General features: G+C 69.8%; 45 protein-coding genes and 2 tRNA genes (2 of these 47 running past the window's edge). 22 read left to right on the forward strand and 25 right to left on the reverse strand.

Translation table 11 applies throughout. The annotated features are described in order from the left end of the window. The 4 genes from AC07O8_RS19020 to AC07O8_RS19035 all read right to left on the reverse strand — a co-directional run. On the reverse strand, positions 1-32 hold the beginning of the coding sequence (locus AC07O8_RS19020) for an ABC transporter substrate-binding protein (RefSeq protein WP_495049527.1). Its footprint begins 1,258 nt before the window's first position; the window shows 32 of its 1,290 coding nt (coding positions 1-32); it begins with the start codon at positions 30-32; its stop codon lies off the left edge, out of view. Between the two features lie 295 nt (positions 33-327). Continuing rightward, positions 328-403, reverse strand: a tRNA-Ala gene (locus AC07O8_RS19025). 105 nt (positions 404-508) lie between these two features. Continuing rightward, positions 509-1,933: a hypothetical protein gene (locus AC07O8_RS19030; RefSeq protein ID WP_495049528.1), complete on the reverse strand. Its 1,425-nt coding sequence runs from the start codon at positions 1,931-1,933 to the stop codon at positions 509-511. Positions 1,934-2,087: 154 nt separating this feature from the next. Beyond that, positions 2,088-3,200, reverse strand: coding sequence for a C40 family peptidase (locus tag AC07O8_RS19035; protein WP_495049529.1), 1,113 nt, complete (start codon positions 3,198-3,200; stop codon positions 2,088-2,090). A 291-nt stretch (positions 3,201-3,491) separates the two neighbouring features. On the opposite strand from AC07O8_RS19035, the gene AC07O8_RS19040 reads away from it, so the two are divergent. Then, on the forward strand, positions 3,492-5,396 hold the full coding sequence (locus AC07O8_RS19040) for a propionate--CoA ligase (RefSeq protein ID WP_495049530.1): 1,905 nt from the start codon (positions 3,492-3,494) through the stop codon (positions 5,394-5,396). Further along, positions 5,396-7,390, forward strand: coding sequence for a M3 family metallopeptidase (locus AC07O8_RS19045; protein WP_495049531.1), 1,995 nt, complete (start codon positions 5,396-5,398; stop codon positions 7,388-7,390). Before AC07O8_RS19040 ends, AC07O8_RS19045 begins: the two co-directional genes overlap by 1 nt. Here AC07O8_RS19045 and AC07O8_RS19050 read toward each other — a convergent pair. Then, positions 7,375-8,226, reverse strand: a complete 852-nt coding sequence (locus AC07O8_RS19050; protein WP_495049532.1) for an HAD family hydrolase — start codon at positions 8,224-8,226, stop codon at positions 7,375-7,377. The genes AC07O8_RS19045 and AC07O8_RS19050 overlap by 16 nt on opposite strands. Before the next feature lie 107 nt (positions 8,227-8,333). Between AC07O8_RS19050 and mdtD the strand changes: the two genes are divergently transcribed. Then, positions 8,334-9,797, forward strand: coding sequence for a multidrug transporter subunit MdtD (gene mdtD / locus AC07O8_RS19055; RefSeq protein WP_495049533.1), 1,464 nt, complete (start codon positions 8,334-8,336; stop codon positions 9,795-9,797). Positions 9,798-9,901: 104 nt separating this feature from the next. Here the strand turns inward: mdtD and AC07O8_RS19060 are convergent, their stop codons facing one another. From AC07O8_RS19060 to AC07O8_RS19070, 3 genes are all read right to left on the reverse strand, one after another. Then, the gene (locus AC07O8_RS19060) at positions 9,902-11,671 is read right to left on the reverse strand and encodes a PhoH family protein (RefSeq protein ID WP_495049534.1); all 1,770 of its coding nucleotides are present in this window, start codon (positions 11,669-11,671) and stop codon (positions 9,902-9,904) included. A 283-nt stretch (positions 11,672-11,954) separates the two neighbouring features. Beyond that, positions 11,955-12,434 (reverse strand): peroxiredoxin, encoded by a 480-nt coding sequence (locus tag AC07O8_RS19065; protein WP_067270239.1) that lies wholly within the window; start codon positions 12,432-12,434, stop codon positions 11,955-11,957. A gap of 127 nt (positions 12,435-12,561) precedes the next feature. Continuing rightward, on the reverse strand, positions 12,562-12,936 hold the full coding sequence (locus AC07O8_RS19070) for an Mth938-like domain-containing protein (RefSeq protein ID WP_495049535.1): 375 nt from the start codon (positions 12,934-12,936) through the stop codon (positions 12,562-12,564). A gap of 175 nt (positions 12,937-13,111) precedes the next feature. Here AC07O8_RS19070 and AC07O8_RS19075 point away from each other — a divergent pair, with 175 nt between their 5' ends. From AC07O8_RS19075 to AC07O8_RS19095, 5 genes are read left to right on the forward strand one after another with little or no spacing between them, the layout of a single operon-like run. Continuing rightward, positions 13,112-14,338: a pyridoxal phosphate-dependent aminotransferase gene (locus tag AC07O8_RS19075; protein ID WP_495049536.1), complete on the forward strand. Its 1,227-nt coding sequence runs from the start codon at positions 13,112-13,114 to the stop codon at positions 14,336-14,338. A 27-nt stretch (positions 14,339-14,365) separates the two neighbouring features. Continuing rightward, a complete protein-coding gene (locus tag AC07O8_RS19080; protein WP_495049537.1) occupies positions 14,366-15,676 on the forward strand; it encodes a homoserine dehydrogenase in 1,311 nt (436 codons plus the stop codon). Continuing rightward, a complete protein-coding gene (gene thrC / locus AC07O8_RS19085) occupies positions 15,673-17,082 on the forward strand; it encodes a threonine synthase (protein ID WP_495049538.1) in 1,410 nt (469 codons plus the stop codon). Before AC07O8_RS19080 ends, thrC begins: the two co-directional genes overlap by 4 nt. Further along, entirely contained in the window at positions 17,075-18,367 is a 1,293-nt protein-coding gene (locus AC07O8_RS19090) for a molybdopterin molybdotransferase MoeA (RefSeq protein ID WP_495049539.1), read from the forward strand. The genes thrC and AC07O8_RS19090 overlap by 8 nt, the downstream gene beginning before the upstream one ends. Positions 18,368-18,404: 37 nt before the next feature. Further along, on the forward strand, positions 18,405-18,656 hold the full coding sequence (locus AC07O8_RS19095; RefSeq protein ID WP_088408244.1) for a MoaD/ThiS family protein: 252 nt from the start codon (positions 18,405-18,407) through the stop codon (positions 18,654-18,656). Positions 18,657-18,671: 15 nt separating this feature from the next. On the opposite strand, the gene AC07O8_RS19100 is transcribed toward AC07O8_RS19095, so the two are convergent. Next, positions 18,672-19,484, reverse strand: a complete 813-nt coding sequence (locus tag AC07O8_RS19100) for an acyl-CoA thioesterase (protein WP_495049540.1) — start codon at positions 19,482-19,484, stop codon at positions 18,672-18,674. 102 nt (positions 19,485-19,586) lie between these two features. Here AC07O8_RS19100 and AC07O8_RS19105 point away from each other — a divergent pair, with 102 nt between their 5' ends. Together AC07O8_RS19105 and AC07O8_RS19110 are read left to right on the forward strand one after the other, a co-directional pair. Then, positions 19,587-19,757, forward strand: coding sequence for a hypothetical protein (locus AC07O8_RS19105; RefSeq protein WP_495049541.1), 171 nt, complete (start codon positions 19,587-19,589; stop codon positions 19,755-19,757). A gap of 168 nt (positions 19,758-19,925) precedes the next feature. Further along, positions 19,926-20,141 (forward strand): type II toxin-antitoxin system death-on-curing family toxin, encoded by a 216-nt coding sequence (locus AC07O8_RS19110; RefSeq protein WP_495049542.1) that lies wholly within the window; start codon positions 19,926-19,928, stop codon positions 20,139-20,141. On the opposite strand, the gene AC07O8_RS19115 is transcribed toward AC07O8_RS19110, so the two are convergent. From AC07O8_RS19115 to AC07O8_RS19150, 8 genes are all read right to left on the reverse strand, one after another. Beyond that, positions 20,138-21,796 (reverse strand): flavin monoamine oxidase family protein, encoded by a 1,659-nt coding sequence (locus tag AC07O8_RS19115; protein ID WP_495049543.1) that lies wholly within the window; start codon positions 21,794-21,796, stop codon positions 20,138-20,140. The two genes, AC07O8_RS19110 and AC07O8_RS19115, sit on opposite strands and share 4 nt — an antisense overlap. Next, positions 21,778-23,376, reverse strand: a complete 1,599-nt coding sequence (locus tag AC07O8_RS19120) for a polyamine aminopropyltransferase (RefSeq protein WP_495049544.1) — start codon at positions 23,374-23,376, stop codon at positions 21,778-21,780. The genes AC07O8_RS19115 and AC07O8_RS19120 overlap by 19 nt, the downstream gene beginning before the upstream one ends. A 94-nt stretch (positions 23,377-23,470) precedes the next feature. Then, a complete protein-coding gene (locus AC07O8_RS19125; RefSeq protein WP_495049545.1) occupies positions 23,471-24,403 on the reverse strand; it encodes an SOS response-associated peptidase family protein in 933 nt (310 codons plus the stop codon). A 152-nt stretch (positions 24,404-24,555) separates the two neighbouring features. Beyond that, a complete protein-coding gene (locus tag AC07O8_RS19130) occupies positions 24,556-25,614 on the reverse strand; it encodes a hypothetical protein (protein WP_495049546.1) in 1,059 nt (352 codons plus the stop codon). Positions 25,615-25,630: 16 nt separating this feature from the next. Further along, positions 25,631-26,521 carry a metallophosphoesterase gene (locus AC07O8_RS19135; RefSeq protein WP_495049547.1) on the reverse strand — a complete coding sequence of 297 codons (891 nt, stop codon included), beginning with the start codon at positions 26,519-26,521 and terminating at the stop codon, positions 25,631-25,633. Positions 26,522-26,586: 65 nt separating this feature from the next. Continuing rightward, positions 26,587-27,147: a phospholipase D family nuclease gene (locus tag AC07O8_RS19140; RefSeq protein WP_495049548.1), complete on the reverse strand. Its 561-nt coding sequence runs from the start codon at positions 27,145-27,147 to the stop codon at positions 26,587-26,589. Positions 27,148-27,172: 25 nt separating this feature from the next. Beyond that, positions 27,173-27,249: transfer RNA gene (locus AC07O8_RS19145), tRNA-Arg, on the reverse strand. A 200-nt stretch (positions 27,250-27,449) separates the two neighbouring features. Continuing rightward, positions 27,450-29,435: an OPT family oligopeptide transporter gene (locus tag AC07O8_RS19150; protein WP_495049549.1), complete on the reverse strand. Its 1,986-nt coding sequence runs from the start codon at positions 29,433-29,435 to the stop codon at positions 27,450-27,452. A 394-nt stretch (positions 29,436-29,829) separates the two neighbouring features. Between AC07O8_RS19150 and AC07O8_RS19155 the strand changes: the two genes are divergently transcribed. After that, positions 29,830-31,278 (forward strand): putative bifunctional diguanylate cyclase/phosphodiesterase, encoded by a 1,449-nt coding sequence (locus AC07O8_RS19155; RefSeq protein WP_495049550.1) that lies wholly within the window; start codon positions 29,830-29,832, stop codon positions 31,276-31,278. Positions 31,279-31,320: 42 nt separating this feature from the next. Here AC07O8_RS19155 and AC07O8_RS19160 read toward each other — a convergent pair whose 3' ends face one another. Then, positions 31,321-32,424, reverse strand: a complete 1,104-nt coding sequence (locus tag AC07O8_RS19160; RefSeq protein WP_495049551.1) for an NADH:flavin oxidoreductase/NADH oxidase — start codon at positions 32,422-32,424, stop codon at positions 31,321-31,323. 129 nt (positions 32,425-32,553) lie between these two features. Here AC07O8_RS19160 and AC07O8_RS19165 point away from each other — a divergent pair, with 129 nt between their 5' ends. Both AC07O8_RS19165 and AC07O8_RS19170 read left to right on the forward strand, forming a co-directional pair. Continuing rightward, entirely contained in the window at positions 32,554-33,486 is a 933-nt protein-coding gene (locus AC07O8_RS19165; protein WP_495049552.1) for a LysR family transcriptional regulator, read from the forward strand. A gap of 125 nt (positions 33,487-33,611) precedes the next feature. Then, positions 33,612-36,779 carry a sensor histidine kinase gene (locus tag AC07O8_RS19170; RefSeq protein WP_495049553.1) on the forward strand — a complete coding sequence of 1,056 codons (3,168 nt, stop codon included), beginning with the start codon at positions 33,612-33,614 and terminating at the stop codon, positions 36,777-36,779. Here the strand turns inward: AC07O8_RS19170 and AC07O8_RS19175 are convergent. Continuing rightward, positions 36,763-37,410 carry a response regulator gene (locus tag AC07O8_RS19175; protein WP_495049554.1) on the reverse strand — a complete coding sequence of 216 codons (648 nt, stop codon included), beginning with the start codon at positions 37,408-37,410 and terminating at the stop codon, positions 36,763-36,765. The two genes, AC07O8_RS19170 and AC07O8_RS19175, sit on opposite strands and share 17 nt — an antisense overlap. Before the next feature lie 198 nt (positions 37,411-37,608). Between AC07O8_RS19175 and AC07O8_RS19180 the strand changes: the two genes are divergently transcribed. The 4 genes from AC07O8_RS19180 (at position 37,609) to AC07O8_RS19195 (ending at position 48,345) form a co-directional block, all read left to right on the forward strand. Beyond that, the gene (locus AC07O8_RS19180; protein ID WP_495049555.1) at positions 37,609-40,584 is read left to right on the forward strand and encodes an ATP-binding protein; all 2,976 of its coding nucleotides are present in this window, start codon (positions 37,609-37,611) and stop codon (positions 40,582-40,584) included. 212 nt (positions 40,585-40,796) lie between these two features. Further along, entirely contained in the window at positions 40,797-42,602 is a 1,806-nt protein-coding gene (locus tag AC07O8_RS19185) for an ATP-binding protein (protein WP_495049556.1), read from the forward strand. Continuing rightward, positions 42,599-45,301, forward strand: a complete 2,703-nt coding sequence (locus tag AC07O8_RS19190) for an ATP-binding protein (RefSeq protein ID WP_495049557.1) — start codon at positions 42,599-42,601, stop codon at positions 45,299-45,301. The genes AC07O8_RS19185 and AC07O8_RS19190 overlap by 4 nt, the downstream gene beginning before the upstream one ends. Then, on the forward strand, positions 45,298-48,345 hold the full coding sequence (locus tag AC07O8_RS19195; protein WP_495049558.1) for an ATP-binding protein: 3,048 nt from the start codon (positions 45,298-45,300) through the stop codon (positions 48,343-48,345). The genes AC07O8_RS19190 and AC07O8_RS19195 overlap by 4 nt, the downstream gene beginning before the upstream one ends. Here AC07O8_RS19195 and AC07O8_RS19200 read toward each other — a convergent pair. The 4 genes from AC07O8_RS19200 to AC07O8_RS19215 form a co-directional block, all read right to left on the reverse strand. Beyond that, positions 48,329-49,318, reverse strand: a complete 990-nt coding sequence (locus tag AC07O8_RS19200; protein WP_495049559.1) for an alpha/beta fold hydrolase — start codon at positions 49,316-49,318, stop codon at positions 48,329-48,331. The genes AC07O8_RS19195 and AC07O8_RS19200 overlap by 17 nt on opposite strands. Positions 49,319-49,413: 95 nt before the next feature. Continuing rightward, a complete protein-coding gene (locus AC07O8_RS19205; RefSeq protein ID WP_495049560.1) occupies positions 49,414-50,067 on the reverse strand; it encodes an isochorismatase family protein in 654 nt (217 codons plus the stop codon). Then, positions 50,028-50,816, reverse strand: coding sequence for a LuxR C-terminal-related transcriptional regulator (locus AC07O8_RS19210; RefSeq protein WP_495049561.1), 789 nt, complete (start codon positions 50,814-50,816; stop codon positions 50,028-50,030). The genes AC07O8_RS19205 and AC07O8_RS19210 overlap by 40 nt, the downstream gene beginning before the upstream one ends. A 47-nt stretch (positions 50,817-50,863) precedes the next feature. Then, entirely contained in the window at positions 50,864-51,331 is a 468-nt protein-coding gene (locus tag AC07O8_RS19215; protein WP_495049562.1) for a nuclear transport factor 2 family protein, read from the reverse strand. Between the two features lie 284 nt (positions 51,332-51,615). Here AC07O8_RS19215 and AC07O8_RS19220 point away from each other — a divergent pair, with 284 nt between their 5' ends. The 3 genes from AC07O8_RS19220 (at position 51,616) to AC07O8_RS19230 (ending at position 54,181) form a co-directional block, all read left to right on the forward strand. Further along, entirely contained in the window at positions 51,616-52,269 is a 654-nt protein-coding gene (locus AC07O8_RS19220) for a response regulator transcription factor (protein WP_495049563.1), read from the forward strand. 60 nt (positions 52,270-52,329) lie between these two features. Next, entirely contained in the window at positions 52,330-52,989 is a 660-nt protein-coding gene (locus AC07O8_RS19225; protein WP_495049564.1) for a pyridoxamine 5'-phosphate oxidase family protein, read from the forward strand. Between the two features lie 112 nt (positions 52,990-53,101). Continuing rightward, complete coding sequence (locus AC07O8_RS19230; RefSeq protein ID WP_495049565.1) at positions 53,102-54,181, forward strand: proline iminopeptidase-family hydrolase; 1,080 nt, start codon at positions 53,102-53,104, stop codon at positions 54,179-54,181. A 40-nt stretch (positions 54,182-54,221) separates the two neighbouring features. Here AC07O8_RS19230 and AC07O8_RS19235 read toward each other — a convergent pair whose 3' ends face one another. Next, positions 54,222-55,310, reverse strand: a complete 1,089-nt coding sequence (locus AC07O8_RS19235; protein WP_495049566.1) for an alpha/beta fold hydrolase — start codon at positions 55,308-55,310, stop codon at positions 54,222-54,224. Positions 55,311-55,552: 242 nt separating this feature from the next. Here AC07O8_RS19235 and AC07O8_RS19240 point away from each other — a divergent pair, with 242 nt between their 5' ends. Then, complete coding sequence (locus AC07O8_RS19240; RefSeq protein ID WP_495049567.1) at positions 55,553-56,056, forward strand: hypothetical protein; 504 nt, start codon at positions 55,553-55,555, stop codon at positions 56,054-56,056. A 42-nt stretch (positions 56,057-56,098) separates the two neighbouring features. Next, positions 56,099-56,794: an alpha/beta fold hydrolase gene (locus AC07O8_RS19245; RefSeq protein ID WP_495049568.1), complete on the forward strand. Its 696-nt coding sequence runs from the start codon at positions 56,099-56,101 to the stop codon at positions 56,792-56,794. A gap of 215 nt (positions 56,795-57,009) precedes the next feature. On the opposite strand, the gene AC07O8_RS19250 is transcribed toward AC07O8_RS19245, so the two are convergent. Beyond that, positions 57,010-57,671: the 3' portion of a site-specific integrase gene (locus tag AC07O8_RS19250; protein ID WP_495049569.1), read on the reverse strand. It continues 244 nt past the right edge of the window; the window shows 662 of its 906 coding nt (coding positions 245-906); its start codon lies beyond the right edge, outside the window; it ends in the stop codon at positions 57,010-57,012.

Raw genomic sequence — 57,671 nt, forward strand, 5'->3', positions numbered from 1 at the left:
CAACTCCAGGGCAAGACCGTCAGCGCCACCATGCGTCGCATCTTGCGGGCGGCCAGGCGGCGCCAACCTTGCGTTTCGTACGACCGCTGTAATGTTGTGTGACTCAAGGACGCCGCCGGACTGCAGGGAGGCGTGGATTGTCTTGAGCGATGCGGCAGATGGCGATTGGGGCTTTACCGCGAGCCGATGGCGTCGCGCGCGCGAAAGGAAGTTCGGATGTCCGGCCTGTGGCGCGTCGACGGTTCTTTAGAACACTGGCGGAGCCTGAAGCTGCAGCGCCAAAGAGAAAGGGGTCGCGCCTTTCGGTGCGACCCCTTCCGGATCTGTTGGTGGAGAGGAGGAGGATCGAACTCCCGACCTTCGCATTGCGAACGCGACGCTCTCCCAGCTGAGCTACCCCCCCAACGAAGACATCGACTATAGCAGAGATTTCACGAAGTCAGCCAGGCCGGCGGGATCCCGAACGGAGTTCGCACAACACGCCTGACGGTCGTCGGGCGCGCCCGGTTCACCAGCGGCAACCCTTGTCGCGCGCGGCATCGCGCACCAGCGGCACCACCGCCAGCAGACCCTTGTCCGCATACGCCTTGCGGCACTCCTGCTGGCCGGCCTCGCGCATCTTCTCGGCCAGCGCATCCTTGTCCTCCGGCGGCTTGGGCATCGCCGAGATCACGCCCGAAGGCGTTCCGCGGGGACGCATCGGACCGCGGGCCGCGTTCATGTCGAGGTTCAGCTTCGGCGCGTTCGGTGGCGTCGAGGCCGGCGTCGCCACGTCATGTCCCGTGCGCGAGCCGGCGTCCGGCGCGCCGACGCTGGGCTGCGTCGTCGTGGGCGACGTCGCGCCATCCAGCGAGATCCGATTGGCCGGTGTCGGCGTCGGAGACGGCGTGGTCGATACGCGCGGCTGCGGTGCAGGCGAAGGCGCGGGACTGGGCGTGGGAGCGGCCGTGGTGGGCGGCGTGGGCGCAGGGCTCGGTGTCGGCGCGGGCGCTGGCGTGGGGGCAGGTGGTGCCACCTGCGGCGCGGGCGTCGGGGTTGGTGCGGGTGCCGGCGCAGCGGCTGGCGCCGCGGTCAACGGCGGAAGTTCCGCGGGTGCCTTGAGTTCCGTCGGGATGGGAGGCGCTGGTGTGCGCTCGATCGGTGAGCGGTCGATGCGTCTCACCGTCGTCGGCGTCTCGCTGAGGATGGGCGCCGGGCGCTCCGGCAGTTGCAGCGTCGGCGAAGGCGCCTGCAACGCGTCCGTCGGTACGGCAGGGCGCGTGGGTGTCGTCTCGCGCGCGGCCGGCGCGATGCGCGTCGGCGCCGTCACGGTGGCTTCGCCAGGCGTGGTCAGCGTCGTGATCGTCGGCGCAGGTTCCGCGGTGGGCGAGAACGAGGGGGCCGGCTGTGCGGTCGGTGGTGTCGGCGTCGGAGACGTCAATGCAGGCGTTGGTGCAGGCGTCGGCGCGGGTGTCGGTGCGGGGACAGGTGTCGGCGCCGGCGGCGGCGGTGCGGGCTTGGAGGTCGGCGCGGGCACCGGCGCCGTGGCGGCCGGCGGCGCACTGCGATCCGCAGGCGCGTCGCCGGTCAGTTCGTCGCCGGGCTGCTGTCGCCATTGCCCCTGGCGCGCGGCGCCGGGCGTCTTCTGTTCCTCGGGCGTGGGCGGGCGTTCCCGCACCGCGCCGCCGGAGCGCGGCTGCCTGGCATCGCCGACCGGCCCGCGCTCGGGCAGCACGACGGCGGGTTCGCCCGAGCCGGGCTCGTAGCGGTCGCCCTGCAGCCGCACGTTCAGCGGCCCCCAAGCACCTTCGCCCAGCTTCGCCGCCCCGCCGGGCGCATTGCCGATCGCCACGAGCAGCAGCACATGCAGCAGCACGGCCAGCAGCAGGGCTTGCCCCATCTGGTCGGGCACTCGGTGCAGCGGTGTCTGGGCGGGATCGAGGACGGCGGACAAGGTGGATCGCGGAGGATCGCGGCGGACGGCGCTGGGGCGCAGCATAGCCGGAGTCAGCGGCGTGCCGTGTCAGGACTTGTCTGCGAGAGGGGGGCGCGTCTGCGCGGCAGAGGCGGCGCCCGTGGCGGGCGCCGACGGCGGGCTCCGGGCCCGCTCAGGTGCCCGGATTGGCCTGGTTCAGATCGGCGCGGCGGGCGCCGGTGAAGCGCTTGGCCCAATACGCCTCGCGCATGTCCTCGACGCGCACCGCGCCGCCGACGCGCGGCGAGTGGATGAACTTGCCTTCGCCGACATAGATGCCGACATGCGAGAAGGTCGCGCGCATCGTGTTGAAGAAGACCAGGTCGCCGGGCTTGAGGTCTTCCTTCTTGATCGGCACCAGGCTGGACAGCTTGGCCTGCTCGTCGGCGCGGCGCGGCAGCACCAGGCCCACGCTCATCTCGAAGATGTGGCGCGTGAAGCCGCTGCAGTCGAAGCCGTTGTTGACCGAATTGCCGCCGCGCTTGTACGGCACGCCCAGGAAATTCATCGCCGACAGCACCAGGTCCGAGGCGTTGTCGCGCACCCGGTTCAGCAGGCCCGGCGCGGGAGCGTCGACGCCTGGCGAGGCGGGCGATTGCTGAGCCTGCGCGACGATGCCGCGCTGCTGCAGGAAGCGGGCGACGGAATCGCCGGCGTTCGCGTTGCCGGCGGCCGCACCCATCAGGGCGGTCGGCGGCAGCGCGGCCGTCGTATTGGCGGCGGGCGTGGCCGGCGCGACCAGCGCGGCGGCGGTACCCGCGGCAGCGACGGTCGTCGCGATCGTCGCGGCGCCGGCGGGCGAGCGCATCAGGCTCTGCCCGTAGGCGCCCATCATCGTGCCGGCGGGCGGCGCGACCTCGGTCTTGGCGTCGGCGACTTTCGCGTCAGCCTTCGCCGGTGCGGTCTTGTCCGCAGCCTTCGTTTCGGGCTTGGTCGACGCGACTTTGTCGGCGACCTTGTCCGCAGCGGACTTGTCGGCGACAAGCTCGGTCGCCGTGGACTTGTCTTCGTCGCCCTTGGCCTTCTTGTCCTTGCCGGCGTCCTTGGCCGCGACCTGCTTCGAGGACTTGCCGTCCTTCGACGCTTTGGCGGCCGGCTTGGCTGGGGCGGTCTTCTTCGTCGCCGGCTTGGCGGCGGCCTTGGCCTGCGCCTTGGGCTTGTCCTGCGACGCGTTGGTGGACGAAGTCGACTGTTGCGCCCAGCAACCACCGCTCGCGAAGACGCAGATCAGCCCCAGTGCGGCCATGGCGCGCTGGAGCTGCTTGTGTCGGGGAGCGGAGCGGGAAGGACGAACAGTACTCATCGGTGTTGGGCGCGGAGACTAGGCACCATCTCCGTACCGGTCAAGCGCGAATGCCCGCAGGTGCGCGCCTGGCTAGGGAAAGTCCGGGCGTGGCCACGAGACCCTTCCCAGGAAAACCCGGATTGGACCACAGCCCCTTGCTGGAACGCTGTGAACGAAAGTTTCAAAAAAGCTGCCGATGCGAGGATCCGTGCGGAATTCGCGCATTCAATACCAACATCCAAGGAGACCCCGATGACCGACACCTACGCGGCGATGTACCGACGTTCGATGGACGATCCGGACGGCTTCTGGACCGAGCAGGCGCGGCTGATCGACTGGGCGCATCCGTTCGAGCAGGTTTGCGACACGAGCCGGCCGCCGTTCGCGCGGTGGTTCGTCGGCGGGCGGACCAACCTGTGCCACAACGCGGTCGACCGCCACGCGGCATCCCGGCCCGACGACGCGGCGCTGATCTGGGCGTCGAGCGAGGTCGGCCAGGAGCGCGTGTTCAGCTTCGCCCAGCTCCAGGGCGAGGTGGAGGCCATGGCCGCGATGCTGCGCGAGCAGGGCGTCGGCGTCGGCGACCGGGTGTTGATCTACCTGCCGATGATTCCCGAGGCGGCCTTCGCGATGCTGGCCTGCGCGCGGATCGGCGCGATCCACTCGGTGGTGTTCGGCGGCTTCGCCAGCCATGCGCTGGCCAACCGCATCGACGACGCGGAGCCGGTGCTCATCGTCAGCGCCGATGCCGGCAGCCGCAACGGCAAGGTCGTGCCCTACAAGCCGCTGCTCGACGAAGCGATCCGCCTGGCCGCGCACAAGCCGGCGAAGGTGCTGATGGTCGATCGCGGGCTCAGCGCGTTCGAACGCATCGAGGGCCGGGACCTCGATTACGCCGCGGAGCGCGAGCGCCTGCTCGGCACGCGCGTGCCCTGCGAGTGGCTTCCTTCCGACGCCATCAGCTACACGCTCTACACCAGCGGCACGACCGGCCGGCCCAAGGGCGTGCAGCGCGACGTCGGCGGCTACGCGGTCGCGCTGGCCGCGAGCATGAAGCACATCTACGACGGTCATCCGGGCGAGACCTTCTTCTCCACCAGCGACATCGGCTGGGTCGTCGGTCACAGCTACATCGTCTACGGCCCGCTGATCGCGGGCATGGCCACGCTGATGTACGAGGGCACGCCCGTGAGCCCCGATGCGGCGATCTGGTGGCGGCTCGTCGAGCGGCACCGCGTGACGGTGATGTTCAGCGCGCCGACCGCGGTGCGGGTGCTGAAGAAACAGGACCCCGCCTGCCTGACGCGGCACGACCTGTCGTCGCTGCGGGCCTTGTTCCTCGCCGGCGAGCCGCTGGACGAGCCGACGGCGCGCTGGATCGCCGACGCGATCGGCAAGCCCATCGTCGACAACTACTGGCAGACCGAGACCGGCTGGCCCATCCTGACGCTGGCGCGCGGTGTCGAGCCGGCCGAGCCGAAGTTCGGCTCGCCCGGCGTGGCGATGTTCGGCTACCGCGTCCAGCTCCTCGACGAGCGCACGGGCGAGGTGCTCGAGGCGCCCAACCAGAAGGGCCTGCTCACCATCGCCTATCCGCTGCCGCCGGGCTGCATGCAGACCGTCTGGCGCGACGACGAGCGCTTCGTCCGCACCTACTGGGACAGCGTGCCGGGCCGGCAGGTGTACTCGACCTTCGACTGGGCCTTGCGCGACGAGGAGGGCTACTACTTCATCCTCGGGCGCAGCGACGACGTCATCAACGTCGCCGGCCACCGGCTCGGCACGCGCGAGATCGAGGAATGCATCGCCGGTCATCCGGCGGTGGCCGAAGTCGCCGTCGTCGGCGTCGCCGATCCGCTCAAGGGTCAGGTCGCGATGGCCTTCGCGGTGCTGAAGGATCCGGCGCGTGCCGCGACGCCGCAGGACGCGCTGGCGCTGGAGGGCGAGATCCTCAAGCGCGTCGACCAGCAGCTCGGCGCGGTGGCGCGGCCGTCGCGGGTGCGTTTCGTGGCCTTGCTGCCGAAGACGCGCTCGGGCAAATTGCTGAGGCGCGCGATCCAGGCCGTCTGCGAACATCGCGATCCCGGCGACCTGATCACCCTCGACGATCCGGCCGCGTTGCAACAGATCCATGAGTTGATGAAGGAAAGGTCCTGATGATGCAAAGGAATGCGTTGATCCTGGCCGCCTGCGCGCTGCTGTCCGCGCCGGCGTTCGCTCAATCCGAGGCGCGCCCGCCCGCGCTGCCCACGCCGGCCTTCCCCAGCTTCGCCGACGGCAAGGCCGTGGACCGCGCCTGCGATGCCGGCCTGAAAGCGCTGAACCGCGAGGTCTCGCAGCTGGCCACGCGCAAGGTCGACAAGGGCTGGCTGGCCGCCTACGACCTGGTGATCGCGCATCATGAGGATGCGCGTTTCCCGATCGACTTCGTCCAGAACGTGCACGCCGACAAGGCCGTGCGCGACGCCGCCCAGGCGTGCGCGCTGCGCTGGTCCGACTTCCAGACGGCGCTCACGCAGAACGAGAAGATCTATCGCGGCCTGAAGACCGCACCCGCCGCCGACGCGATCGATCGCGAGCTCAAGCGCAACGCGCTGGGGATGTTCGAGGACAGTGGCGTCGGCCTGTCGAAAGACAAGCGGGCGCGTGCCAAGCAGATCCTGGACCGGCTCTCCGCGCTCGACCAGCAGTTCTCGAAAGCGATCCGCGACGCCAACATCCGCGTCGCGTTCAGCGCCGAGGAACTGCGCGGCGTGCCCGACGGCGTGTGGAAGGACAAGCCGCGCGACGACCAGGGGCGCTACCTGCTCGGCGTCGACAACCCGACCTACACCGCGTTGATGCAGACCGCCGAGAGCGGCGCCGCGCGCGAGCGCATCTGGCGGGCCAAGACCAACGAGGGCGGCGAAGGCAACCTCCAGCTGCTCACCGAGATCATCACGCTGCGCAAGGCGTACGCCGGGCTCTTCGGCTACGACAACTACGTCGACTTCAACCTGCGCCGCCAGATGGCCAAGGACGCGGCGACGGCCACGCGTTTCCTTGGCGAGGTCAAGGGCACCGTCCAGCAGGGCGAGCGCGCCGATCTGGAGGCGCTCCGCCGCGCCAAGGCGGCGCACCTCGGCACCGCGGTCGAGGCCACCACCGTGACGCAGTGGGACGGCGTCTATTACGCGGAGCGCATCCGCAAGCAGCGCTTCACCGTCGACCAGGAGGCCTTCCGGCCGTACTTCCCGCCGGCGGAAAGCCTGGCCTTCACGCTGCGCATCGTCGACCGGCTGCTCGGCGTGACGCACACCCCGGTGACGGTGCCGGGTCTCTGGCATCCCGACGTCAAGGCCTACGTGGTCAGCGATACCGCGACGGGCAAGGCGCTTGGCACGCTCTACGTCGATCCGTTCCCGCGCGACGGCAAGTACAACCACGCGGCGGTCTGGCCGCTGCGCTCCAGTAGCACGCGCCTGGGTCGCCATCCGGCGGCGGCGCTGGTCGTCAACCTCGATCGCGGCGGGCTGTCGCTCGACGAGCTGGAGACGCTGCTGCATGAGTTGGGCCACGCGGTCCACAACAACCTGGCGCAAACGCGCTACGTCTCGCTGGGGCAGTGGGCGGTGATGCACGACTTCGTCGAGGCGCCGTCGCAGATGCTCGAGGACTGGGTCTACGACCCGCGCGTGCTCAAGCTGATGGCCGAGGTCTGCCCGTCCTGCAAGCCGGTGCCCGACGAACTCGTCGGCAAGGCCCGAGAGGCGCGCGACTTCGCCAAGGGCACGAAGTTCGGCCGCCAGCATCTGTATGCGAGTTATGACCTCGCGCTGCACGGCGCCACGATCCAGGATCCGCTGGCGCTGTGGGCGAAGATGGAGGGCGACACGCCGCTGGGCCATGTGCCGGGCACGATGTTCCCGTCGCGCTTCGCGCACATCGCGGGCGGCTACGGCGCGGGCTACTACGGCTATCTATGGAGCCTGGTCGTCGCGATGGACCTGCGCACGCCGTTCGCGGCCGACAAGCTCGATGCCGCCGTGGGTCGTCGTTATCGCGACGCGGTGCTGTCGCGCGGCGCGGAGAAGCCGGCGCCGGAACTGGTGCGCGACTTCCTCGGCCGCGAGTCCGACGCCAACGCGTTCTACGACTATTTGCGCAAGTAGGTCGCCCGCCAGTCGTCGCGGATGAACTGCACCACGGCGTCCTCATGGTGGAAGCCGATGATGCGGTGCGCGGCCTGCTTCACGTCGTCGCTGGCATTGGCCATCGCGATGGCGTGATGCGCGGACTTCAGCATCGTCAGGTCGTTGACCTGGTCGCCGAAGACGACGAGCTCGCGCTCGTGCAGCGCGTAACGCTGCGCCAGCGTGGCGATCGCCTGGTCCTTGCTCGCCCGGCGGTCGTGCACGTTCAGCCAGGGCCAGCCCGGCATGTAGAGGTCCTCGGCCAGGTGCGTGGTGACGAGGTCGCCGCAGGTGGCCAGGATCTCGGCCTGCAGCGCTTCCAGCGGCTCGGCGCGGCCGACCACCAGCAGCGTGACCAGCGGATCGTCCAGCTGGTCCTGCAGGCGGTCGACGTGGCGCAGCCGCGGGTCGGCGTTGCGCTGGCGCTCGGTGACGAAGCGCTGCTGGCCTTCGTTCTGCACCTCCTGCCAGAAGAGCTGGTCGCCCTTGACGCCGTGCGTCGCGATGAAAGGCATCAGGCCGTGGCGCCGCACCAGCGCGAAGATCGACTGGCCGAGCGCCGGGTCCATCGCATTGACCAGTTCGTGCCGGCCGGTGCGCAGGTCGCTGATGTAGGCGCCGTTGGACGAGACCACGGGCAAGGAGATCGGCAGGCCCTCGAGGATGCGGGCGATCGACACCACGTGCCGCGCGCTCGCGACGGTGAAGGCCAGGCCTTCGGCCAGCAGTTCGGTAAGGCCCGCGCGGGTGGCGGCGGAGAGGCGGGCCTGCGGATCGAGCAGGGTGCCGTCGAGGTCGGAAACGTAGAAGCGCATGGGTCCTGGAAGTCGCGCGGGAGGTGATCGGGGGCAGGGCGCCACCGCGTGCCGCGACAGGCGCACATCCTACGCCGCCGGGGTCCGATACTTGCCGGATGCCGCCCATGCCTTCCTCCTCGACGACGCCGCTCGACGTGCTCGGCCGCCCGGTCCTCGACGACGCCACCCGCCGCTGGCTGCCCTGGGTCGTCGCGCTGGCGTTCTTCATGCAGACGCTGGACACGACCATCCTCAACACGGCGCTGCCCGGCATGGCCCGCGACCTTGGCGAGGACCCGCTGCGCATGCAGTCGGCCGTCGTCGCCTACCTGCTGACGGTGGCCTTGCTCATCCCGGCCTCGGGATGGCTGGCGGACCGCTTCGGCACGCGGACCGTCTTCCTGTGGGCGATCGGGCTGTTCAGCCTGGGCTCGCTGGCCTGCGCGGTCTCGCCCAGCCTGCACGTGCTGGTGGCGTCGCGGGTGGTGCAGGGTATCGGCGGCGCGCTGCTGGTACCGGTCGGCCGGCTGGTGGTGCTGCGGGCCTTCCCGAAGGCCGAGTTCCTCGCGGTGATGACCTTCATCAGCCTGCCAGGGCTGCTGGGGCCGCTGCTCGGGCCGACCTTGGGCGGCGTGCTGGTGGAATTCGTCAGCTGGCACTGGATCTTCCTGATCAACCTGCCGGTGGGCCTGGCCGGTGCCGTCGCCTGCCGGCGCTTCATGCCGGAGATCCGGGGCCCCATCGGCAAGCGCTTCGACTGGGGCGGCTACGGGCTGTTCAGCGTCGGGCTGATGCTGATGTCGCTGGCGCTGCAGGGCTTCGGCGAGCACATGGTCAGCGTCGCCGTGTGCTTCGTGATGCTGATCGCGGGCGTGGCCTGCATGATGGCCTACTGGCTGCATGCGACCCGCGCCGACGAGCCGCTCTTCACGCCGGCGCTCTTCGCCGTGCCGACCTTCCGCATCGGGCTGCTGGGCAACGTCTTCGCGCGGCTGGGCAGCGGCGCGACGCCGTTCCTGACGCCGCTCTTCCTGCAGGTGGGACTGGGGTTCTCGCCCAGCGAGGCGGGGCTGTCGATGATTCCCTCGGTGCTTGGCGCGATGTTCACCAAGACGCTGGCGATCCGCCTGATCAAGCGCGCCGGCTACCGGCGCGTGCTGATCGTCAACACGCTGCTGCTGGGCGTGCTGATCGCGAGCTTCGCGCTGATCCCGCGCGGCGTCGGGCACGTGTGGCTGGCGATCCACCTCGGCCTGTTCGGGATGGTCAACAGCATGCAGTTCACCGCGATGAACACGCTGACGCTGGGCGACCTCGACGAGCGCACCGCCAGCCCCGGCAACAGTTTGCTGGCGGTGGTGATGCAGCTGTCGATGAGCCTGGGCGTGGCGACGTCCAGCGCCTTCCTGCTGCTGTTCTCGCACGGGCTGCCGCGCACTGAAGGCGCCGCGATCGTGCCCGCCTTCCACGGCACCTACCTGGCGCTGGGCGCCATGGCCGCGCTCGCGGCCTTCATCTTCTACCAGCTGCGTCGCGACGAAGGCGCGGCCGAGGAAACCGTCCAGTCGAAGCTGACCCCCGAAGAGTAGGAGCCGGAATGAAAAAGCCACCCCGAAGGGTGGCTTTGGAAAAGTTCCGAGGCCCGTGAGGCCCCGCGCTCACGCCGGGCTCAGAGCACTTCTCAGCGCACTTCTCAGAGCACTTCGGACGCGAAGTCCGCGAGCCGCGAGCGCTCGCCGCGCGCCAGCGTGACATGGCCGCTGTGGGCCCAGCCCTTGAACTTGTCGACCGCGAAGGTCAGGCCCGAGCTGCCTTCGGTCAGGTAGGGCGTGTCGATCTGCGCCAGGTTGCCCAGGCAGACGATCTTGGTGCCCGGACCCGCGCGCGTGATCAGCGTCTTCATCTGCTTGGGCGTCAGGTTCTGCGCCTCGTCGATGATCACGTACTTGTTCAGGAAGGTGCGCCCGCGCATGAAGTTCAGGCTCTTGATCTTGATCTTGCTGCGCACCAGGTCGTTGGTGGCCGCGCGACCCCATTCACCGGCGCCGCTCTCGCCGCGCCCAAGGACTTCCAGGTTGTCGTCGAGGGCGCCCATCCACGGGCCCATCTTTTCCTCCTCCGTGCCGGGCAGGAAGCCGATGTCCTCGCCGACCGGGACCGTCACGCGGGTGACGATGATCTCGGTGTAGCGGCGGTCGTCGAGCACCTGCGACAGGCCGGCGGCCAGCGTCATCAGCGTCTTGCCGGTGCCGGCCGAGCCGGTCAGCGTGACGAAGTCGCAGTCCGGATCCATCAGCAGGTTCAGCGCGAAGTTCTGCTCGCGGTTGCGCGCGGTCACGCCCCAGACCGAGTGCTTCTGATGGCCGAAGTCCTTCAGCGTGCGCAGCACGGCGGTCTTGCCGGTGATCTCCTGCACCTTGGCGTAGAGCGGCGCGGCGCCGGGCGCCTCCAGATAGATCAGCTGGTTCACCAGCAGCGTCGGCACCAGCGGGCCGCTGATCCGGTAGAAGGTGGTGCCGCCCTGCTGCCAGCTCTCCATCGTCTTGCCGTGGCGTTCCCAGAAGTCCGCCGGCAGCGCTTGCACGCCGGTGTAGAGCAGGTCGGAGTCCTCCAGCGTCTTGTCGTTGCGGTAGTCCTCCGCCGGCAGGCCCAGCGCGCGGGCCTTGATGCGCATGTTGATGTCCTTGGACACCAGCACCACCTCGCGGCCGGGCTGCTGCTGCTTCAGCGCCTGGACGACGCCCAGGATCTGGTTGTCGGCCTTGCCCTGGGGCAGGCCCTGCGGCAGCGGGGTCTCGAACAGCGTCGTCTGGAAGAACAGCTTGCCGCCGGCCTCGCGGTGGCCGGTCTGGTCCAGCGGCAGGCCCTTGGACATCTCCTCGATCGTGCTCGACTTGAGGCTGCCGGCCAGCGCGTCCAGGTCGCGGCTGACCTGGCGCACGTTGCGGGCGACCTCGGTCATGCCCTTCTTGTGGCCGTCCAGCTCCTCGAGCGTGATCATCGGCAGATAGATGTCATGTTCCTCGAAGCGGAACAGCGACATCGGGTCATGCATCAGCACGTTGGTGTCGAGCACGAACAGCTTGGGATCGCCGACCGGCTTGCGCGCCTTGCTGCGGGTCGGGGAGCTCTTCTTTGCCGGGGCCTTGGACGGCGCGGGCGAGACCAGCGCCAGCGACGGCGACTGACCGCCGCGGGCTTCCACCGGCTCGGTCCGGGCGCGGACGTTGTCCGCCGGCGGCTGGGCGGTGGCGCTGGACGGTGCGGCGGCCGAGGCCGGCAACTCCGCGCGCGCATCCACCCGGGGCGCGGGTTCGGCGCGGGATTCGGTGCGCGAAGAGGCGATGGGGGCGGACGGTCTGGCCTCGAGCGCGGGAGGGCGTTTGCTGGGCGACAGATCGGTCGCGAAGGCGTCGGAATCTAGGCGGCTGGCGCGCTTGGTCGGAGGCTTGGGCAGTGGCATGTGCGGGGGTGACGGGCTTGCGTGATGAGCCTGGGGCGATGCCGACCAGGGGTCATGCCCCGGGCCTGACGGGCGCTGGCGATGCCGGAGGTGTCGGCGGCATCGGTGGCCTCGAACTCGCGCGCGGATCCCAGAAGACAAAAAGCCGCACCGGGGCCGGTGCGGCTCGTCTTCGGGAGGTCATTCGCTGCGATCAGGCACAGGGGCATGCGACTGATTATGCACAACTCCCGGCCTCCGCTCGTGACGGGCGGAAGAAGTTCAGGCGCAGATCATGCGCCGATCAGGCCGCTTCCTTCTTGAGGGCCTTGACGGCCTTCAGGACTTCCTCGACGTGACCGGCGACCTTCAGGCCGCGCCACTCTTCGCGCAGGATGCCCTGGGCGTCGATCAGGAAGGTCGAGCGTTCGATGCCCTTGACCTTCTTGCCGTACATGATCTTGTTCTTGACCACGCCGAACATGTGGCAGAGTTTCTCTTCGGTATCGGCGATCAGTTCGAAGGGGAGTTCCAGGTTCTGCTTGAACTTGTCGTGCGAGGCCATGTTGTCGCGGGAAACTCCCAGCACGACGGCACCGGCCTTGACGAATTCCTTGTGATGATCGCGGAACTGCATCGCTTCGGTCGTGCAGCCCGGGGTGTTGTCCTTCGGGTAGAAGTACAGCACCACGACCCTACCCAGAAATTCCTTGGGAGTGAACTTCACGCCTCCCGTGGCAAGAGCTTCAATGTCCGGGAGGGGTTTGTTGAGCGCTGGCGTCATGTGGCGTTCTTCAGAGAGATGTGCCCGGGCGGGCATAGCCATCGATTATACGTTGAATGGGTCGTTCCTCGCCCCCTCTGACATGGACGAGTCAGCGGCCTCCCAGAGAGTGGGAGGCGGGCCGCACTCACGACTCGATCAGCAGGGCCGCCAGCACCGCGCGGCCTTCGCTGGCCAGCACGTTGTAGGTGCGGCAGGCGGCGCCGATGTCCATGGTCTCCATGCCGATGCGGGCCTGGATCAGCGCGCGATGCAGCGCGGGTCGGGCGAACCGCAGTTTCGAGCCGCTGCCGAAGATCACCAGTTCCGGCTTGAGTGCCAGGATGCGCTCGAAATGGGCCTCCGAAAGGTCCTCGAAGCGCGTGACGCCCCAGTTCTCCGGCTGACCTTGCCACGGCACCAGGACGCTGTGCGCCTGCTCGACGCCGTTGACCCACACGTGGTTCAGGTCGTGGGCGGAAATCATGTTGCCGCCGAGCGGCTGGTCGGGTTGAAATTTCATTGAGGGTGATTCTGGCAGCGACGGAGGGTGTCTCCCCGCGGGCGTGGGATTACCCGCGATAACCCTGTGTTTAAATCGACAGCCCTGATTTTCCCCTGTGCGTTCCCCATTCGGAACCATTGGAACCCTCGGGAAGCTCTGCCGGGCTTCCCTTGAAACCTCGCCCGGAGTCATCTTGAGAACCGTCGCCAAGTCCAGCAAGCTTTCCAGCGTCAGTTACGACATTCGCGGACCTGTGCTGGACAAGGCGCGGCAGATGGAGGAAGAGGGCCAGAAGATCATCAAGCTCAACATCGGCAACACGGCGGTGTTCGGGCTGACGCCGCCGGACGAGATCGTCCAGGACATGATCCGCAACCTGGCCGACGCCGGCGGCTACACCGACAGCAAAGGCCTGTTCGCGCCGCGCAAGGCGGTCGTGCACTACACGCAGGAGAAGGGCATCCGCGGCGTGACGGTGGACGATGTCTACCTCGGCAACGGCGCGTCCGAGCTGATCCAGATGGCGATCAACGCGCTGGTCAACGACGGCGACGAGATCCTCATCCCGTCGCCCGACTTCCCGCTCTACACCGCGGTGGTCGGCCTGTCGGGCGGCCGGCCGGTGCACTACCTGTGCGACGAGGGCAGCGGCTGGCTGCCGGACCTGCAGGACATCGAAGCCAAGATCACGTCGCGCACCCGCGGCATCATGGTCTGCAACCCCAACAACCCGACCGGCGCGCTGTATCCGGACGACGTGCTGCTGGGCCTCATCGAGATCGCCCGGCGTCATGAGCTGATCGTCTTCGCCGACGAGATCTACGACAAGACGCTCTACGACGGCAACACCCACACCAGCATGGCCAGCCTGGCCGACGACGTGCTGTTCGTGACCTTCAACGGTCTGTCGAAGAACTACCGCAGCTGCGGCTACCGCGCCGGCTGGATGGTGGTGTCGGGCGAGAAGCGCCATGCCCGCGACTACATCGAGGGCCTGAACATGCTGGCCTCGCTGCGGCTGTGCGCCAACACGCCGGGCCAGCTGGCGATCCAGACGGCGCTGGGCGGCTACCAGAGCATCAAGGACCTGGTCGCGCCGACCGGCCGGCTCTGCCACCAGCGCGACCTGGCGTACGAGCTGCTGACGCAGATCCCCGGCGTGAGCGTCGTCAAGCCCAAGGCCGCGTTGTACATGTTCCCCCGCCTCGACCCCACGATCTATCCGATCGAGGACGACCAGCAGTTTGCCTACGAACTGCTGGCCGAAGAGAAGGTGCTGATCGTCCAGGGGACGGGCTTCAACTGGCAAGCCCCCGATCATTTCCGGCTCGTGTTCCTGCCCAACACGGACGATCTCCGTGAAGCCATCGGCCGCATCGAGCGATTCCTGGCGCAATACCGCAAACGCCACGCACGCTGACCTCCCGACCTTCTGAAAGACAAGACGATGAACCCGATCAAAGTTGGCCTGCTGGGCATTGGCACCGTGGGTAGCGGCACCTTCCAGGTGCTGCGCCGGAACCAGGCGGAGATCCGCGGACGCGCCGGCCGCGGCATCGAGATCGCGATGGTGGCCGACCTGGACGTCGAGCGCGCCCGCAGCATCGTCGGCGACGCCTGCACGGTGGTCTCGGACGCGCGCGAGGTGATCGCCAATCCGGAGATCGACATCGTCGTCGAGCTGATCGGCGGCTACGGCATCGCGCGCACGCTGGTGCTGGACGCGATCAAGGCCGGCAAGCACGTGGTGACGGCCAACAAGGCGCTGCTGGCGGTGCACGGCAGCGAGATCTTCGCCGCGGCGCGCGAGCAGGGTGTGATGGTCGCCTTCGAGGCAGCGGTGGCCGGCGGCATCCCCATCATCAAGGCGCTGCGCGAAGGCCTGACGGCCAACCGCATCGAGTGGATCGCCGGGATCATCAACGGCACGACCAACTTCATCCTGTCGGAGATGCGCTCCAAGGGACTGGACTTCGCGACGGTGCTGAAGGAAGCGCAGCGGCTGGGCTACGCCGAAGCCGATCCGACCTTCGACATCGAGGGCGTGGACGCCGCGCACAAGGCCACGATCATGAGCGCGATCGCGTTCGGGATCCCGGTGCAGTTCGAGCAGGCGCATGTCGAGGGCATCACGGCGCTGCAGGCGACCGACATCAAGTACGCGGAGCAGCTGGGCTACCGCATCAAGCTGCTGGGCATCGCGCGCAGAAGAGAGAACGGCATCGAGCTGCGCGTGCATCCGACGCTGATCCCGGCCGGGCGTCTGATCGCCAACGTCGAAGGCGCGATGAACGCGGTGCTGGTGCAGGCCGACGCGGTCGGCACGACGCTGTACTACGGCAAGGGCGCGGGCGCGGAGCCGACGGCGTCGGCGGTGATCGCCGACCTGGTCGACATCACGCGCCTGGCGACGGCCGATCCGGACCACCGCGTGCCGCACCTGGCCTTCCAGCCGGACGCGATGAACGACACGCCCATCCTGCCGATGGCGCAGGTGCAGACGGCGTTCTACCTGCGGCTGCGGGTGGCGGACCAGGCCGGCGTGCTGTCTAGCATCACGACCATCCTGGCCGAACACGAGATCAGCATCGATGCGGTGCTGCAGCGCGAGTCGGCGGAAGGCGAGAGCCAGACCGACCTGATCATCCTGACGCACGACACGCTGGAAGGCCGCATGAGCGAGGCGCTGGCCAAGATGCAGGCGCTGACGACGGTGCTGGCGCCGATCGTGAAGCTGCGCAAGGAAGAGCTGGCGTGAAATACCTCAGCACCCGCGGCGACAAGACCGAGCGCCACTTCTGCGACATCCTGCTGGAGGGCCTGGCGCCCGACGGCGGGCTGTACCTGCCGACGTCGTACCCGCAGGTCGACGGCGCCACGCTCGCGCGCTGGCGCGGCCTGTCCTACGCCGACCTGGCGTTCGAGATCCTGTCGCTCTACATCGACGACATCCCGGCCGCGGACCTGAAGGCGATCGCCCACCGGACCTACACCGAAGCGGTCTTCGGCACGCCGCAGATCACGCCGCTGAAGCCGCTGGAGCCAGGTCTTGCCCTGGTGGCCCTGTCCAACGGCCCGACGCTGGCGTTCAAGGACATGGCGATGCAGCTGCTCGGCCAGCTGTTCGAGTACGAGCTCCAGCGCCGCGGCGAGACGCTCAACATCCTGGGCGCGACCTCCGGCGACACCGGCAGCGCCGCCGAGTACGCGATGCGCGGCAAGGCCGGCATCCAGGTCTTCATGCTGAGCCCGCACGGCCGCATGAGTCCGTTCCAGCAGGCGCAGATGTTCAGCCTGCAGGATCCCAACATCCACAACATCGCGGTGCAGGGCGTGTTCGACGACTGCCAGGACATCGTCAAGGCGGTGTCCAACGACCTCGCGTTCAAGCGCGGCCACCGCATCGGCACCGTCAACTCGATCAACTGGGCGCGGCTGCTGGCGCAGGTCGTCTACTACTTCGCCGCCTACTTCCAGGCCACGAAGGCGGAGGGCGAACGCGTGAGCTTCACCGTGCCGTCGGGCAACTTCGGCAACGTCTGCGCGGGCCATGTGGCGCGGCGCATGGGCCTGCCGATCGAGCGCCTGGTCGTCGCGACCAACGAGAACGACGTGCTCGACGAGTTCTTCCGCACCGGCGTCTATCGCCCGCGCGGCGCCGAACACACGCTGGAGACCTCCAGCCCGTCGATGGACATCTCCAAGGCGAGCAACTTCGAGCGTTTCGTGTTCGACCTGCTGGACCGGGATGGCGACCGCGTGAAGCGCCTGTTCGGCGAGGAACTGGCCTCGAAGGGCTTCTTCGAGATCACCGCCGAGGAGCGCGCGCGCATCGGCGAACGCTACGGTTTCGTCTCGGGTCGCAGCACGCATGAAGACCGCGTGGCGACGATCCGGCTGTGCCATCAACAGTACGGCGTCGTGATCGACACGCACACGGCGGATGGCTTGAAGGTGGCGCTCGCCCGGCGCGAGCCTGGCGTGACCATGTTGGTGCTGGAGACGGCGCTGGCGGCCAAGTTCGCCGGCACCATCGAGGAAGCGCTCGGCATCGTGCCGCCGCGGCCGGCCGCGCTCGACGATCTCGAGACGCGTCCCAAGCGCGTCAGCGTGATGCCAGTCTCGGTGGAACAGGTCAAGCAGTTCATCGTCGACCATGTCTGACGCGAAGAACGCTCCAGGGACGGACGCGGCCGCGCCGCGCGCGCCGATGATGCCGATGGAGGAGGCGCTGGAGCGCCTGCTCGCGCAGGTCACGCCGCTGGGCCGTACGGAGTCCGTCACGACGCCGCTGGCGCGCGGCCGCGTGCTGGCGCAGGACCTGGACTCGCCGCTGGACGTGCCGCCCTACGACAACAGCGCGATGGACGGCTACGCGATGCGCGCGGCCGATGTCGCGGCGCTGGGCGGCGAAGGCGCGGTGCTGCCGGTGTCGCAGCGCGTGCCGGCGGGCTCGGTGCCCCAGCGGCTGCAGCCCGGCACGGCGGCGCGGATCTTCACCGGCGCGACGGTGCCGGAGGGCGCCGATTCGGTGCTGATGCAGGAGCAGTGCGAGGCCATCGCCGACGCCACGGGCGCGGCGGGAAACCTCGGCCAGGTCCGCATCAACGGGCCGCTGACAGTCGGTCTCCACATCCGTCGACGCGGCGAGGACCTGCGCGTCGGGCAGCCGGTGCTGCGCGCCGGCATGCGCCTGAACGCGGCCTCGCTGGGCCTGGCCGCGACGGCCGGAGCGGCGGCGCTGACGGTGGCGGCGCGGCCGCGTGTCGCGCTGTTCTCGACCGGCGACGAGCTGGTGCTGCCGGGCCAGCCGCTCGGTCCCGGCCAGATCTACAACTCCAACCGCACGACGCTGCACGCGCTGCTGCTGGCGATGGGCTGCGAGGTGCGGGACCTGGGCATCGTGCCCGACACGCTCGACGCGACCCGCGCCGCGTTGCGCGAGGCGGCCAAGGACGCGGACCTGATCCTCAGCTCGGGCGGTGTGTCCGTCGGTGAGGAAGACCACCTGAAGCCCGCGCTCGAGCGCGAAGGCCGGCTGGACCTCTGGCAGATCGCGATCAAGCCGGGCAAGCCGCTGGCGTTCGGCGAAGTCACGAGTACGGGCGGGCGCACCTGGTTCATCGGACTGCCGGGCAATCCGGTGTCGAGCTTCGTGACCTTCCTGCTGTTCGTGCGGCCGGTGCTGCTGCGGATGCAGGGCGCGACGCAGCTGACGCCGCGCGCCTTGCCGCTGCCGGCCGAGTTCACGTGGACCAAGGCCGACAAGCGGCGGGAGTTCCTGCGCGCGAAGCTGAGCGACGCGGGCGGGCTGCAGCTGTTCGGCAACCAGAGTTCGGGCGTGATGAGTTCGGCGGCGTGGGCCGACGGCCTGATCGACCTGCCGCCGGGCAGCACGGTGACACCGGGTCAGGTCTTGCGCTTCATTCCGTTCAACGAGCTGTTCTGACGCTGTTCTGACCGCTGTTCTGACGAATCGACCCGACATGACGATCACCGTGCGCTACTTCGCCTCGCTGCGCGAGGCCCTGGGGACCGACGAGCGCTTCCCGCACCATGCCGGCGCGACGCTGGGCTCGATCCGCGATGCGCTGATCGCGAGCGACGCGGCGCACGCGGAAGCGCTCGCGCGCGGCCGTGCGATCCGTTGCGCGCTGAACCAGCAGATCCTGCCCGAGGACACGCCCGTGGAAGACGGCGCGGAAGTGGCGTTCTTCCCGCCGGTCACGGGCGGTTGAGTCCGGCGTCCTTCCTCATTCCTTGAAATAGACCATCTGGTGCGTGCTGGCCAGCAGGTGGCCGTCGTCGCTCCAGACTTCGGCGGTCTGGTCGAAGTAGCCGTTGCGGAAGTTGAGGGCCTTCGCCATCGCGAGCGCGTGGCGGTCGCCCTGCTGCGCGAGCAGGACCGAGTCCGCATGGAAGTAGGTCGTCAGCGTGACGGTGCCGATGGCGCCGGGCTTGCGGCGGCGGACGAAGATGCGCGGGAAGAAGCTGTCGCAGATCGCGGCGAGGGACGGAAAGTCCATCGGCCGCGCGGGCTCGTCGCGCACCCAGTAGCGGCTGATCGAATGCGGCTGTTCCTGGCCGTCGAAGGGCCCCGGCGCGAAGCCGGGCAGGAAACGCATGTCGTAGCGCGAGACCCAGGCGGGCAGGAAGCCGACCTTCGGCAGCGGCTGGAGTTCCGATGCGGACGGGACGTCCGCGGGCAACTCAGCCTCCTTGGCTGACCAGGTCTCGCGACGCTGCGCGAAGACGGCGCTGCCGGTCGCGGCGACCTCGCCGTTCTGCGTGAGTTCCAGCACCCAATGCTGCGTCGAACGATTCGTGCGAGCCGGGCGGGCCTCGATCTCGAAGGCGCCGTCGGCGAGCGGACTGCAGAAGTTGATCGTCAGCGCAATCGGCTCGCCGATGCGCTCCGAATGCAGCAAGGCGGCGTTGAGCATCGCCGCCCCGGTCGTGCCGCCGAACGGTCCGACCATGTTGGCGTAGGCCGGGTTCGTCGCGCCGGCGAAGCGGTGTCCGCCGGCGGGGGCGAGGAGGATGGCCTGGTCGAGGTTGTGTGGCATGCAAGGCTCCTTGGGGGCAATTCTTACTGATCCGAGTCATGGACGCTCGCCGGTGCGGCGCGCAAGATCTGACCCTTATCAATGGCATCAGGAGTCACGACGATGGATGAAGCGCTCAGGAAACGACTCGGAATTCCCGAATTGAAGGAGCGGATCATGCGTCCCGCCAAGAACATCACCCCGAGGGAGGGAGTCGATCCGGAGACGATGGCTGCGGCCAGGAAGGTCATGGAAGAGCACCGGGACGTCCTTCAAGCCCTCGCGAAGCGATGAGGTCATGCTCAGCGCGCAAGAGGTCAGGAACTTTCACGAGTCCATCCTGTTGAACGAGGAAGGACTTCCAGGTGATCGTGGCGTCGGTACGCTGGACGGCGCGCTGGCTCGCGTTCTCTATCGAGTGCAGTATGGCCAGATGAGCGATGTATTTGAGAGACTGCTGCCATGTACGCGGTGGCCATCGCCAGGGGGCACGCTTTCAACGACGGGAACAAGAGGACAGGCCTTGTCGCTGCGTTGACCTACCTGCAGCGCGAGGGAATCGAGGTGCCGAGGGCTCCCCAACTCGAAGAGGCGATGGTGTGGGTGGCGGAGGGGATTCTGGACGAGAAAGGGCTTGCTGACGCTCTCCAGGCGCTGCATCAAGCCGTGCTCACCTAGACCGGTGGCCGACGCGTCAATCGCGCCGCCACCACTTCCCCCTGCGTGAACGCCTCTTCGAACACCGAGTACCCCGGCAGGTCCGCATGCGCAAAGTGAAGCCGGCCTTGCGGACGCTCGCGCAGCGCGGCCAGCGCTGGCGACCCGCGCAGGCCCGGATGCGGAATGCTCATCGCATGCCCGTAGCGCATCAGCTCGATGCGCTGCAGCCGCTCGGGCAGGTCCGGATGCAGGGGCGCCATGTCCGCGAGCACGCGCGCGGCCCAGGCGCGCCAGTCGTCCTGCAGCAGGTCCTTGCGCTGCGACTCGTGCAGTGAGCGGTAGGCCGTCAGCACCATCGGGCCGCGGCTCGGATCGAGGTCCTGCTGGTTCGCGTTCACGTAGCCCAGCGCCTCGCCGCCGTAGGCGACGTTATCCCAGGACATCGGCGCGCCAAGCCGCTCCAGCGGTGGCCCGTCCAGCAGCAGGTTCGCCACCAGCCACGGCGCGTAGCGCATGCCGCTGGCGGCCTCCGTCAACGCGGCGGGCGGCTGCTCCGGCAGCCTCGCCGCGATGAACAGCGGCATCGCCATCACGACCTGATCGGCTTCCCAGCGCTCCACCGCCTGGTCCTTGTCGTTCCAGACCAGCACCTGCACGCCGTGTCGTTCCTCGCGCACGCGCAGCGCCGTGCGGCTGCCGTGGAAGGCGTCCGCCAGCGGTGCGGCCAGGCGTTCCGACAACCAGCCGTTGCCTTGCGGCCAGGTCAGCACGGCTTCGCGCTCCTCGCCGCTCATGAACCCGTGACGGCTGCCGAAGTAGTGCAGCCCCGCCCACGCGGACACCTGCGTCGCATCGGCGCCGTAGTCGTCGCGACAGCAGTAGTCGAGGTACCAGCGCAGCGGCGCCGCCGTCAGCTGATGCTCGTCGAGCCACGCGGCGAAGGTCTTTGCATCGAGCGCCTGATGCGCCGGCGTCCACGCGTGATGCGTGCTCGGCATCGCGAAACCGATCTCGTGCCGCGCCTGATCGACCAGCTCGCCGAAGCGGCGGTACTGCGCCTGCACCATCGGCGACTCCGCCGGCGGCAGCAGGCCGTCGACCCACTGGCCCTGCCACCAGAGCCGCTCCTGCGGGCTGTGGCAGAGCCAGCGCTCCTCGTAGACCGTCTTGCCGTGCTCCTGGCGCGCGAGGCCGAGGTCCTCCAGCAGCGCCCGCACCTCGACCGCCTCCGGCCCCGGCGTCGGCAGGTAGTGCGCGCCCAGCGGGCAGCGCAGGCCCTCGCCGAGCGCAGGTCCCGCGCCGATGCGGTGGCCGCGGCTGTTGCCGCCGGGATGGTCCTCGAGATCGAGCAGTGCGACATCGACGCCTTGCAAGCGCAAGCGACGCGCGCAGGCCAGTCCCGCGATCCCCGCGCCCAGCACCAGCACCTGCGCGCGCTTCGGCGGGCCCGTGACCGCGGACCAGGCGGGCAGGGCGCCGCGCAGCCGATGGCCGCGTTCCCAGTTCGCGCCGGTCCACCCGCCGGGGAGTTCCGCCAGACGCTCCGCCAGCCGGTCGGCGAGCGGCCGCGCCTCGCGCCCGCAGGCCGACAGCAGCGGCAGCAGCGACGCCGCGAGCGAGGCCGTCAGCGTGCGCGTCAGCAGGTCGCGGCGCTTCAATGCAGCTTGCCCCATTCGCGTTCGAACTCGTGGACCAGCACCTGGTTGGACAGCCGGTTCACTTCGAGGTGCTCCGGCCGCGCCATGTCCGGCGGGAAACTCATCAACGCGGGGATGCCGTCGATGCTCAGGAAATGCAGGCCTTCCGGCAACTTGCGCGGCATCGACCACGGCCGGCGGCTCGCCAGCACGAAGCCCCATTCGCCGAAGCTCGGCACATGCGCGTGATACGGCGTCGCGATCAGGCCGACCGACTCCACCGTGTTGACGACGGTCCAGAAGGCGCGCGGCGCCACCAGCGGCGAGGTCGACTGGATCACCGCGTAGCCCGAGGCGCTCAGGTGCTGGTCGACCATCTTGTACAGGCTGGCCGTGTACAGCTTGCCGAGCGCGAAATTGCTCGGATCGGGGAAGTCGATGACGATGACGTCGAAGATCTCGTCCGTCGTCTCCAGCCAGCCGAAGGCGTCCGCGTTGACGATGCGCAGCTTCGGGCTGAGCAGCGCGTCCTTGTTCAGCTGCCTGAGCAGCGGCATCGTCGAGAACAGCCTCGTCATGTGCGGGTCGAGCTCGACCAGCGTGATCTGCTCGACGGATGGGTAGCGCAGGATCTCGCGCACCGCCATGCCGTCGCCGCCGCCCAGCACCAGCACCTTGCGCGGCGCGCCCTGCGCGGCCATCGCGGGATGCACCAGGGCCTCGTGATAGCGGTATTCGTCGCGCGAGTGGAACTGCAGGTTGCCGTTGAGGAACAGCCGCGTGCCCGCCGCGCCCTGCGTGACGACGATGCGCTGGTAGTTGCTGCTTTCCTTGAAGACGATCTGCTCGCCGTAGAAGCGGTCCTCGGCCCAGGTGCTGAGGCGGTCGGCGCCGGCCATCGCCGCGGCCAGCAGGCCGATCGAGACCACGCAGGTCAGCGCGTGCGAACGCCAGCTCCGAAGCTCCGCGCGGAACAGCCACAGCGCCCACACCGCGACGGCGACGTTCAGCAGCCCGAAGAACAGGCCGGTGCGCACCAGCCCGAGGTTGGGCACCAGCAGCAGCGGGAAGGCGACGGCGACCAGCAGCGCGCCGAGGTAGTCGAAGGTCAGCACCTGCGACACCAGTTCCTTGAGCGCGTAGCGCTGGCGGAAGTGGCGCTTGAGGATGCGCATCACCAGCGGGATCTCCAGGCCCACGAGGGTGCCGACGAGCAGCACCAGCCCGTACAGCAGCACGCGGAAGGCGGCGACCTGGGACGGCGGAAGCAGGCTGTGCGCGGTGAAGAGCGCGGCGGGCATCAGGCCGCCGATGACGCCGACCAGCAGCTCCAGCCGCAGGAAGTGCGCGACCAGTTGCCGGTCGATGTAGCGCGACAGCCAGGACCCCACGCCCATCGCGAAGAGGTAGGCGCCGATGATGGTCGAGAACTGCAGGACGGAGTCGCCGAGCAGATAGCTCGCGAGCGCGCCGGCGGCCAGTTCGTAGACCAGCCCGCACGCGGCGATGACGAAGACGCTGGCGAGCAGCAGGACCTCGGGCAGCGAGGCGCGCGCGGGGGCGTCGTCGACGGTGGGCTCTCGGGGCTCTTTGGGCTCTTGGCGCTCTTGGGACATGGGGCGCGAGGCTATCACGCGTGTCCGGCTCCTCGAGAGAGGACGTCGTCGCCGGTCGCGGGGGCGATCCGATCAGGTCGCGCCCGGTACGCGCTCAGGCCGCGAGCCGGTGCTCGTAGAGCGGTCGCTCACGGTCGTCCAGGAGGTGGTGCATGGCCGCCAGATCGTCTTTCGGGTCCAGCCACGCGTCGAGGTGGGCTTCCTTGATCGGGATCACGCAGCGATCGTGCCCGGTGGCCGCGATCTCGGGCGGCGGCTCGTCGGTGATGACGGCGAAGGACAGGAGCGGCGGTTCGCCGCTCGCTGCCGGCGCCTCCCACCGCGACCACAGGCACGCCACCAGCATGTCGCCATGGCCTTGCGGACGGAACTCCAGGACCGTCTTGGCGCCGTCCCGCTCGACGACCTCGAAGAATGCGTCCGCGACCATCACGCCGTGGCTCACGCCGAACTGGCCTTTCCAGAAGCTCGAGAGACTGTCGCGCCGCGCGTTGTACGTGCCGGGGTACTTGGCGTCGAAGAAGGCCGGCTTGCCGGCGGGGCGGCACTGGTAGCGCATCGGCTTGAGCACGCGCTCGCCATCCTCCATGACGATGACGGGCACGTACCAGCCGGGGTAGATGCGCGCGTCCTGCTCCTCGGTCGCTTGGTCGCGGCGCAGGTTGCCGAGCCAGCGCAGCCGCTGCTCGACCTTGTTGGTGGCGATGCGGCGGCTGTCCTCGGCGGAACGGGTCGGCTTGCCCGCGAGCTTGCGTTCGGCGTCGGCGACGCGGCGGCGCAGATCGAAGAGTTCCTGCTCGATCTCCCCGGTCCGGGTCTCGCGGTAGCGGACGATGGCGTCCCAGACGCGGTGCTCCTCCTCCGTCCGAGGGTCCGAGAACATCGCCTCCATCGTCTTGGGGATCGTCAGCTTGCGGCCGTCGGCGCGTTCCCAGAAGAGCTCGATGTACTCGGCCAGCGAGACCTTCACGCCCAATCGGGCGCAGAAGGTCTTCCACTCCTGGCGGATGCGGGCGCTGTAGCACATGGGGGCGATGCTAGCGCCGGGGCGCTGCGGACTGTCTCCCTCAATCGCGGGCCACGCCCTTCTTACTCCCTCTCCCGCTTGCGGGAGAGGGTGGGGGTGAGGGCCAGCGGCGGTGGCAGTGCAGAAGCCTCCCGCCGCACGCCCGCTGGCTTTCAGCGAAACGCCTTCGCGGCCAGGCGGCCTTCCGGCACCAGGAACGGTACGGCCTGTTCCCACGGAACCGTCACATCGCGCATGCAGGGGCTGTAGAAATAGGCCCCCGCGGCGACCCTGAAGACGAGCCCTTCGCGCGTGGGGTACATCAGCCTCCCGCTGGCGGCGACCTTGTCGAGGCACTCGGTCTCGCCGTCCTCGACGGAGAGATAACGTCCGATCAGGAGACGGCCCAGCAAGGACGCCAGATCGATCTCCTTGCGATAGGCCGGCATCAGCCACTGCGTCGCGTCGACCTCCTTGCCGCTGATGAGGTCGTAGACGGTGGCATAGCTGCCGGATATCGGATGCGCGCCGCCGCAATACAGCTCGTGGCTGCTCACGATCACGACGTAGCGCTCGTTCCAAGCCGTGGGCCAGTGATTCCAGCCGTATCCGTAGCCATGCTGGGGTCCGCGGCGCATGCGCCCTTCGCCGGTGCAGTCGAGCGCCTCTCCCATGGCCGCCTTCGCCTCCAGCCAGAGCTGTGCGTTGATGTCTGCGATGCCGGGCTCGTCCCCCCACAGCGCGATCGTCGACACGGACGGGATGCCCGACACCCCCTGCTTGTCGTAGACATGGCCCTCGAAGTCGTGCGTGGTTTCCTCGTCGACCTTCAGATCGCGCAGGTGTTCGGCGTGGTACCCGTCGATGTCCGAAGTCGGGCGGGCCGACACGGGCAGCGCGCGTCGGCGATCCGGCGAGCGCCAGGTGCCCGTGAGCCTGTCGCCACGGCAATCCAGTTGGATGCTGCCCGTGACGCGACCCGACTCATCGGACTCTTCCCAGGTGGCCGGATCTGCCTTGCCCGCGCGCAGATAGAGCTCCTTCAGGGAGCGGCGGTAGTAGTAGCGGGCCGGCACAGGCTGCCCGTCGCTCTCCCGATCGCCGAAAGTCAGCGAGATCGGAGCGGCGCCTATCGTGCCCGTCCACGAACTGCGGTCGCACGCCGCGTGGGCGGGCGTGTTCCACACGATCAGGGTCAGCAGCGACAAGAGCGAGGGCGCGGCGAATCTCATCTTCGGCATCGCCGGTTCAGGAGGGGCGCGCTGGGGCACCGACGCTGAACATCACCCATTCCGGCCGCATGTTGATGCGGATCGGATAGATGCTGACGCCCAGGCCGCTGGTGATGTAGACCGGCCGGCCGCCGACGTTTACCCACCCGTGGGTCTTGTCCTTCGGCCATCCGTGCGGTGCGACGGCGGATCCGACGAAGGGGATCCAGACCTGGCCCCCGTGCGTGTGCGCGGCCACGGCAAGCCCTGGCACCGGCGGCAGCCCGAGCGCGCTGGCCGGGTCATGCATCAGCGTAAGCGCCTGGGCGCCGGCCGGCAGCTGGCGCGCCGCGCGGGCCGGATCGCTGTGCATCGAGGTCCTGTCGCCGATGCCCAGCACCCACACGTCGGTGCCGGGCAGCGGCACCGCCTCGTTGAGTAGCACCTTGATGCCGACCGCGCCCAACGCCTGGCTGAACCGCGCGCCGTCGGTCCACCAGTCGTGATTGCCCAGCACCGCGTAGACGCCGCGCGTGGCTTTCAGCCGGCCCAGCACCGCGGCCACGTCTTCCGGCGTCGTGCCGTCCTCGCCGCGGCCGGAGATGAAGTCGCCCGGCAACAGCACGACGTCGGGCTTGGCGGCGTTGATCTCGTCGACGATGGCGTTGGCGCGCGCGATTGTCATGACGCGTTTGAACTCGTGCGCGATGTGCCAGTCGGAGGCAACCACCACCTTCAGTCCCGGCGGACCGCGCCAGCCGGGCACCTCGACGGGGAGGTCGCGCCGGACCACCCAACGGGGCTCGATCAGCAGGCCCCAGACCGCCAGCAAGGCGAGGGCGAGCAGCAGGAAGAGCAGGAACTTGAAGAGCTTGCGGAGCGCGGACAGCAGCATCGAGAGGCGACGGGGAAGGGCGTGGATCGGCACGGAAAGGAACAGTATCAACGGATCCGCGTGCCCCTATGTTCCCGTCCGATTCGGGATCGGCGCGCTCAAGGCACGGGCGCTGCGGTGGCCTTGTCCGGGAAGGACTTGGAGACGTACGGTTGGCCGAGATCCCAACGCGACTGCCAGTGCGCTAGGTATTGCCGGACGATCTCCGGCGCGTTGCGGATCACGACCACGTTCTCCGAGTTGAGCGTCTCGGCGGACGGCGCGAAGTTGAACGATCCCGTCTCCACTGTCTGACCGTCCACGATGATCGTTTTGTCGTGGTGGATGTGGAAGTGGTCGTTGGTGCGCAGCTCCACGCCGTTGCCCGTCACGAAGTCCATGGCCTTCTTGCTCGGCTTGTTCTGGTTGCGCTTCTTGTCGACGACCACCTGCACCTGCACGCCGCGCTGTCTGGCGTCCACCAGCGCCTGCATGATGTCCGGCGCCTGGAAGGCGTAGGCCAGGATCTGGATGCGCTCTTTGGCGCCGCCGATGGTCTCCAGCACGAGCTGCCGCGCCGAACCTTCCGGCGAGAACCCGACCTGGATCTCGGGCTCCGCCCGCGCGGCAAGGGAAACACTCAGCAAGGCCGCCAGCGCGACGCATCGAATCGGGGTCAAAGGCGTTCCTCCCGTCTTGCAAGGTTGGCCTGCCCGGAGGGACTCGAACCCCCGACCTGCTGCTTAGAAGGCAGCTGCTCTATCCAGTTGAGCTACGGGCAGACTGAAATCAGTCATCTGACTGCCCGACGTCCGGAAACGACTTCGGGCCCTTGGAAGGCGTTCCCACGCCTGCCGAAGGGCCCGAATTGTGCCACGCGATCCACCGTCAACGGCGGCCGTGGAACGGTTCGAAGTCGATCCTTGTTTGATCGACTCCCGATCCACTGTCGATTAGCTCAACATCGCGCTCGCGCTCGCGCTCAGATCAGCACGTTGACGATGGCGTTGCCGATGCCCATCAGCGCCGCGCCCGAGATCAGGCCCGCGCAGATCGGCTCGCAACCGTCCACCCAGCGCTTCCAGCCCTTCGTGCCCGGCGTCTTGTAGAGCTTGCCCATCACGAAGAACATCATGGCGCCGACCCACATCGCGAAGGTCGACTCCGGCGGCAGCACCACGCCCAGGCCGATCGCCACCGACGACAGCGGGAACTTGCCCTTCGTCGCCATCTTGATGACCTCGATCACCACCGCGCAGATCGCCGCGATCGCCATCGTGATCAGCGCCGACGCCGGCAGGCTGTGCAGCCCGTTGGCGATGATCTCCGCCACGCCGCGCCATTGCACCGCGGCCGGCATCGAGAACTGGTCCGAGATGATGGTCGCCGTGCTGCGCACACCCTCGGCGTTCTTCGGCACGAACAGCAGGAAGAACAGCGGCACGCAGAACAGCACGCCCGCCACCACGCCGATGATGTGGCCGATGGCCTGGTGGCGCGGCTTGCCGCCCAGCATGTAGCCCGGCTTGATGTCGCTCAGCAGGTTGGCCGCGTTGGACGCGATCTCCGCCGTCATCCCCGCCGGCACCAGGTTGGAGGCCGGGTTGGACCGGTCGATCGCGCCCATCGTGAACTGCGTGATCTTGGACAGTGCGCCGGTGGGCGTCCACGAAGTCAGCGCCATCGAGTTCGTGCAGATCACCGTCAGCACGAAGATCAGCGGCAGCGAGATCAGCGCCATCAGGAAGGGCACGCCGAAGAAGGCGTGCGAGGTCCACGCCGCCAGCACGCCGAAGACCGGCACGCCGACGTAGGAGATCCACAGCGGCACCTCGATGTGGTTCAGCAGGTCGCTGCCGTCGCTCTTGCCGGCGGGCTTCTTCTTGAAGACCTTGAACACCGCCAGGAACAGGTCGGGCTTGGCCAGCAGCGTCGTCAGCGAGCCCGCGACCATCATCGCCACGCCCCACCACATCGACCACTGGTTGACGATCTCCACGCGCGAGATCGGGATCAGCGCGCCCGTCGGGCCCACGCGCTGCACGATGTCGCCGGCCTGGATCATGATCGGCGCCAGCACCACGAAGTTGACGAAGGCGCCCAGCAGGCAGCTCGTCGCCACCGCCATGCCCATCAGGCCGCCGACGCCCAGCATGGCCGCGTCCAGCGTCAGGCGCAGGCCCAGCGCGCGGATGTCCGTGCCCAGGATCTTGGGGATCCAGATCTCGGCCTTGGCCGCCAGGCCGTAGTAGTACTGGTCCAGCCGCTCATGGAAGGTCCACGGCTCGGTCATGCCGGCCCACTGGTCCATGCGCAGGATCTTGAACTGCAGCAGCTTCATCCAGCCGTCGCTCACGATCGCCTGGTACAGCGCCGCGGCGCCGGCCACCTTGGCCAGCAGCTTGGCCTTGTAGATGCCTTCGCCGCCCTCGCCGGTGTACAGCGAGTCCAGCACCACGCCGCAGGCGCGGCCTTCAGGGAAGGGGAGCTGGTCCTCGTTGATGAAGCGCCGCTTCATCGGGAAGGCCACCAGCACGCCCAGGATCGCGATGACGATCATCCAGACCATCATCTGCCACCACGGCACGATGTGGTCCACCACCAGCATGTACGCCGCCAGCGACGAGAACAGCGGCGACACCACGTAACCCGCGGCCGTCGCGATCGACTGGGTGCAGTTGTTCTCCAGGATCGTGTAGTCCGCGGCCCAGCCCAGCGTCGCGAAGATGCGGAACATCGCGAAGGCCAGGATCACCGAGGTCAGGCCGACGCCGACGCTGATGCCGGTCTTGCCGCCGATGTACAGCGAGGTCGCCGCCAGGATGCCGCCCAGCATGAAGCCGGTGAAGCCGGAGCGCAGCGAGAGCTGCGCCATGTCGCCCCGAAAGACGTTCTTGAACCACCACTCGTCCTTCTGCGCGCGCGACCAGGTCTGCACCTGCTCGTCGGTCAAATGCTGTAGCGCCATGCTGTGCTCGATCTTTCCGGGTTCGTCCCCGTTGCCGCGCCCGTCGCCCGACTCCCGGCTCGTGACCAGGAACACAGGGAAAGGCGCTGCCTTGAAACAAAAAAACAGCGCGCATTGTCTCTGCCTGACATCGTGCTGACAGGGCTGTGCGCATGGGGTTTCCACCTATCGGCGCTTGCCTATCGCCCCTAAGGGTGGGATGTCGCGCGCAGGCCGCGTCGCACGGGCCGCTTCGGCGATGAACGCCCCGGTCACGCCGAGTTCTTCACAACACCGCGCGACAGGAGGTCGGACCTGCCCCCGCATTCCGGTGCTGACAGCGCACGAACGCACGTTGAACGCCTAGCATGCGAACTTCCTGCCCTTGCTGCTTCCGGAGCCGTTGTTGACGCTGATGTGGGTTCTCCTGGGCGTCCTGCTGGGCGTCGTGCTGACCCTGGTCCTGCTGACGGCGGCCCAGGGGCGCTTCGGTCGCGTCGGTCGTCGGCGCCAGCGGGATCGGCTCACCGGCCTGCTGCTGTCGCGTCGCTTCGAGGATGAGTTCGCCGCCACGCTGGATGCGCTCCAGCGCCGCGGCGGGCAGGGCAGCCTGCTGTACATCGGCCTGGACGGCTTCCGCTTGGTCAACGACGAGCACGGCAAGGCGTTCGGCGATCACCTGCTGGTGCGCACCGCCGAGCGCCTGCGGCACATCGGCGGCAAGAGGGCGCTCGTCGGCCGGCTTGCCGGGGATGAATTCGCGCTCTGGAGCGAGCTCCCGCAAGGGCAGGCCGATGCCCTCGTGCGCCAGGTCCTGGAGAGCCTGGGCGAGCCCGTCGTGATCGGTGCGACGCCCTTGCGCGTGGGCTTGTCGGTGGGCGTGGCGATGTCGCCCGAACACGGCAGCTCGATCCGGCTGATCCGGCGCGCGCAGACGGCGATGCGGTCGGTGAAACGCCTGGGCGGCAACGGCCACGCGTTCTTCGACGCGGTGCAGGAGGAAGAGCTGCGCGAGGAGCTGACGCTGGCGCGCGAGCTGCGCGAGTCGATCAGGAACAAGGAACTCGAACTGGTCTACCAGCCCAAGATGAACGCGGGGACGATGCAGGTCACCGCGGTCGAGGCGCTGCTGCGCTGGCGGCATCCGACGCTGGGCATGGTGAGCCCCTCGCGTTTCATCCCGATCGCGGAGCGCTACGGCGTGATCGACACGATCGGCGACTGGGTCGCCGACACCGCGCTCGCTCAGGCCGCCCGCTGGCGCGAGATGGGCCTGCGCATGCGCGTGGCCATCAACGTGTCGGGGTATCAGATGCGGTCCGACGACTTCATCGCCCGGCTGGAGAAGGGCCTCAAGAAACACCGCCTGCGGCCCGAGCGCTTCACCGTCGAGATCACCGAATCCGTCGCGATGGAGCACGCCACCGTCACCGGGCGCGCGTTCAAGCGGCTGGGCGCGCTGGGCGTGCATGTGTCGATCGACGATTTCGGCACCGGTTACTCCAGCCTGTCCGCGTTGCGTCAGTTGCCGGCCCAGGAGCTCAAGATCGACAGCAGCTTCGTCGCGGACGTGGCGACCAGCGTCGAGGCGCAGGCCATCGTGCGCGCCGTCGTCGAGATGGCGCGGGTGCTGCAGCTCAAGGTCGTCGCCGAGGGCGTGGAGACGCCGGCGCAGCGCGATCAGCTCGTCGCCATGGGCTGCGACGAGCTGCAGGGCTACCTGTTCGCCAAGCCGATGTCGGCGCGCGCGATCGAGGTGCTGGCCTCGGACTCGGGCAAGGCCACCAGCGTCCATGCCGAGGGCTTCCGGCCGTCGATCTTCGTGGAGACGGCGGCCGTGCCGCTGGACGTCGCGCGGCGCTGAATCGCGCCGTCCGCGGCCCTCAGCCCTCCGCTCCTCAGCGCCTCAGCCCTGTTGCGGCTGATAGCGCTCCAGCCAGTGCGCATACGGCGCCGGCAGCACCCAGGTCGGCTTGTCCTCCTTCAGCGCCTGGGCGGCCTGGTAGGGCCAGTGCGGATTGGCCAGCAGCGCGCGGCCGATCATGACCAGGTCCAGCTGACCGTCCGCCACGGCGCGTTCAGCCAGTTCCGGCGTGTGGAAGCCCCAGGCGGCGGCCACCGGCAGACCGGCCTCGCTGCGCACCCGCTGCGCGATCGGTCCGAGGAAGGCCGGGCCCCACGGCACCTGCGCCTGCGGCGTCGTGAAGCCGACGCTGACGTTCAGCAGGTCGAGTCCCTCGGCCTTCATCGCCCGCGTCAGGCCGATGGCCTCGGCCAGCGTCTGCTCGTCGCGACCGTCGTACTCGATCACGCCGAAACGCGCCGTCAGCGGCAGGTGCTCGGGCCAGACCTTGCGCACCGCGCGCAGCGTCTCCAGCAGGAAGCGGCCGCGGTTCTCGGCGCTGCCGCCGAACTCGTCGTCGCGCTGGTTGGCGTGCACGGAGAAGAAGCTCTGCGCCAGGTAGCCATGGGCGAAGTGCAGCTCCAGCCACCGGAAGCCGGCATCGCGGGCGCGCGCCGCGGCGGCGACGAAGTCGGCCTGGACGCGGGCGATGTCGGCCTTGTCCATGGCCTTGGGCACCTGCGGCAGGCCCTTGCCGTAGGGCACGGCGGACGGCGACAGCGTGGCCCAACCGCGCGGGTCGCCGGCGGCGATGTGGTCGTCGCCTTCCCAGGGCTTGTGGGCGCTGGCCTTGCGGCCGGCGTGGCCGATCTGGATGCCGGGGACCGCGCCGAAGGAGGCGATGGCGGCGGCGATGCGCGCAAGCCCCGCGGCCTGCTCGTCGTTCCACAGGCCCAGGCAGGCCGGTGTGATGCGGCCTTCCGGCGCGACGCCGGTGGCCTCGACGATCACCAGCCCCGCGCCGCCGCGCGCCAGGCCGGCGTAATGCGCCAGGTGCCAGTCGTTGACCAGGCCGTCGGTGGCGCTGTACTGGCACATCGGCGGCACGGCGATGCGGTTGCGCAGGACGACGTCCTTGAGGGCGAACGGGGAGAACAAGCTGGACATGGAGACCTTGGCCTTCGGGGTGGGGAAGCAGGAAAAGGAAGCAGGAAAAGACCTGCGGAGGCGGCAGTCTAGGAACTGCGGTCCATAATGAAAAGCGATGCGGTCTTATTGCCGCGATAAGACTTGCTTATGTTGAATCCTCAATGGTTGCGGAGCTTCGCCACCCTGGCGCGGTTGGGCAGCTTCACGCGCGCCGCCGAGGCGTTGGACCTGACGCAGGCGGCCGTCAGCCAGCATGTGCGGCATCTGGAGAGTTCGCTGGGTCCCTTGCTGATCCGCCGTCCGCGCGCCATCGAACTGACGCCGGCCGGTCTTGCGACGCTGGACTACTGGCGCGAACTCGACGAGGCCGACCAGCGCCTGCGCGGCCGGCTTGCCGACGAGGATGCCTGCCAGGGCGAGGTGGGCATGATCACGCCGGGCGGCATCGGGCTGTTCGTGTATCCGCACCTGCTGGACCTGCAGGCGCAGCGTCCCGGGCTGGTGGTGCGGCACCGCTTCGCGCCCGATCCCGACGTGTTGCAGGCGGTGCTCGACAACCGCTATGAACTCGGCCTGGTGACGCTGCGGCCCGATGACGCGCGGCTCTCGAGCTGCGCCTTCCTGGAGGAGCCGCTGGAACTCGTGCTGCCGGCGGCGGAGCAGTGCATCCAGTGGGACGACCTGCGCCGCATCGGCTTCATCGATCACCCCGACGGACAGGCGATGGCCAACCGGTTGCTGAGCCGGCACTTCCCCGGCTCGCCGGGCGTGCGCGACCTGCCGGTGCGCGGCTTCAGCAACCAGATCGGCCTGCTGCTGGAGCCGGTGGCGCGGGGTCTGGGCTTCACGGTGCTGACGCAGCATGCGCGTCGCGCGTTCCCTCGTCAGGAGGAGATCCGCGTGCTCGATTGCGGTTCGCCGGTGGTGGACACGCTGTGGCTGATCCACCGCGCCGAATGGCCCCTGTCGGCGCGCGCGCAGCACGTGGTGGCGCACCTGCGCAAGACCGTCGGCGCGATGGCGCCAAAGCTGGTGAGTGCGAAGCGCGCGGCGACGGGGTCAGGTGTTGCCGGACCATAATCCGCACGCGCTTGAGCGCCGCTTCTGAGCTTCGTTCCGAGCTCGTTTCCCCTGAACAGGCCCCGCGATTGACCAGAGACCGCCCCCGATTCTCCTGGCCCCTGAGCCGGGCCTGGACCCGGCTGATGCAGACGGTGCTCGTCGTGGCGTCGCTGCAGGGCGCCGGCGCCTGGGCCTTGCCGGCGGACTACAGCGTCGCCGAGCTCTACCAGACGCGGTGGACCGTCCGCGAGGGCGTCCCCACCGGCATCGCCGCGATGGTCCAGACGGCGGACGGCTTCCTATGGTTGGGATCGCCGGGCGGACTGTTCCGCTTCGACGGCGTGGAGTTCGAGCGCTTCACGGGCGCCGGCGGCGTCCCGCTCCTGTCGCAGGACATCTATTCCCTGAAAGTCGCCAGCGACGGCGCGTTGTGGATCGGCCATCACCTCGGCGGCGTGAGCCGGCTGCATGAAGGGCGGCTCGTCAACTACGGTCCGGAGCAGGGGCTGCCCCGGGCGTCGCTCTCCGCATTGGGCGAGGACGGCGACGGCACCCCGTGGGTTGGCACCACCCGCGGCCTGTACCGGCTCGAACAGGGCCGCTGGTCGGCGGTGAATACGGCCTGGAACGTGCCCGCGGACCCCGTGGACGAGATGGTGCTGGACCGCGATCGCACGTTGTGGGTGATGGCCAACGACCACGTCTACCGGCTCAGGCGCGGCGCGAGCCGTTTCGAGCCGCTGCCGGTGAAGATCCGCGGGAGCAACTTCTCCACCCTGGTGCTGCATCCCGACGGCGCCGCCATGGTCTGCGAGGCGACCCGGGTGCTGGCGCTGTCGACGATGTCGCCATCGCCATCGCCGTCGTCTTCGTCTTCGCCTTCGCCGCGCGGCGTGCCGCCCTGGGTCGATCGTCCCGTGGACCTCGGCGAGAACCGCTGCGGCTTCGACAGCCAGGGGCAGCTGTGGTTCGGCAATCCCAAGGGCGGCGGACGCTTCCCGCCCGTCCCCCGACAGGCCGGCGCGGCGTCGCCGGGGGCGCGCCTGGAGACAGCGGAGCCCGTGTCCCTGCCTGCGGGACCCGCCACCCGGGTCCTCGAGGACCGTGAGGGCAACCTCTGGATCGCCACCCGCAGCGGCCTGGAGCGGATCCGCGCGCCCGCGCTGCGCAAGGTGCCGTTCGACCCCGAGGCCATGGAGTTCGCGCTCGCGCCGGCGGGGGATCGCGGCGTCTGGATCGGGACGTCGGCGGGGCGCATCGCCCGCGCCGATCCCGGCATCGTGGAACGCATCGCCACGGACCCGCACTTCGGCATCGGCATCGACGTCCTCTACACCGACCCCGCCGGCACCCTGTGGGTCGCCGCGGGGGATTCGATCTGGCAGCGGCGGCCCGACCAGCGCTGGCGTCGATCGGCGCGCGGCGCGGCGGCGGTGGCGGCTGGCGGCTACAACTATTCCAGCATCGAGGCGATGACGCAGGATGCGCAGGGCGCGATGTGGGTGTCCGTGCTGCGCGTCGGCGTCTACCGTGTCATCGGCGACCAGTGGACGCTGTGGGGCGGGCGCACCGACATGCCCGGCCACAACGTGACCGCCTTGTTCACCGATCCCGCGGGTCGCGTCTGGTTCGGTTACGACGACGGCCTGGTCACCGTCCTGGACGGGGACCGGCTCACGACCGTGGTGCCTGCCGCGCAGACGCCCCCGGGTGCCGTCCTGGGCGAGGTGTCCGTCTTCGTGCAGCAGGGGGAGACCCTCTGGATCGGCAGTCAGAAGGGCCTGTGGCGCCTGGACGGACAGCGCCGGATCCAGGCCGTCGAAGGGGCGCAGGGCGCCTTCGACGGCGTCACCGGGATCGTGCCGACGGCCGCCGGCGACCTGTGGCTGAGCACCGTCGAGTCCGCCGTCCGCCTGGGCGCCGATGAGCTGGCGCGGGCGCGCGAGCATCCCGGCCATCGCCTGCATCATGAGTCGCTCAATCACCTCGACGGTCTGCCCGGCGTGCTGGACGGGGCCGTGGGCAACAACGGGCGGATCTGGTTCGCCACGGTCGACGGCGTGGTGTGGATCGATCCGTCCCGGCGGCTGCGCAACCCGGTGGCACCGACGGTGGTGCTGAAGGCCATCCTCGCGGACGGCACGGTCTATCCCTTCTCCGCGAAGGCACCGGTGCGACTGCCCATGCGCACGCGGGATCTGAAGATCACCTTCACCGCGCCCAGCCTCACGATGCCGGAGCGGGTGCACTTCCGCTATCGCCTGGTGGACGCGGGCGGGCAGGGCGGGGCGGGCCGCGCCGACAAGGCCGCAGAAACCCCAGAGGCCGCAGAGGCCGCAAACAAGGTCGACGGTTGGCAGGACGTCGGCAATCACCGCGAGGTGTACTTCCGCGACCTGGCGCCGGGACGGTACCGGTTCGAGGTCGGCGCCTCCAACGACGACGGCCTGTGGAGCGACGCCGGCGCCAGCGTCGAGGTCGAGATCCCGCCCGCCTTCGTCCAGACGCCGTGGTTCCTCGCGCTGTGCGTGATCGCGGCGCTGGGTCTGCTGTGGTGGCTGTCGGTGATGCGCCTGCGCGCGGTCAACGACCGGCTGCGGCTGCGTCTGGAGGAACGCATGGTGGAACGCGAGCGGATCGCGCGCGAGCTGCACGACACCTTCCTGCAGGCCGTGCAAGGCCTGATGCTGCGATTCCATTCCGCGATGGAAGTCATCCCCGCGCATGAGCCGGCGCGCAAGCTGATGGAGCATGCGCTGGACAGCGCCGACGAGGTGACCGCGCTCGGCCGCGACGCCGTGCTCAACCTGCGCGAGCCGGCGGACGAGTCCATCGATCTCGCCGCGGACCTGCACCTGATCGGCGAACGCTGGTCGCTGGACACGGGCGTCGCCTTCGTGGCCGTGGTCCAGGGCGAGGCAAGGGCGCTCGACCCCATCGCGCTGCAGGAGTGCCAGCGCCTGGCCACCGAGGCCTTGAACAACGCGTTCCGTCACGCCGAGGCCGCGACGGTGCGGCTGGACATCGTCCATGCGTCGCGGGCGTTCACGCTGCAGGTGTCGGACGACGGCCGGGGCTTCGACACGGCGCTCAAGCACCACGGCCGCTGGGGCCTGGTCGGCATGCGCGAACGCGCGGCACGTCTGCGGGCGATGCTGGAGGTCCGCTCGAACGCCGGCGGCACCACCGTGCGGCTGCGGGTGCCGGCGCGCGTCGCCTACCGGCGGACGCGGCGCGGCTGGCTGCAACGGCTGACCGGCGCGGCGTCGACGCCGCGATCCGCGAGCCGGCCCGTCAGAGCTCCTCGTTGAGGATGCCGCGCCGCATCGCGATGACGACGGCCTGCAGCCGGTCGCTGGCGCCCAGCTTGACCAGGATGTTCTTCATGTGGGACTTGACCGTCTCTTCGGACACGCCCAGCCGGTCGGCGACCTGCTTGTTGGCGCCGCCGGCGGCCACTTCGCCCAGCACCTCGACCTCGCGCGCGGACAGCGCCTCGTCGGTCACCCGGCGGGACAGCTCCAGCGCGACTTCGGCCGCGACGTAGCGCCTGCCGGCCGCCACGTCGCGCACGGCGCACACCAGCTCCTTGCGCAGGGTGTTCTTCAGCAGGTAGCCCCAGGCCCCGATCTTGAGCGCCCGCAGCGCCTGCACGTCGCCGCGGTAGGTCGTCAGCACGACGATGCGCGCCCAGGGCCAGCGCTGGAGGATCTCGCCCATCGCGACCATCCCGTTCATGCGCGGCATCTGCAGGTCCATCAGGATGACGTCGGGCCGGTGCCGCTCGTACATCGCCACCGCCTCCAGGCCGTCCTCGGCCTCGGCGACCAGCGTCATGTCGGGCTGTCCCGCGATCACCGCGCCGATGCCGGTGCGGACCATCGGATGGTCGTCGACGACCAGGAGGCGGATCGGGCGATCGGGGGACTCGGACACGGTCATGGGGGGCGCGCACGGGACGCGGTTCGGAAGCTGCAGGCGACCTTAACGCCGCGTTCGCGGCGGGGTCAAGGAAAACGGCCGCCGACTCACTCGATCGAGTGAGTCGGCGATCCCTGCGTCGCGGCTGGCGGGGCGGGGACCCCGACCCTAGAGTGCCCGCAGGCCCGGACGTCCGGGTCAAGCTCCGGGGAATGGATCATGAATGTCGCGGAATGGCCTCGCAGGAAATTCGCCTTCGGGCCTTTCACCCTGTTGCCCGACCGGCAACTGCTGCTGAACGACGACGTGCCGCTGCGCATCGGCGGGCGCGCGCTCGACATCCTGACGGCGCTGGTCGAGCGTCCCGGCGAGCTGGTGACCAAACGGGAACTGATGGCCCGCGCCTGGCCGACCACGGTCGTCGACGAGAGCAATCTCAAGGTGAACATGGCCGGCCTGCGACGCGTGCTCGGCGAGGGCGTGGGCGACCCGCGGTTCATCGCGACCGTCGTGGGCCGGGGATACCGGTTCGTGGGCGACGTGCACTCACCGGGGCCGGCAGGCGCGGCGGAACCGACAGACCCGGCGGCGTCCGCGACGGCCGATGAGCCGCCGCTGCGCCGCCACAACCTGCCCACTGGCACCACGCGCATCGTCGGCCGGGCGGAGGCGATCGCCACGCTCCGGCTGGACCTGGACGGCGCGCGGCTCGTGTCGCTGGTCGGACCGGGCGGCATCGGCAAGACCACCGTGGCGCTGGCCGTCGCCCAGGGCGCGCTGCCGTCGTTCAAGGACGGCGCCTGGCTGGTGGACCTCGCGCCGCTGAAGGATCCGTCCCTGGTCCCCAATGCCATCGCCATCGCCCTCGGCCTGGCCGCGCATTCGGCCAACATGCTGGCCGCGCTGTGCGGCTACCTGCACGAGCGCGAGGTCCTGCTGGTGCTCGACAGCTGCGAGCACCTCGTCGATGCCGCCGCCGCCTGCGTGAACCGCCTCCTCGCGGAGGCGCCCCGCGTCAGGATCCTGGTCACCAGCCGGGAGCCGCTGTGCCTGCAGGGCGAGCGGGTGCGACGGCTGCCCGGCCTGGAGACCCCGCCGGCGCCACCCGCATCATCGGCATCGGCATCGGCATCGGCGGCGTCGGCATCCGCGGCAGCGCCGTCGATGGACCGCGCGAAGGCCCTGAGCTTCCCGGCCGTGGAACTCTTCGTCGAACGCGCGTCCGACCGGCTCGAAACGTTCCACCTGAGCGATGCGGACGCGCCGGCCGTCGCCGAGATCTGCCGGCGTCTGGACGGCCTGGCCCTCGCGATCGAGCTGGCCGCCACGCGCGTCGATGCCTTCGGCATCGGCGAGATCCTCGCGCTGCTCAACGATCGCTTCCGGCTGCTCAAGGGGCGTCGATCCGGTCCGGACCGGCACCAGACGCTCATGGCGACCATCGACTGGAGCTTCGATCTCCTGTCGCCCTGCGATCAGACCATCCTGTGCCGGCTCTCCGTCTTTGCCGGCGCCTTCACCCTGTCGTCCGCGGTGGCGGTGGCCGCCGACGACGGCATCGGGCCGGTCGACGTCGTCGAGGGCGTGGCCACGCTGGTGGCCAAATCGCTGCTCGCGGCGGAGCCGGGCGAGGTCGATCTCGTGTACCGGCTGCTCGACACCACCCGCGGCTACGCGTCGGAGAAGCTCGCCGCGCGCGACGATCCGGACGCGGTCCGCTGGCGCCACGCCCGGCATGTCCTGGAGCTGGCCGGCCACGCGCGGACGGACGGCGATGCGCTGACCCAGGCGGCCTGGATCGCCCGGTACGGCGAGACGATCGCCGACATGCGCATGGCGCTGGATTGGAGCTTCTCCCGTCCCGCGCATGCCGCGCTCGGCGTGCGGCTCACCGTCGCCGCCATCCCCTTGTGGGAACGGCTGTCGCTCCTGGAGGAATGCCGCCTCTTCGTGAAGCGCGCGCTGGAGAACAGCCTCGCCACGGACCGGACCCCGCGGGACGAACTGACCTTGTCCCTGGCCTCCGGCGGCGCGCAGCTCTTCACGCGCGGCCCCATGCCGGAGGTCAAGGCGCTTTTCTTGCAGGCCCTGGCGATCGCCGACGGGCTGGGCCGCGGGGACCTGCGGCTGGAGTGCCTCAAGCGACTGTCGGAGTACCACCTGTGGGAAGGCGACTCGCGGGCCTCCTTGGAGGTCTCGGCGGAGATCCGGGTGCTCGCCAGCGCGCAAGGGGACCTGGCCGCGATCGCCAATGCCGATGCCCACGCGGGCTCCGCGCTGCATTACCTCGGCGACCTGCACCAGTCGCGCCGCCACCTGGAGGATTTCCTGAACTCGCCGGTGCACACGCGCACGGGCTGGGAGACGGCCCGGTTCCAGTTCGACCAGCGCCTGGAGGCCCGCGGGTCCCTCGCGTTCGTGCTCTGGCTGCTGGGTCATGCCGACCAGGCCATCGAGACCGCGCGGCGTCAACGCGCGGAGGCCCAGGCCAGCCACTATGCGGCGCCCGTCTGTTCCTCCCTGGTCCTGACCTCGGCGCCCTTGGCCATCTACACGGGCGACTTCGAGGACGCGGACCAGTCGCTGAACTTCGTCGCCCGGTACGCGGCCGAGCATGGCCTGCCGATGTGGGGCGCCATGACCGAATGCGTGCGCGTGAAATGGCTGCTCGACGCCGGCGGAGCGGTCGACCAGACGCGGTATGAGGCGACGCTCGCGATGATCCGCGACGGCAGTCTCGGCATCCGGTATGCGCCGTTCCTGGCCAACCTCGGACACGTGCAAGCCCTGCGTGGCGACACCGAGGGATCGATGGCGAGCATCGACGAGGCCATCGCCCTGTCCGCGCGCAGCGGACAGGTGTGGGGGATCCCCGAGATGCTCCGCCTGAAAGGCACCTACATCGAGGCGGGCCGGCGGCCGGGCTGGGCGGCCGCGGCGGCCGGGTGCTACCGCGAGTCGATCACGATGGCGCACCAGCAGGCGGCGCTGGCGTGGGAGCTCCGGTCGGCGACCAACCTGGCCGCGTTGTGGTCCGATGCCGACGCCCGTGTAGATGCCGGTGCCGATGCCGATGCCGACGTCGTTCTGCGCGATCAGGCGCTCGCGCAGCTGGCGCTCATCTACGGACGATTCAGCGAAGGCTTCGACACCAAGGACCTGCGCAAGGCCCGGAGCGTCCTTCAGGTGACCTGAGGGCGAGGCAACGAGTGACCCCGTCCCCGGGGGCACCGTGCCCGGACTGGGCCGTCGAGCGCTTCGGCGGTGTCGACCGGGCCATCGCTGGTGGTCCGCCGGGGGGGGCGCATGCAACAGGCCGCCCGGACCGGCCATTAACCGCAATTTACTTGAGCGCCGCGCGCCGAGCAGGTACACCGCTACGTTCGCAGTTTTCCCTGGGAGTGACCTTGACGGCGCTGATTTCCGAGGCGGCCAATGCCTTCGCGTTCGGACCGTTCCTCCTGATCCCCGAGCGGCAGCAGCTCCTGGAGAACCAGGAGGCGCTGCGCGTCGGCGGTCGCGCCCTGGACCTGCTGACGGCGCTGGTGGAACGCCCGGGCGAGGTCGTCTCCAAGCGCGAGCTGATCGCCCGGGTCTGGCCCGGACTGGTCGTGGAGGAGGGCAACCTCAAGGTCAACATCTCCGCGCTCCGGCGGCTGCTGGGCGCCGGCGCCGATCCGGCGCGCTACATCGAGACCGTGGTCGGCACGGGCTACCGCTTCGTCGCGGAGGTGCGCTGCCTGTCGCACCGCGCGTCGCCTCCATCGTCGCCGTCCTCTTGGCCGTCCTCCTGGCCGTCCTCCTCGCCTGGACGCCCCGGGCCGCCCGCGCGCACGGGCAAGCTCCCGCCGTTGCGGAGCCCGCCCTGCGGCCGGGACGACACCATCGCCGCCGTGCTGCGCGACCTGCGGGACTCGCGGCTGGTGTCCATCGTCGGGCCCGGCGGCATCGGCAAGACCACCGTGGCGCTGGCGGCCGCGGATCGAGGCGCCGGCGACTTCCGGGACGGCGCCTGGTTCGTCGACCTGGCGCGGCTGACGGACCCGGCCCGGGTGGCGGGCGCGATCGCCGAGGCCCTGCGCGAGAGCGCGGGTCCGCCGTCGTCGCCGCCGGCGCAGGCCAGGGCCGGGCCGGAGCGGGATCACGAGGTCCTGCTGGTCCTGGACAACTGTGAGCACCTGATCGGCGCCGTCGCCAGTTGCGCCGACCGGCTGCTGGCCGGCACCCGGCAGGTGAAGCTGCTCGCCACCAGCCGCGAGCCGCTGTGCATCCGTGGAGAGCTCGTCCGGCGCCTGTCCGGCCTGGCGCTGCCCCCTCCGCCTGCATCGTTGACCTCGAGCTCGAGCTCGACCTCGACCTCGACCTCGACCTCGACCTCGACGTTGATGTCGACGTCCGTGTCGACGTCGACCTTGTCCCCGTCCTCGTTCCCGTCATCGTCATCGGGACGGGACCGTCTTCGCGCCGAGGACGCGATCGGCTTTGCCGCGGTGCAGCTCTTCGTCCAGCGGGCGAGCGAGCCGCAGCGCGCGTTCCATCTCGATGACGCCAATGCCGAGGAGGTGGTCGCCATCTGCCGACGGCTGGAGGGCCACGCGCTGGCCATCGAGCGCGTCGCGCGCCGCGTCGGCGCGCTGGGCATCGCCGGCACGCTGGACCATCTGGCGCGGCGCTTCCACATGTTCGACGGCCACCACGAAGGGCCCGAGCGGCACCGCACGTTGACGGCGACGGTGGCCTCGAGCTATGACCTCCTGTCCGCGAGCGAGCAGACGGTGCTGCGACGGCTGGCGGTGTTCGACGGGCCGTTCAGCCTGACCGCCGCCTGCCGGGTCGGCGGGGCCAACGAGCCGGTTCAAAGCGTGGCCCAAGGTGCTGCGGAAGGTGCTGCGGAAGGTGCTGCGGAAGGTGCTGCGAAGGGTGCTGCGAAGGGTGCCGTTGAAGGCGCTGCGGAAGGCGTTGCGAAAGGTGGTGCCTCTGGAGGCGCCGCGGCGGGCGCGGGCGAGGCGATCACGCACGCGGCCGTGGTCGAGGACGTCGGGCAACTGGTCGCGAAGTCGCTGCTGGTGGCCGAAGTGCGGGACGGCGAGATGCAGTATCGCCAGACCCCGCTGACCCGCGCCTTCGCGATCGAGCAGTTGACCGCGCTCGGCGAGTGGGACGACGCATGGCGGCGCCTTGCCGCGTTCCAGGCGGAAGACCCATCGACATGAGCGACTCAGGGGAAGGGCGCCCGACCGCCGCCTCGGCCAGGCTGTTCGACTTCCCCGCCAGGGCCAGGCCCCGGACCCACCTGCCGGCCACGATCCCTCGCGTGGTCGGGCGCGAGGCGGTCGTCGACCAGTTGCTGCGGCAGGTGGCGCATGCCCGGCTGATCACCATCGTCGGTCCCGGCGGCATCGGCAAGACGACCGTGGCGCTGGCCGTCGCCGAGCGGGCGGACGAGGCCTTCCCCGACGGCGTCTGGTTCGTCGACATCGCGCCCTTGCGCGATGCGTCGCGGGTCCCGCACGCCATCGCGGCCGCGACCGGCCTGGCCGTGCACTCGGCCAACGTGCTGGGCGCCTTGTGCCGCGCCCTGCGCCATGGCCGGGCGCTGCTGGTGCTGGACAACTGCGAGCACCTCGTGACGGCCGTCGCCGCCTGCGTGGAGGAACTGCTGCGCGAGACCTCCGGCGTGCACATCCTGGCGACCAGCCGCTGCGCCTTCCAGCTCGACGACGAACTGGAACACCGGCTGGAGGGGCTGGCCTCGCCACCGCGATCGGCCGCGTTGACGGCCGCGCTGGCCTTGACCTTCCCCGCGGTGCGGCTGTTCGTCGATCGCGCCGGCGACCGGCTGGACAGCTTCGTCTTCGACGACGCCGACGCCGCGACCGTCGCCGCCATCTGCCGCAGCCTCGACGGCATCGCGCTCGCCATCGAGCTGGCGGCCATGCGCGTCGACGCCTTCGGCGTGAAGGACCTCCAGAAGCAGTTGGACGGCCGGTTGAGTGTGCTCGCCGGCCGGCGCGCCGGACACGAGCGGCATCGCACGCTGGCCGCCACGCTGGACTGGAGCTACGGCCTGCTCGGCCAGGACGAAGCCCGGCTGTTGCGCGCCGTGTCCGTGTTCGGCGGGAGCTTCCGGCTCGAGGGCGCTGCGGCCGTGGCCGGCACGGGCGCCGACGTCGCGGCCCCGCTGCTGGCGGAGCTTGCGTCGAAGTCCTTGTTGTCGGTCGAGCCCGGTGCCGGTCCTGGTGCGGGCGCGGGTGCGGGAACCGAAGCCGAATCCGGATCTGAAGCCGCGGCGGGCACCGTCTACCGCCTGCTGGACACCACGCGGGTCTACGGTGTCGAGAAGCTCGGCGAGGCCGGCGAGGAGCCGGCGGCCCGGCGGCGACATGCGCAGTACGTCTGCGACACGCTGGAACGGGCGGCGGCCGAGTGGGGACGGCAACTGTCGCGCGATTGGGGCGACACCTACGGACCCTACCTCGACGACCTGCGCGCCGCGCTCGCCTGGACCGATGCCGAGCCCGCGCACCACGCGCTGATGATCCGGCTGACCTCCGCCGGGATCTTGCTGTGGAACCATTTCTCGCTGACCGACGAGAGCCGCATCCATCTCGGCCACGGGATCGCCAGGCGCTCCGCCGCGAGGGCGGCGAGCGGGGACGCCGATGCCGATGCCGACGACGCTTCGCCGGTGGAGATGCACCTGCAGTTCGCGCTCGCCGGCGCGATCCTGTACACGCGCGGGATCAAGCCCGAAGCGCGTCTGGCCATCGGCCGCGCGCTGGAGATCTCGGAGCGCCTGGGCGACACGGACTTCCGCCTGCGCTGCCTGCGTCTGCTCGGGACCTTCGAGCTCTTCTTCGGCGAGAACGACGCGGCCCTGCGCACGCTCGAGACCTTCCTGTCGATCGCCAGCGCGGAAGACCCGTCCGCGCTCGCCGAAGGCGAGACGCATCTGGCCGTGGGCGAGACCTTCGTCGGCCGCCTGGGCGAGGCCCGTCGGCGCATGGAGCGTCTCTGCGCGCAGAACTCGCCGGACTTCAACGATGCGCGCTTCGCCCGCTTCCAGTACAGCAACAGCGTCAACATGCTGGTCGTGCTGTGCCATGCGCAGTGGTTGACCGGACAGGTCGACGCGGCGGCCCGCACGGCCGCGAAGATCCTCGTCTACGGACGCCAGTCGACGCATGAGCTGTCGCTCAGCATCGGGCTCGCCTGGAACAGCCTCGTCTACTTCTGGATCGGCCGGGACGACGAGTGCGCCCGCCACGCGGCCATGCTCGACGAACTCGTCGAACGGCACGGCATCGTGACCTGGCGACCCATCGCCACCTTCTGCCGCGGGGCCGTGGCGGCCCGAAGCGACAGCCACAGCCACAGCGACATCGACAGCGCCGGCAACGGCGGCAACGGCGACGCCACCAACGGCATCGCCGCGATGCGGCAGGCGATCGACGAGTGCCGCCAGATCGGGCACCTGTCGCGTCTGCCGTTCTACATCGCCGTGCTGGCGGAGGCGCTCGGCCGACGCGCGCGCTTCCAGGAAGCCGAGGGGGCGATCCATGAAGCCGAAGCGCTGGCCCTGGACCAGAACGATCAATGGTGCCTGCCGGAGATCCGGCGCATCCATGCCGGCCTCCTGGCCGCCCAGGGGCGGCATGACGACGCCGAGGTGCTGCTGCGCCGCGCCCTCGACCTGTCGACCGCCATCGGCGCGCTGAGCTGGGAACTGCGGGCCGCCTGCGACCTCGCGCGGCTGTGGCGGACGGGGTCGCGCGGGGCGGAGGCGCTGCGCCTGCTCCGGGCGGTCCTGGCCCGCTTCAGCGAAGGCTCGGGCACGCGGGACCATGTCGCCGCCGCGCAGGTGCTCGCCGACCTGCAGCCCGGGGATGCCCCCGGTCCGGAGGAGGCATGAACCGCGACCCCGACACGCCGCGCGCGCGGCATCTGGCGTTCGGCCCGTTCGTGCTGCTGCCCGAGCGTCAGCTGCTGCTGCGGGACGGCGTGCCCGTGCGCATCGGCGGTCGCGCGCTGGAGATCCTGACGCTGCTGGTGTCGCGCGCAGGCGACCTCGTCGGCAAGCGGGAGCTGATCGAGCAGGTCTGGCCCGACACGGTCGTGGACGACGGCAACCTGAAGGTCAACATGGCAGCGTTGCGGCGGGCGCTGGGGGAAGGGCCGAACACCGGATCGAACCTCGGACTGAACTTCGGACCGACCCTCGGACCGGACGCCGGAACGCCCCCCGGCCCGTACATCGCCACCGTGACCGGTCGCGGCTACCGCTTCGTCGCTCCCGTGCGGGCGGTGACGCCGGACAGTCCGTCGGGACCCCCAGGCCCAGGCCCAGGCCCAGGTCCGGGTCCGGGTCCGGGCGCTCGGCGTGACAACCTGCCGACCCGTGGCACCCGGGTCTTCGGCAGGACCGAGACCATCGCCGCGCTTCGGCGCGACCTCGCGCGGTCCCGCCTGGTGTCGCTGGTGGGCGCGGGCGGCATCGGCAAGACCACGGTCGCGCTCGCGGCGGCCGAGCTCGAACTCGGGTCCTTCGCGCAAGGCGTCTGGCTGATCGATCTGGCGCTGCTCAAGGACGGCGCCCTGGTGCCCAACGCCGTGGCGTCGGCGATCGGCCTGACGGCACATTCGTCGGACATGCTGGCGCCGCTGTGCGAGTCCCTGCGCGACCAGTCGCTGCTGCTCGTCATCGACAACTGCGAGCACCTCATCGACGCGGTCGCCGCGTGCGTGAACCGCCTCCTCGCGGAGGCGGCCGGCGTGAAGGTCCTGGCCACGAGCCGCGAGCCGCTGCTGGTGAAGGGCGAGCGCGTGCGCCGGCTGCCCGGCCTGGCGGCGCCGGCCGCGTCCGTCACGCTGGACGCGGCGCAGTCGCTCGCGTTCCCCGCCATCCAGCTCTTCGTGGAGCGGGCGACCGAGCGCGTGGACGCGTTCGAGCTCAGCGACGGCGACGCGCCGAAGGTCGCCGAGATCTGCCGCCGGCTCGACGGTCTGGCGCTGGCGATCGAATTCGCCGCGACGCGTGTGGACGCGTTCGGCATCAACGGCCTGCTGCAGCAGCTCGACGACCGGTTCCGGTTGCTGCGGGGACGGCGCGCCGGCCCGGAGCGGCAGCGCACGCTGACCGCGACGCTCGACTGGAGCTACGGGCTGCTGTCGGACGAGGAGGCCGCGCTGCTGCGGGCGGTCTCGGTGTTCGCGGGCGCCTTCGACAGCGAGGGCGCGGCGGCCGTCGCGGACCTGCCTCGCGCCGAGGCCGCGGAGGGGCTGTCGCAGCTCGCCGCGAAGTCGCTGCTGGCGACGGACCTGGACGCGTCCGGCGCGGCCTACCGGCTGCTCGAGACGACGCGGACCTATTGCGTCGACCGCCTGCGCGCCGCCGCGCAGGAACGGGAGGTCCGCGGGCGCCATGCGCGCCACCTCTGCGCGACGCTCGAGCGCGCCGGCGCCGAGTGGGCCAAGCGGCCGGCCGACGAATGGGCCGCGGTCTACGGCCGCTTCATCGACGACCTGCGAGGCGCCCTGGCCTGGCTGGTCACGGACGAGGCCCACCGGTCGCTGCACATCCGGCTGACGGTCGCCGGCCTGCTGCTCTGGAATCACTTCTCCCTCACCGCGGAGAGCCGCGTGCACGCCTCGCGCGCGGTCGAGGCCCTGGACGCGGCGGGCATGACGGGCAGCGCGCACGAGATGAAGCTCAAGCTGTGGCTGGGCGGCTCCACCATGTTCACGCGCGGCCTGCATCCGCAGGCCATGGCCGCCTCCCAGCGCGCGCTGGCGATCGCGCGGGAGATCGGCGACGAGGACTACCACCTGCGCTGCCTCATGATGATCGGCATCCACCAGCTGTTCACCGGGGATCACGAGGCGGGATTGGGCACGCTGGAGCGGTTCACGACGGTCGCCGGGCGGAGCGATCCGTCCGTGCTGCCCGAGGGCGAGACCCACGTCGGCATCGGCGAACTCTTCCTCGGTCGCCTCGCCGACGCCCGGCGCCGGCTGGAGAGCCTGGAGCGCCGGGACCTGCGCTACTTCGGTTCCTACGGCGTGCGCTACCTGTCCGATCCCGTCATCCTGGTGCGCAGCGTGCTGAGCCACGTCCACTGGCTGGGCGGCGCCGCCGACACGGCGATGCGCATGGCCGGGATCGCGCTCGACAACGCGCGGGCGCTGGGGCACGAACTCTCGCTGAACAACGTGCTGTCCTACGTCTGCCCCGTGTACTTCTGGAGCGGGCAGTACGAGCACTGCGACCGCGTCGTGGCCCTGCTGGAGGAACACGTCGCACGGCACGGGCTGGTGGCCCGGCGTCCGGTGGCGCGCTTCTTCCGCGCGGCGCTGCTGCTTGTGCGGGGCGACCCGGACGTCGACCCGGTGGCGGCGATCGAGGCGGCCATCGAGGATTTCCGCAACGTCAACCATCTGGCGCGCATGCCGTATTACCTCGCCGTGCTGGCCGGGGCCCAGCGCGATCGAGGGCGGCTGGAGGAGGCGGAGGCGACGATCACCGCGGCGCGCGCGATCGCGTCGTCGCAGAACGAGGGCTGGTGCCTGCCCGAGGTGGTCCGCGTGCAGGCCGGCATCGCGTCGGCCCAAGGCCGCGTCGACGTCGCCGAGGCCCTGCTGGTCGAGTCCCTGGCCCTCGCGAGCGCGTCGGGCGCGCTGGCCTGGCGCCTGCGCGCGGCCTGCGATCTCGCGAGGCTGTGGCGGGATCGCGGCAGGATCGCGGACGCGCGCCGGCTGCTGCAGTCCGTGATCGACGAATTCACCGAAGGATTCGAGACGCGGGATCTGCGCGGGGCCGCCGGGCTGCTGGGCGCGCTCGGCGGCCCGGAGAACCCGTCGACAGTGCCGACAGTGCCGACAGTGCCGACGCCGCCGACGGTGCCGGTCCTGGCGATCGGATCGGCCGCGCCGACCCGGTCGATCACTTCGACGACTTGACGTTGCGCTGCAGGAAGCCGCGCATCAGGCCGGCGATCTTCTCGCTCTCCTCTTCGAGCGCGAAGTGGCCGGTGTCGAGCAGGTGCAGCTCCGCCTTGGGCAGGTCGCGCAGGTAGGGGTGCGCGCCGGCGGGCGGGAAGATCTTGTCGCCCTTGCCCCAGACGATCAGCATCGGCGGCTGGTGCTTGCGGAAGTAGGCCTGCCACGACGGGTACAGCGGCGGGTTGCTGCCGTAGCTGTAGAACATCTCGAGCTGGATGTCCTTGTTGCCGGGACGGTCCATGTAGAACTGGTCCGTGGCCGCGGCGTCCGGGCTGATGTGGGCCGCGTCGCGGTAGCCCTCGGCGTACTGCCACTTCGTCGCGGGCAGCTCGAACAGGGCGCGCAGCTTGTTGCCGTTGGCCACCGACTTGTCGGCCCAGAAGGCCTTGGCCGGCACCCAGAACTCGTTGTCGAGTCCTTCGTCGTAGGCGTTGCCGTTCTGGACCACGATCGCGGTGATGCGATCCGGGTGCGCGGCCGCGAGGCGGTAGCCGATGGGCGCGCCGTAGTCCTGCACGTACATCGCGTACTTCTTCGCGCCGACGACCTCGGTGAACTTGTCGACCACCTTGGCCAGGTTGTCGAAGCTGTACTGGAACTTGTCCATCGCCGGCATGTCGCTGCGGCCGTAGCCGGGGTAGTCCGGCGCGATCACGCGGTAGCGGTCGGCCAGTCGAGGGATCAGGTTGCGGAACATCTGCGACGAGGTCGGGAAGCCGTGCAGCAGCAGCAGCACGGGCGCGTCCTTCGGACCCGCCTCGCGGTAGAAGATGTCGAGGCCGTCGATCTTCACCGTGCGGTAGCTCACGGCGGCCGTGCTGGCGACGTTCGTCGCTTCCTGGGTGGCGGCGGGACCGGCCTGCACGCCGTGCGGCGCGAACGCGAGCAGCAGCGATGAGGCGAGAACCCACGCGGAGGCGGAGTGCTTCATGGGAATACCTTTCTGGGGTTGGAGGAACGAGGTGAAGGAGCCCCGGGGGGCGGGGCGGGAAAGCGCGAGAAAAGGCGGGAAAGCGCCGGTAAGCCTCAGCCTTCGGAGGCGCCGAACATCGCCGTGGCGTAGGCGATGCCCACGCCGTAGGCGCCGGCCAGTTCGCGGGCGATGCCGGTGGTCAGCTCGTAGGTGTCGGCGCGGCCCCAGTCGCGCTGCAGTTCGAGCAGGTACTGCAGCGCGGTCATCGGCTGCGCGCCCGCCTGCACCATGCGGGCGACGGCGCGTTCGTGGGCCTCCGACGTGACGTCGCCGCAGGCGTCGGTGAGCACGTGGACGTCGAAGCCCTGTTCGAGCGCGGCCAGCGCCGGCCCGACGATGCACACGGAGGTCCACAGGCCCGCGAGGACCACGCGCGGCTTGCCGATGGCGTTGACGGCGGCGATGACGTTGGCGTCCTCCCAGCAGTTCATGGTGCTGCGGTCGATGAGCTCGTGCCGGGGGAAGGCGTCGGTGACCTCGTCGAACATCGGGCCGGAGAAGCTGCGCGCCGCGACGGTGGTCAGGATGGTCGAGACCTGGAATCCGGCCGCGGCGCGGGCCGCGATGGCCGCGTTGTTGCGCAGGCTCACGCCGTCGATGGACTGCGTGGCGAAGGCCATCTGCGCCTGGAAGTCGATCAGCACCAGGGTGTGGTCGGTCGGCGTGATCAGGCGGGATGCAGGGCTGACGGTGGCGGTGATGGGCATGGGGCGTCCTCTGGGAAAGATGGGGTTGCGTGACGAGTCCCCAGTCTCGGAACAAGCACGTGCGGCGCCAACGCACTTGCGGTCATGGGCCGCTCGCCCATTCGGACAGGTGCGCCGTCGGCGGGCGTCGGTCGCGTCAGCAGTCCGCGTTCGGAGGCGATCCACAGCGCCTCGGTCCGGCAGCGCGCGCCGAGCTTGGAGAACAGCGTGCGCAGGTGGGCCTTGACCGTGCCCTCGGAGATCGCGAGCGCGCGCGCCATGCCCTTGTTGCTCTGGCCGCGCAGGACCAGGGCGAGCACCTCGCCCTCGCGCAGGGTCAGCGCCGGCTGCCCGAGCTTGTCGGCCAGATGCAGCGACGCGGCCGTGCACAGATGACGCCGACCCGCCGCGACGGCCCGGACGGCGCGCACGATCTCCTCGCGACCGCAGCCCACCATCACGTAGCCGCGGACGCCGGCCGACAACGCGGCGCGCACGTCGGGCGCCTGGCCGTCCATCGCGACGATCAGCACCGGCGCGTGCGTCGAGGGCGCGCCGGGCGGCGACGACGCATGCTGCAGGGCGCGGTCGTGATCGAGGACGAGCAGGTCCGGCGCCGCCCGCGACCCGTGTGGCGACCTCGCCTGCGCGTCGTCGTGGGACGACGGCCGCAATTCGAATTCGGGCCACGCGCCGAGGATCTGTCGAAGCCCCGCTTCGACGATCGGCAGCGCGTGGGACAGCTCGATCACGGTGGAGGGGAGAGACATCGCGGCACTCCGGTGAAAGGGGGCGGGACCGGCGCGGACCGGCGCGTTCAGAGTCCGAGCTCCGACAGGCCGGGGTGTTCGTCGGGTCGGCGTCCCAGCTCCCAGCGGAACAGCCGCGCGTTTTCTGCGATGGGCAGGTCGTTGATGCTGGCGTGGCGATGCGCCATGAGCCCGTCGGGCGCGAACGCCCAGTTCTCGTTGCCGTAGCTGCGGTGCCAGGCGCCGTGGACGTCGCGCCATTCGTAGGCGAAGCGCACGGCGATGCGGTGCTCGTGGAAGGCCCACAGTTCCTTGATCAACCGGTAGTCGAGCTCGCGCTGCCACTTGGCGGTGAGGAAGGCCTGGACCTGATCGCGCCCGCGCGGGAACTCCGATCGATTGCGCCACACGGTATCGGCCGTGTAGGCGAGCGAGACGCGCGCGGGGTCGCGGGAGTTCCATCCGTCCTCGGCGGCGCGCACCTTCTGCAGGGCGGTCTCGAGGGTGAAGGGCGGGAAGGGCGGGCGTTGTTCCATGAGGACCTCCAGCACGTTGCGGTGAGACGAGTATGGAAGTCGCAGGCCCGATCGACGCGACGCCGCCGCCGCTTCTCACCCCGTTTCACCACGATTAACCGGTGGCGCCCCGCCGGCCCCGCGCCGCGGCTGTTTCCGGCGCGCGCCGCGCCGAGGCGGGCGAGGCGATCGATGCGGGGGAAGCGCCACGCCTCATGGTTATTAACCGGAACTAACTCGACGGCGCATCGGCCCGGGATCGACCATGACGGCCAGTCGTGCCAATGCACGTACAGGAGCAAGTCATGGTTCGTCTCCCCTCCGGTCTGCCGAGAGTCCTCATCGATCACGAGGAGCCGCTCCTCGCGATGGGCCTGCGTGCCGCGCTGCAACGGGCGCCGCACCTCCACCTCGCGGGCAGCGGGGAGGAAGGCGGGGAGGAGCTGGCCGGCTTGCCGGCGCACGTGCTGGTGACGGACTGGGCGCAGGGCATGCGATGGCTGTCCGCGGACCGGGCCGATCCCCTGCGCGCCGCCAGCGTGCTGGTCGTCTCGACGCAGGCGCGCGACCAGCCGATGCTGTCCGCGCTGCGCCGGGGCCTGGGCGGCGTGCTGCTGGCGTCCTGCAGCGAAGCGGAGCTGCTGGTCGCGGTGAATGCGCTCGCGGCCGGTCGCAGCTACGTGTGCGCCGAAGTCGCGCAGCGGGTGGCCGCCAATTTCTCGCGCGAGCCGTTGACCCTGCGCGAGGAGACGGTCCTGCAGCTGCTCGCGCGCGGGCAGTGCAACAAGTCCATCGCGACCAACCTCGGCATCGCGCCGGGCACCGTCAAGAGCCACGTCAAGGCCATCCTCGGCAAGCTCGCCGCGTCCACGCGGACCGAGGCCGCCAGCATCGCCGCCGAGCTCGGCATCGTCGAGTTCACGCGCTCGCCGCGCTTCGAGCTCGCATCGCTGAACTGAGATCGTCATCGCGAGGCGTCGTCCGATCCGGGGCGCTTCCAGCCATCACCGGAGACCGCCATGGGCCGAGCCTATTCAGACCTCATGTTCACGCCCGGCGTGCGCGAGACGCAGACCGAGCTGGGGAGCCGCGCCCAGTACGAGTTCCTCGACACGATGCAGGACCGCGGCGACGCGCTGACGCCGCGCGAGGCGCAGTTCATCGAAGACGCCGATCACTTCTTCCAGGCCACCGTCAGCGAGACGGGCTGGCCCTACGTGCAGCATCGCGGCGGACCCCGGGGCTTCCTGAAGGTCATCGACGCGCGCACCATCGCCTTCGCCGACTTCCGCGGCAACGTGCAGTACCTGAGCGTGGGCAACCTGCGCCGGGACGACCGCATCTCCATCATCGTCGTCGACTACGCGCGTCGGCGCCGGCTCAAGCTGCTGGGACGCGTGGAGCTCGTGGAGGCCGGCGCGAGCGGGCACGGCGACGCCGCGATCGACGCGGTGAGCGTCCCCGGCTATCCGGCGGACGTGGAGCGCGCCTTCCTCATCCGCATCGAGGGCTGGGACTGGAACTGTCCGCAGCACATCACGCGCCGATTCACCGAAGCCGAGATCGAGGCGCAGATGGCGCCGCTGCGCGCGCAGGTGCAGGCGCTGAAGGCGCAACTGGCCGATCTGCAGGCAGGCGGCGCGGCGTCCCACGCGCGGCCCGACCCTCCCGTGGCGTGAGGCGCGACGGTGTCCGGGGGCGTGCTGCGCACAGTCGCCGCGAGGCCGCGAATCCTCCGGCGTCGACGGCGCCTCTTGTCCCGGAGGACTTTTCCTCGGAGCAAAGACATCCATGACTGACAGAAGAAGTTTCCTGGCCGCCGGTGCGGCCACCGCAGCCGCCGGCGCGTTGCTCGCGCCGACCGGCGCGAACGCGGCCCCAGGCGCGGGCAAGAGCGCGGCCGAGAGCGCGGCCAAGACCGCAGCCAAGACCGCGGCGGGCGCGTCCGACATCGCGATCCGCGTGCCGGACGGGATCAATCCCGTCGGCGTGCGCACGGCCGGCGTGCGGCTGGTGCCGGTCGTCGGCGGCAAGTACAAGGTGTGGACCAAACGCGTGGGCAGCGGCAAGACCAAGGTCCTGCTGCTGCACGGCGGCCCGGCGTTCTCGCACGAGTACCTCGAGGCGATGGCGGCCTTCCTGCCGGAAGCGGGTTACGAGATCTACTTCTACGACCAGCTCGGCGTTAACAACTCGGACCAGCCGGAGGATCCGACGCTCTGGACCCTGCCGCGCTACCTGGAGGAAGTGGAAGAGGTGCGTCGCGCGCTGGGCCTGGAGCAGTTCGTGCTGTTCGGCCATTCGTGGGGCGGCGTGCTGGCGATGGAGTACGCGCTGAAGCATCCGAAGGTGCTGAAGGGCCTGGTCGTCTCCAACATGGTCGCGGGCATGCAGGCCTACCTGAAGCATGTGAACCACCTGAAGGAGACGCTGCTGCCCGCGCCGCTGCTGGCGCGGCTCAACGCGCTGGAGGCCGCCCGCGACTTCGACAACCCGGAGTACGAGCGGATCATCCTCGACCACCTGTACACGAAGATCATCTGCCGGCTGGATCCCTGGCCGGACGCGCTGATGCGCAGCTTCAAGCACCTCAACAAGGCCATCTACGTGCAGATGCAGGGGCCGAGCGAATTCGAGGTCAGCGGCAACCTGAAGGACTGGGCGCTGTGGGACCGGCTGAAGGACATCCACACCCGCACGCTGCTGCTGGGCGCGCGGCACGACACGATGGATCCCGAGGACATCCGCCGCATGGCGACGCTGATGCCCCATGCGAAGGCGGCCATCTGCCCGGATGGCAGCCACCTCGCGATGTGGGACGACCAGGCCGTGTACTTCGGTCACCTGCTGCGCTTCCTCGCGTCGCTGTGAGCGAGGGCTGAACCTGCGTCCAGCCCGGGTCGGATCCGGCTCAGCGCGGTGACGGGCCCGGCGAAGGTCGCGGGACCTGGCGATCGAGGAAGTCCAGCATCCGCCGGGCGACCTCGTCGCCATGCGACACCAGCGCGAAGTGGCCGGCGCCCTCGATCAGATGGACCTCCGCGCGCGGCAGGTCCTTCTGGAAAGCCTTCGCGCCCGCGGGCAGGAAGAAGGGATCGTTGGCGCCCCAGATCGCGAGCAGCGGCGGCTGGTGGCGGCGGAAATAATCGTGCAGGGCCGGGTATTGCTTCAGGTTGGAGCGGTAGTCGAACAGCACGGCCAGCTGGATGTCCTCCTGTCCCGGGCGGTCGAGGAAGGACTGGTCCAGCAGGTAGTGCTCGGGCGCGACGCGGTCGGGCGGCTTCACGCCTTCGAGGTACTGCCACTTCGTCGTCTCCCGCTTGAAGAGCCCGCGCAGCGGCTCGCGGTTGGCGGGGGAGGGGTCGGCCCAGTACTTGCGCATCGGCGCCCAGCCGGGGCTGAGGCCTTCCTCGTAGGCATTGCCGTTCTGCGACACGATCGCCGTGATCTGTTCCGGGTGCGCGACCGCCAGGCGCCAGCCGATCGGCGCGCCGATGTCGAAGACGTAGAGCGCGTAGCGCTTGAGTTGCCGGACCTCGGCGAAGCGGGCGATGACCTGCGTCAGCTCGTCGAAGGTGTAGCCGAACGAGGCGCCCGCCTTCACTTCCGTCAGGCCGTAGCCGGGAATGTCCGGCGCGATGACGCGGTAGCGCTGCGCGAGCTTGGGGATCAATGCGCTGAACAGATGCGACGAGGTGGGAAAGCCGTGCAGCAGCAGGATCGCCGGCGCGTCGGCCGGACCGGCCTCCCGGTAGAAGACCCGGTGTCCGTCGACATCGGCGAAGTCGTGGCGGACGACGATCGGCGAAGCAGAAGTGGCAGTGGCAGTGGGGGCTGCAGTCGTGGTGCCAGAAGCGGCCGCGGGCGGCTCGGTCGACGGTGGCGCCGCGATGGCGCTGGTGCTCGCGCCGAACAGTAGTGCCGCTGAAAGACAAAGAGAACGAGGAAGAGAAATAGGAGGAGACAAGTGAACAGGAGAGCGGAGCGTGATCGCGCGCATGAGGAGGTCCTTTCGATCGCCGCATCGGAGTCGGTGAGGCCCGGCCAAGGTATCTGCTTCCGCCGCATCGCGGCGTTGGCTCTGGTTAAACGTGGTGAAGCCGCGGTCGGCGCGATCGCTCGATGGGGCAGGGGCGAAGCCCGTCTTAAGGCCAATGCGGCGCCTCCCCTCTGGAGGATTCGCCGGTGACGCGGAACTTCGACAGTAGGGCATGACCAACGGCCCGTGTGCGAGGTGCCCCGATGACGATCTTCAATCTGGACGGCGTATCCGCCAAGGCGCCCGCGCGGCCTGCGCGTCGGATCATGGACGCCTCGCGGCGCCTGGACTGGTATGGCAACGAGCTGCTGCGCCAGACCCAGTTCGACGTCATGCGGCACGCGTTTGCCGATCAGGGCGGGCTGCTCTGCAGTGAGGAGCTCGAGCGCCGCCTGCGGCCCACGGTTGATCAGCCCATCTCCCAGATCGCGCGGTGGATCGTGTCGCGGTCCATCGTCACCGTGCAATGGCAGGCCAGGACGTGGATTCCCGCGTTCCAGTTCGCGGCGCCGGCCCTCGCCGTGCGCCCCTGCTGCGCGCGCGTGCTCTGCGAGCTGGAGGCCGTCTTCGACGACTGGGAGCTGGCCTCCTGGTTCGCCAGCCCCAATGCCTGGCTCGCCGGCGCCTCGCCGGCAAGCTGTGTCGAGCAGGACCACCTGGTCCTCCAGGCCGCGCGAGCGGACCGGTTCATCGCGCGCGGTCCCTGAGCTTTTCCCCGACTCCCCTTCAACTGAACAAGGAACACCGCCATGTGCGCACCTCACATCCTGCTGGTTCACGGCGCCTGGGCCGACGGCTCCAGCTGGCGCAAGATCATTCCCATCCTGCTCGGACAGGGCCTTCGGGTCACGGCCGTCCAGCCGCCGTTGACCTCGCTGGCCGACGACGTCGCCGCCACGCTGCGCGCCCTCGCGCTGGTGGACGGCCCGGTGCTGCTGGTCGGGCACTCCTACGGCGGGGCGGTGATCACGAACGCCGGCAACGACGACAAGGTGGTGGGGCTCGTCTACGTCACCGCGTTCGCGCCGGACGAGGGCGAAGCGGTCGGCGAACTGGGCAAGGAGTTCCCGCCGCCGCCGGGGTTGGCTGAACTCCGGCCGGACGCCCACGGCTTCCTGAGCATGACGGTGCAGGGCGTGCTCGAGAACTTCGCGCAGGACCTGCCCGCCGACGAGGCGCGCCTGATGCACGCCGTCCAGACGCCCACGCATGGCGCGACCTTCGGCACGCCCACGGGCCAACCCGCGTGGAAGACGCGGCCCAGCTGGTACGTCGTCGCCACCGAGGACCGCATGATCCTCCCGGCGCTGCAACGCCAGTTCGTCGAGCGGCTGAACGCCAGCACCCTGACGCTGCCGGCCAGCCACGTGCCGATGCTGTCGCACCCCGGCGAAGTGGCGGAGTTCATCGACCGCGCGGCGCGCCAGGTGCGGACGCCCAGATGAAGGGCGTGCGCCAAAAGGAAAAGCCGCAAGGAGCAGGACTCCTTGCGGCTTTCGAGAAGGGTGGTCGGGGCGGCGGGATTCGAACTCGCGACCCTCTGCTCCCAAAGCAGGTGTGAAATCCAGCAACCATCGAGCAAAATCGCAGAATCTTCTAACGATTTGTCCCGGTTGCAGCGCCTATCCATCGGCTTCTAAAGAGGTACGTTAGAAGCTTTTCAGGCCGCCGCCGAAGTCCTGCGCGCCTTCTTTCGACGGATGTAGTCCGCCGTCTGCTGCTCGGTCGTGTGGTCCAGCAGCGCGTTGGCGCCGGTGATCCCGTCCTTCTCTTCCTTGTCCGTCCCGGCCTTGGCCCGGAGGTCGCGGAGCATGGTCGGCGGCAGCTTGGCGCGCGCGCGCGCCTTCTGCCAGGCCGAGGACAGCGCCTCATAGGTCCACGGTGTTCCGTCCATACCGATAAACAGGAACGGGGTCACGACGCGCTGGCCAGCCCGCTTCTTCGTCTGCTGGCTGGCCTTGATCGCCTTCAGCTTCGCCACCACGGCGCGCAATCGTGGCGTCCACTCCACGATGACGGGCCGGGAGGTCCGCTCGGTCTTGTCCCGGCGGACAAAGATCCCGTCGGCGCACACGTGAGGCTCGTCCGGGTTCTCGGCGTCGCGGTCCTCGCGCAGTCGGAGCAGCACCCCGACGTCGGCGCCGGTGAGGAACGCGACCTCCAGGAAGCAGGCGAGGGTGATCCCCGTTGGCGTACGCCGGCCGTTGGCTCCGTACAGGCCGCCGATCTTGACCCGCCGCAACTCGCTGTCGGTGATGTACCGTCTGCGCGGCGCGCTGCCCATCGTCGGGATGGCCGACACGGGATTGCTGCCAGCCTTGC

The organism is Roseateles sp. GW821-FHT09G09, from assembly GCF_059415965.1.

Excerpts from the sequence above, each read along its gene's own strand:
- AC07O8_RS19035 (WP_495049529.1), bottom strand. The coding sequence starts at position 3,200 with ATGGCCGCACTGGGGCTGATCTGCGTCTTCGCGAGCGGTGGTTGCTGG.
- AC07O8_RS19040 (WP_495049530.1), top strand. The coding sequence starts at position 3,492 with ATGACCGACACCTACGCGGCGATGTACCGACGTTCGATGGACGATCCG.
- AC07O8_RS19045 (WP_495049531.1), top strand. The coding sequence starts at position 5,396 with ATGATGCAAAGGAATGCGTTGATCCTGGCCGCCTGCGCGCTGCTGTCC.
- AC07O8_RS19050 (WP_495049532.1), bottom strand. The coding sequence starts at position 8,226 with ATGCGCTTCTACGTTTCCGACCTCGACGGCACCCTGCTCGATCCGCAG.
- mdtD (WP_495049533.1), top strand. The coding sequence starts at position 8,334 with ATGCCTTCCTCCTCGACGACGCCGCTCGACGTGCTCGGCCGCCCGGTC.
- AC07O8_RS19060 (WP_495049534.1), bottom strand. The coding sequence starts at position 11,671 with ATGCCACTGCCCAAGCCTCCGACCAAGCGCGCCAGCCGCCTAGATTCC.
- AC07O8_RS19065 (WP_067270239.1), bottom strand. The coding sequence starts at position 12,434 with ATGACGCCAGCGCTCAACAAACCCCTCCCGGACATTGAAGCTCTTGCC.
- AC07O8_RS19070 (WP_495049535.1), bottom strand. The coding sequence starts at position 12,936 with ATGAAATTTCAACCCGACCAGCCGCTCGGCGGCAACATGATTTCCGCC.
- AC07O8_RS19080 (WP_495049537.1), top strand. The coding sequence starts at position 14,366 with ATGAACCCGATCAAAGTTGGCCTGCTGGGCATTGGCACCGTGGGTAGC.
- AC07O8_RS19090 (WP_495049539.1), top strand. The coding sequence starts at position 17,075 with ATGTCTGACGCGAAGAACGCTCCAGGGACGGACGCGGCCGCGCCGCGC.
- AC07O8_RS19095 (WP_088408244.1), top strand. The coding sequence starts at position 18,405 with ATGACGATCACCGTGCGCTACTTCGCCTCGCTGCGCGAGGCCCTGGGG.
- AC07O8_RS19100 (WP_495049540.1), bottom strand. The coding sequence starts at position 19,484 with ATGCCACACAACCTCGACCAGGCCATCCTCCTCGCCCCCGCCGGCGGA.
- AC07O8_RS19105 (WP_495049541.1), top strand. The coding sequence starts at position 19,587 with ATGGATGAAGCGCTCAGGAAACGACTCGGAATTCCCGAATTGAAGGAG.
- AC07O8_RS19110 (WP_495049542.1), top strand. The coding sequence starts at position 19,926 with ATGTACGCGGTGGCCATCGCCAGGGGGCACGCTTTCAACGACGGGAAC.
- AC07O8_RS19115 (WP_495049543.1), bottom strand. The coding sequence starts at position 21,796 with ATGGGGCAAGCTGCATTGAAGCGCCGCGACCTGCTGACGCGCACGCTG.
- AC07O8_RS19120 (WP_495049544.1), bottom strand. The coding sequence starts at position 23,376 with ATGTCCCAAGAGCGCCAAGAGCCCAAAGAGCCCCGAGAGCCCACCGTC.
- AC07O8_RS19125 (WP_495049545.1), bottom strand. The coding sequence starts at position 24,403 with ATGTGCTACAGCGCCCGCATCCGCCAGGAGTGGAAGACCTTCTGCGCC.
- AC07O8_RS19130 (WP_495049546.1), bottom strand. The coding sequence starts at position 25,614 with ATGAGATTCGCCGCGCCCTCGCTCTTGTCGCTGCTGACCCTGATCGTG.
- AC07O8_RS19150 (WP_495049549.1), bottom strand. The coding sequence starts at position 29,435 with ATGGCGCTACAGCATTTGACCGACGAGCAGGTGCAGACCTGGTCGCGC.
- AC07O8_RS19155 (WP_495049550.1), top strand. The coding sequence starts at position 29,830 with ATGTGGGTTCTCCTGGGCGTCCTGCTGGGCGTCGTGCTGACCCTGGTC.
- AC07O8_RS19160 (WP_495049551.1), bottom strand. The coding sequence starts at position 32,424 with ATGTCCAGCTTGTTCTCCCCGTTCGCCCTCAAGGACGTCGTCCTGCGC.
- AC07O8_RS19165 (WP_495049552.1), top strand. The coding sequence starts at position 32,554 with ATGTTGAATCCTCAATGGTTGCGGAGCTTCGCCACCCTGGCGCGGTTG.
- AC07O8_RS19170 (WP_495049553.1), top strand. The coding sequence starts at position 33,612 with ATGCAGACGGTGCTCGTCGTGGCGTCGCTGCAGGGCGCCGGCGCCTGG.
- AC07O8_RS19175 (WP_495049554.1), bottom strand. The coding sequence starts at position 37,410 with ATGACCGTGTCCGAGTCCCCCGATCGCCCGATCCGCCTCCTGGTCGTC.
- AC07O8_RS19180 (WP_495049555.1), top strand. The coding sequence starts at position 37,609 with ATGAATGTCGCGGAATGGCCTCGCAGGAAATTCGCCTTCGGGCCTTTC.
- AC07O8_RS19190 (WP_495049557.1), top strand. The coding sequence starts at position 42,599 with ATGAGCGACTCAGGGGAAGGGCGCCCGACCGCCGCCTCGGCCAGGCTG.
- AC07O8_RS19195 (WP_495049558.1), top strand. The coding sequence starts at position 45,298 with ATGAACCGCGACCCCGACACGCCGCGCGCGCGGCATCTGGCGTTCGGC.
- AC07O8_RS19200 (WP_495049559.1), bottom strand. The coding sequence starts at position 49,318 with ATGAAGCACTCCGCCTCCGCGTGGGTTCTCGCCTCATCGCTGCTGCTC.
- AC07O8_RS19205 (WP_495049560.1), bottom strand. The coding sequence starts at position 50,067 with ATGCCCATCACCGCCACCGTCAGCCCTGCATCCCGCCTGATCACGCCG.
- AC07O8_RS19210 (WP_495049561.1), bottom strand. The coding sequence starts at position 50,816 with ATGTCTCTCCCCTCCACCGTGATCGAGCTGTCCCACGCGCTGCCGATC.
- AC07O8_RS19215 (WP_495049562.1), bottom strand. The coding sequence starts at position 51,331 with ATGGAACAACGCCCGCCCTTCCCGCCCTTCACCCTCGAGACCGCCCTG.
- AC07O8_RS19220 (WP_495049563.1), top strand. The coding sequence starts at position 51,616 with ATGGTTCGTCTCCCCTCCGGTCTGCCGAGAGTCCTCATCGATCACGAG.
- AC07O8_RS19225 (WP_495049564.1), top strand. The coding sequence starts at position 52,330 with ATGGGCCGAGCCTATTCAGACCTCATGTTCACGCCCGGCGTGCGCGAG.
- AC07O8_RS19230 (WP_495049565.1), top strand. The coding sequence starts at position 53,102 with ATGACTGACAGAAGAAGTTTCCTGGCCGCCGGTGCGGCCACCGCAGCC.
- AC07O8_RS19235 (WP_495049566.1), bottom strand. The coding sequence starts at position 55,310 with ATGCGCGCGATCACGCTCCGCTCTCCTGTTCACTTGTCTCCTCCTATT.
- AC07O8_RS19240 (WP_495049567.1), top strand. The coding sequence starts at position 55,553 with ATGACGATCTTCAATCTGGACGGCGTATCCGCCAAGGCGCCCGCGCGG.
- AC07O8_RS19245 (WP_495049568.1), top strand. The coding sequence starts at position 56,099 with ATGTGCGCACCTCACATCCTGCTGGTTCACGGCGCCTGGGCCGACGGC.